Origin of the sequence: Streptococcus sp. SR4 (assembly GCF_000517725.1) — a bacterium.
GTDB lineage: Bacteria > Bacillota > Bacilli > Lactobacillales > Streptococcaceae > Streptococcus > Streptococcus salivarius_F.
The window spans coordinates 55610-113280 of sequence record NZ_AZYW01000025.1; the positions used below are offsets into that span (position 1 = coordinate 55610).

A 57671-nucleotide genomic window follows, 5' to 3' on the forward strand; every position below is an offset into this window, starting at 1 on the left:
ACGATTGATTCTGATGGCCAACATACCTACGAAGACATGATGAAATGTTTGGCTGAATTTTTGCAACATCCTGATAGTTTGGTGCTGGGTGTTAGAACATTTGAAAAATCTGTTCCTTTACGTAGTAAATTTGGAAATTTATTGACAAGAGACGTCTTGGGGGCTATGACAGGTATGAACGTTTCTGATACGCAAACGGGGCTTCGTGTGATTCCTATGTCATGGTTGCCAAAACTCTTAACCGTGGAGGGTGAACGGTATGAATTTGAGATGAATATGTTACTTGAGGCAAAAGAGGACAATATTCTGATTTGTGAAGTTGGCATTGCAACGATTTATTTGGATGAAAATCAGTCGTCGCATTTTGATGCGATTCGTGACTCGATTAGAATTTACAAGGTTTTCTTCAAGTACATTTTTTCAGCATTGTTTTCCTTCTTGGTTGATATTGTTGCTTTTACGATTTTAATTTCTTTGTTTAATGGATTGAGTTTTAGTGCGGTGACGTTAGCTTCGATTTTAGCGCGTGCGATATCATCTGTTGTTAATTTCACCTTGAATCATAAGGTGGTCTTTAAACGAGGTCAATCAAATAGTGCGATAAAATACTTCACTTTGGTGGTAGTACAGATTGTTTTGTCAAGTTTATTGGTAACAGTTCTAGGAAATGCCTTGACGACGCTGCCAATTTCATTGGTGAAGATTTTAGTTGACGGTACACTTTTCTTTGTCAGTTATTTTGTGCAAAAACATTTGATTTTTAGTGGAGGTGAGAATGAAGACTAGTAAGAGGATACTCTATTTCGTTGCATTTGTAACGACTGCCTTTTATTTAACTTGGCGTTTGGTGGCGACTATTCCGTGGCATGATTCATGGTTTGCGCTGATCTTTGGGATTTTATTGTGGGGAAGTGAGGTAGTTTCAGCCATTACAGGCTACATTCTCATTTGGAATAAGCAAAAGGACTTTGAGCTTGAAAAGCCTGAGATTGCTAAGGAGCGTTACCCAGATGTGGATGTTTTGATTGCAACGCATAATGAGGATCCAGAGTTGCTTTATAAGACGATTAATGCCTGCACTTTTATGGAATATCCTGATAAGTCTAAGGTGCATATCTACGTCTGTGATGATACCAATCGTCTAGAAGTTGCCAAATTGGCTGATGAGCTTGGTGTTGGTTATTTTGGTTTGGCGGATAATAAAGATGCCAAATCAGGAAACTACAATAATGCTTTACGTCAGACGTCATCACCTTTGGTGGCGACATTTGATGCGGATATGATTCCTTATCGTGAATTCCTGTTGGAAACTGTGCCTTATTTTGTTGAACAAGTTGAGGCTTATGAAAATGGTGACGATTATGATAAGTCAAAAGTCGGTTTGATTCAAACGCCACAAAGTTTTTACAATGCTGATATTTTCCAATTTAACTTGTTTTCAGAATCAACCTTACCAAACGAACAAGATTTCTTTTCCAAAGAAATTAATGTTTGCAATAATTCGCACGGTGCAGCGGTTTATACGGGGTCTAATACGCTTATTTTCCGCAAGGCGATTGAAGATGTTGGTGGTTTTCCGACAGATACCATTACGGAGGATTTCGAGCTAGGTGTTCGGATGAATGCGGCTGGTTATGTAAATTATTCGACGAAAAGTCCAATGGGTAGCGGGTTAACGCCAACAGATTTGAAGAGTGTCATCAAACAGCGCGCGCGCTGGGGACGTGGCGTTATTCGCAGTAGCTACAATATGAATATCTTCTTTAATCCCAAATTGACAAAGGGGCAAAGAATTGTTTATATTAATGGCTATCTTTATTGGTGGTCTTTCTTTAGACGGTTATTGTATATCTTGGCACCGATTTTATATACGGTTTTCCATGTGCGTGTGGTGGTGTCAAATATCTGGCTACTGTTCCTATTCTGGTTGCCAAGTTACGCATTGACACACTTGTCAATGCGAGAAGTCTCAAAACAATACCGAACACAGGTTTGGGGAGAAATTGTGGAAACGATTTTTGCTCCGTATTTGTTTATTCCCATGATGTTGGAGTCCTTTGGCATTAGCGATAAAAAATTTAAGGTGACACGTAAGGGAAATGATACGTCGTGGACGTTGTACCTTTATGCGCTTCCTTATCTTGTTTTATGGGGATTAGCCGTTTATGGTTTGGTGACTTTTAACTATGGAAAATTTGGTTCAGAGCTTTTTTATGGAAGTATTATCAGTTTTTGGTTGATTTATCATATCATCAATTTGACCTTTGCGATTTTCTGTGCGCTTGGTCGTCCGATTTATCGCTCAAGTGAGCGTTTTACTGTTGATGAAGCTATGGTTATTGAGGTTGATGATGATTCTTACCAAGTGAGAGTCTGTGATATTTCAGAAACGGGGATTTCATTCTATACGGATTTACCATTGTATTTGCCGAAAGAAAAAGAACTGACGCTTAATTTGCAATCACGTGATTACCATGCGAGGGTAAAAGGTCATGTTGTTCGTGTTTTTGCGATTGATAATGGTTGGCGCTACGGCGTTCAATTTTCAGAAATTCCTGAAGCTGATAAGCGCGAATTTTATCAGTACATTTATGACCGCATTAATCACAATCTTCCGAAGGAAAAAGACCCTTGGATGACAACATGGGATGATTTACTTGAGAACTTTAGTCAACGTTTCCAAAATAATGAACGTCCTGTTTCAGCCTATGACCAAGTAGCTTTTCCGAAAGTTCGTGTTAATGAAGAGGTTCAGGTTGCTGGAAAAAAATGCCAGCTTAGAAAGACAGATTATTATTACATGACATTTTCTGGAAAATTGACAAATCCTAAAAAAGAACCGAATGTCGCATTTACCTACAAAGATTTGCCAATTCAGTTGACTTTTGTGTCCTATGATATTGATAGAGACGAATCGCTTTATCGAGTTACCAATTTAGCGGATTTGGATAGCTTACCTGCTTTTAAAGCCTTAGCAAATGAATGGAGAGGGAGAGTATGATTAGTATTGCTAGATTACTGTTGTTCTTTGTGATTACCATGGGGTACAATGCCTTTTTACGTAATACTGTGAAGATGAATCGCAGTCTGACATGGGTGTTTACATTTTCAGTCATTACATTGGTATTGTACCTTGGTAGTTTGTTAGGCTTTATGTTGCAGACCGTGTATGTCATTTCTGTTTTGGGCTGTCTTTTGAGTCTTTATTATCTTTGGGCGGTATGGAAAAAGAAATATCGCTTTGGGAGACTTGATTATATTGCGCTTGGAATGATGGCTTATTTGCTTTTATTTGGAATAACGCTCTGGCATTCACCGCTTTTACATTATGATAATTTTACGCATTGGGCAACGATTGTAAAATTTTTCCATATCAATAATGCTTTGCCAACACAGCAGGATACGATTATTAGTTATTATACCTATCCTGTTGGAAGTTCACTTTTCATTTATTTTTTCACGACTATCGTAGGCTTTTCAGAAGGTAGTATGTTGGTCGGGCAATTCTTCTTGATTGCTTCCAGTCTTTATGCCATGTTTGCGGCACTTCGTGATGATCGACGTGTCTTAATGGTTAGCATGATTTTTGCTTCGTTTGCTGTTTTTAATACGTTCAACGTTGCTATTCGATTAAATAATTTGCTGGTTGATTTTCTGCTTCCGGCCTTGGCCTTGGCAGCCATAGCAGGTTGTTTTGTCTATCGTAATCGTTTCTGGTTTTTGTCGCTAAATACGGCGGTAATTCTTGGATTATTAAGTATCGTCAAAGTAAGTGGACTTTTCTTTGTCGCTCTCGTTTTAGTAGTTTATGTGGTTTGTATTGTGCGTTTACTTGTTCGTAAAAGAGCACGTTTAAAAGCACTAGTGCTGCTCATAATGACCTTGCTAGTCAGCTGTCTTCCTTTTGTTATTTGGCAAAAGCATGTGACGGATAATTTCCCAAATGCCTCAAGTGCCAAGCATGCGGTGTCCATGTCAGAACTTGGTCAGGTATTGACTGGAAATCTGTCAGGCGACCCACAAAAAATTATCACTCTTTTTGTCAAATCGGTGTTTACGTTTGACAGTTTGGCAAGCAATGGAATTTTGATAATCAATCTGATTATGCTGATTGCCTTTATTGTGATTGGCATTCGTTTGAAATATAAGAAATTTGTCTTGTTGACTTGGGGATTTGTTGATATTTCGATTGTGACTTACTATATTGGCATTTTACTCATGTATCTGACAGCAATGCCGACTGATGAAGCGTTAGAATTAGCAGGATTTGAGCGCTATGCTTCGAGCATCGTTATCTTTGCTTTTGGTTGTTTGACCATGGCTTTAGCATGGGTAATGGACAAGTGTCTGTATGAAAAAATCATTAGTAAACGTAATGCTAGGTCTTACAAGAGCTTATTTAATAAACACTTGTACCAATACGCGAGCCTTGTTTTGACAGTTTATGCCATTGGAATGTTCTTGTCAGAAAATAATAGCATTGTTTACAATAACAATCAGGAAACAAACGAGGTCGTAAAAGAAATTCATCAGTTTACTGGAAGTCAGAGTAATTCGTCAACGGATAGAATTTTGGTTGTAACAGCAGATAAGGAGAATGTAGATAATTATTTTGTCCAATATGCTAGTCGTTATTATCTGTGGGATGTCAATGTTGATGCCAGAGAAAATTTTGTGTCGGCTGACCAAGAATTTTTAGATTTAATGGCATCATACAGAGACAGCGCAACAAGTTATTACCTCGGCAATGAAAATATCGATACTAGAGATGGTTCCAATTTAACAGACGATGACTTTATTGCACTCTTAAAAACGTATGACGAAGTCTTGATTTTAGATGACCATTATACGTTTAATGCCTTGACGAAAAAACTATTTGGTCGGACATATTCCCCAGGATTGTATAAAGTATCAGATATTCTTGCTGGAAAAGGGTAAGTTTTCTAGCTTTATCAAGCATAAGTCTTGATATTTCAAATAAAATATTCTATTATAACAAAAAATATGTAGAAGGAGGCGGAGTTTGTGACTTCGCCTCTTGTGGTGCTCAAAAGACTTTCTTGAACATTGGAGAGGAAGCTAAGATAAGTCCGTTTGAATTATCTACTCTACTCATCACACAAAGCGAGGCCCTTAAAGGATGCAATCCACGTTCCACACACTCAACACTAGCATAGAAAGATCTCATATCCACAAAAGCAATATCAGATTTTGGTTCTCGTGAACAATCAAAATAGCCCATTATCTATCTCTTTTATAGTTGTTTTCCCAATATTCCCTTTCACCTTTTCCTATGCCTTCTGGTAGTTGCTTCAAACATTGTCCATACTTTGATATTTAACAATTTCAGTTATTTCAGCCAAAGAAAGTCGATGAGATGCTCTGCTAGAGTCCGTATCGAAGTAATCAACCTCTTCTATTTCAACTAAAATCTCATAATTTTGACCAAGATAATATTTAATTTCAGACGGTACTAACTTCTCTGATTCTTACTGAAGTAAAATAATTGAATTAAAAACCATGAAAATAAGATTTTCATGGTTTTTCTATTACTCAAAGAGGATCTCCTATGACAAAATTAGAAACATTTAGATGGCGTATGTGGCATGTTTATCTCCTTATTTTTATAACCATTCTACTTACAGGTACATTCGTTCGCTATGGTTATAGACTTCAAGCCGCTTATTCCTTAGACGATAGACTTTACGACTATACTAACAAAAAAGTTACTGTAACATCCTTTCAAAACGTCAAAATTGGAAACTTTAACGTTTTAGGTGTTAAGTTTGGAAATGAAAAAGCACTGGAGAGAAGTCAATTAGTCGTCGGTCGCACCTATCTAGCCTTCAAAGAATCTAGGTATAAAGCATCTAAACACAAGAAGGACCCTAAAAATTATGATATTATTCACTTTTATCAGCTTGGTAAAGATACTGGAAAAGGATACACTATTAATGTACTAGACCTTGCTAAGAAACTAGGATATGATGATCCCGGTTCCATGGATAATACCATGTTCTCCGATGGTAGGAATGAGTTTGTGAAATTTTCCTCCTATGACAACGAAAAAGAATTCTATGTCAATTTACGCACCCATAAGGCAACAAAACCAAACCAGCAAAAGTCAGTCAATACTACGAATTTGCTAAACCTTACCGCTATCTCCTTTCAAAGGATAATTTTTCTATAGGTCATAAAGATGATCCCCTCATTATCAACTCCATGCCCCTTATCTGGACCAAAGAAAGAAATTTTGCTGATTACAAAGATCAAGACAATAACGAATACAGTGACCAATCGCTCAAAAAAAGATTCAGCCTAATTATCGTAACAACTGATTCACTTAATTTGGATGATGCCATTAAACTCCAAAAAGAGTTAACACCAGATAAGGAGGATATCTATTGGTATTTTACAAGTACTGATACAACGACTGGACACCTCGAGGAAGTTAAAAGTCAAAAAGATTACAACCTACTAGTTAAGGAGAGTCATAACTAATATGGTAAAAAATAGCTTCAAATACCTTAAAATTACTATGCCCTTGATTTTATTATTGACCATGATTGCTATCTTTTTCTATTACAATGCTCAAGAAAATATTAAAGGGTTTTATAAAACTCGTGGATTTCAAGGAAAGGTGCAAATAACTGGTATTGGATGGGCAGATAAAATTACTTATCGTATGAATAAAGAAGATGAGGTTAAACATTACCTGATTTTCCATATTGATTATCAAGAGACCATTAATAACAAAAAAGAACATGTAAAGACTCAACTGCCTCTCCATATTCAAGATTTACTCTATCCTTACATTGCCAGTCCAACAGAAAGCGACTCAGATTTTAATCGCCAAAATAGTGAATATAAGATTTTACCTGATGAAAGAGAATATGGGGACGACTTTGTTAAAAAGTCTATTAAAATCAACCCTAGAAATCAAAAATTTATCAATGATATCTCTAAAGCTCTAAGATCCGAGAAAGATTTAAAAAATATTATTGTTCAGATAGAACCTGTACCATACACGACACTCTATACTTATGAGAGGGGACATTCTAAAGCGCTAGGTGGCTATTATGATTTTTCACTTAAAGATGCTCTACAAAACAAACAACTTACTGTCCAATTGAGTTTTCCTTCTGGTTCCACGACTAAAGAAATTGACTTACATTCTCAATTAGAACAGGTACTTAAAAACTCTGAACTACCAGATGGATGGTATATCTTAAATCAAAATAACGACTTTCCAAAAGAGGTACATATTGATGACAATCAAATTCGAATTAACTGAAGAAAGAACTCAGAGAGAATTATCTGAGGAAGAATGGGCTTTCCCTATTTGGAGATGGGCGGCTTTCTCACTATTTGACACCCTAATCCTAGTTAGTCCCTTGACAAGAGAATTGATTTATCCTGGGGGGAGTGATTCTCGTTTTTACCTAGGTAAATCATTGGGTAACTTGATGCTAGATGATACACAACGCTTCATCTTTATTATTATCATTCTAACTCTGTTGCTACCTGCTTTTGCCTTAATCATAGAAAGCCTATTATTTTCAAAAGGGTATCCTCTACTTTCAATAATATGTAGCTGTCTAATTTTTGTTAGTGCAACAGTCCTATTTGTCTATAGTCTCAGTATTGTCCCAGATTTTTGGAGCTTTACAATTTATAGTTATATGCTTTACCTTCTCTTCAACATAGGTATCTCCCTCAGAAAAATCAATAGAATCATCAATCTTAGGCAGAATAACACCAAAGCATAACAGCCTCTATCTACATAATACTCCCCTTTTAGTATAGGAATGTCACAAAAAAAAGTCACTGTCTACTCTGAAGTTGACCACCTAGCTAAAAGCTTCTATATCAATTTTGAAAATCATTTTAGGAATACTCTAGACCCATGTCCCAGAAATAAATTTCACTCCTTTGGTAGCAAATAAACAATGTAATTCATAGTAAAAAGATCAACATATTATTGTTGATCTTTTATTTTCACTCTAAATATTTCAGAATTTCTGTAAACCTATGTGTAAACATAGCTGTCATCCCCCATATATTTTCTGTCAAGTTTCTGTAAAAAGGAATATGACGTTCACTATACCCAAAATTGTATTTTTCTCTGTTTTTTACCAGGAAAAATGGGAAATCTTTTGCATCACTCAAGGTAGAAGTCACTTTATAATAAATCGGATTCTCTGTCAACAACGTGTCAACATAGACTGTAAACAACCGTTTCACCTCTTCATTTGGATGAATATCCTCCCAATTTTCTATATTTATCTTTCCAACAAAGCAATGGATGGTTCTCCCCTGATGAATCAGATAATCAATCTCTCCCCAAATGTCAATTTGATCAGGAGTTAAGTTTAGTTCCTCACAAGTTTCTCGTATAGCAGCTTCTTGAAAAGTCTCACCGTCTTCGACACGGCCACCAGGAAAAGAGACCTCACCTGGTTGAGAAATATGCTCACTTCGTACTTGGTAAAGGATTTGATACTTATCAGTTTTTACATCATATATCAAGGGTAAGAGCACTGCATAGCGTCCTTTCTCCCCTAGTGGCTTCGGCTCGTAATGAGCTAGTTTATCTTTAATAGTCATAAGAACTCCTTGACTTCATATTATCATAAAAAAGAAGTTATCCCTATTATATAAAATTTTTATATATAAAATATTGACATATCTTTCTAAAAGAGATACACTCAATGTGTAAAATAATTATATATAATTTTTATACATATCCTAAAAGCAAAGGAGCACACTATGTATTTTCCAACATCGTCAATCCTGATAGAGTTCCTAATACTAGCTATTATCGATAGAGAAGACTCTTATGGCTATGAAATTAGTCAAACCATTAAGCTTGTGGCTAATATCAAGGAGTCAACACTTTATCCTATTCTAAAAAAGCTTGAAAAAGCAGGCTATATGACCACCTATAGCCAAGCATATCAAGGGCGTAAACGTAAATATTACAGTATTACCCAAGAGGGAAAAAATCAACTTCAATTTCTTAATGAAGAATGGTTAACCTATAAAGAAACCCTCGATGGTATTGTAGAAGGGAGATTAAGACATGACAAGGACTGAATATATAGCCAAATTAACAAAATATCTACGAAAATTACCACAAAAGGACTATGAAGAGGCCCTCGAATATTTCATGGAATATTTTGAAGAGGCTGGACCTGAAAATGAAGCACAGGTTATTGCAGAATTAGGTACACCTAAGGAAGCAGCACATGAAGTCATTAGTCGTCTTCTAGACGAAAAGATTATTGAGGAAAAGAGTAGCTTACGTAATAAAACAACTATCCTCTGGATTGCGATTCTAGCTGTTTTAGCCAGTCCAGTCGCCTTACCAATTCTACTATTCTTCCTAGCTATGCTATTGACACTTCTTGTGGTTATTTTTGCAGTTATAGTGACTGCCTTAGCTCTTACTTTTGCCTTACTCATTAGTGGTATTTACACTTTCTTTACAAGCTTCTCTCTCTTAAATGTTTCACTAGCTTCAACACTGTTTGGAACAGGTCTAGGTCTATTGATGTTTGGAGGAGCACTCTTACTACTTTGGGTTTCATTTGAAATATGTAAACTTATTGTAAAGCTAATTACCCTATTGATTAATTGGCTCATCAAGAAAGGAAGAAAATCATGAAAACTTGGAAAAAGATTGTCCTCGAAGTGTCTCTTATCTCTCTATTTTTAGGAGGAGGATTAGTAGCTTGGGGTTATAGCCAAGGTGGCTTAACAGATTTACAAAATAAAACTATAAGTGAGCAAGATTATGTCAAGAAAGAAGTTGAGGACTTCAATAAAATTGATATTAAAAGTAGTAGCTACAATGTGCTTATAAAAAATGGTGACGTTGACAAAGCAACGCTTTCTTACTACCAAAAAACAAAAAATCCAATTGACACATCTGTAAAGGATGGTCAATTGACTATCAATGATAACAACTCTGAATTAGATTCGACTTCTAACAAAAATATTAACTTTTTCGGATTAAAAGATTTAGTAAGGCTTTCTACTCTCAACAAGGAAGTCAGAAATAAAACCATTGTCATTACACTCCCTAAAAAACAAACGATTGATTTTTTAAAGGTTGATTTAGCAACTGGAAATCTAGATTTAAGTAATAGCACCATCAAACAAGCAGACATCAATCTAAATGTAGGGGACCTAACTTTTACTAAAATGATTGTCAGCAACCTAAAAGCTAATCTTGATGTTGGTAGTGTTGATAGTAATCATACACTTTTTACTAACTCAGATTTATCTATTGCAATGGGAGATTACTCTGGAGATAACCTGATTTTCAATGGTCACAATAAACTTGATGTTACATCCGGTGATATTGAAATAGCTCTTAAAGATTACACGCTCAATGTTCAAGCCGATAGTCATTCAGGAGAGGTGGACATCACAAATAACCTTAAGATCTCAAAGGATAACACACTAACCATTACCTCAGACCTCGGTGATATAACTATTGAATAACATAAAAAGCCAGCTCACATTAGAGCTGGCCTTTAGTTTATTCATTTTCAGACTTTGGTCTATAAATAATAATACCTACAACTACAAAAATAAGTAAGAAAATAAATAACATACGTACTTGATCTGAGATCTGTCCTGTCATTGAAATAGTTTGACGAAGACCTGATACGGAGTAGGACATTGGTAAGAATGGTTGGACGACCTTAAAGAACTTAGGACTAAGTTCAATTGGATAAGTTCCTGCACTAGAACCTAGCTGCAAAAGGAGCATAATCATAGAAGCAAATGCACCATATCTATCATCCCAACCCACAAGAGCTGTAACGAGCGCCATTAAAGTCCATGCTGCAAGGAGAATCATACCAAATGTAGCTAATGGATGATTTGGTTCAACTCCCACAAATCGAATGGCAATATAAAGGGCAATTGCAGCCATAGTCGTAATGATACCATTGATAAAGAACTTATTCTTAGCCCAATCAAAACGGCTCGTAAAGTTTCTTCCTGTCAAGCTCTTAGCAAAGATAACATTAGTTGAAAGAGCGACAACCATAAGAGAAACAGAAATCATATATGGAGCCATCCCCACACCATTAGTGTCAACCTTATCCTTATCAGTTTTCTTCTCTTTAAGCGGAGCACTAACCATTTTTGCATTGTCTGAGTTTACAGAAACAAGAGATAATTGCTGATTAGCCTTATTTAATGAATCAGACAATGTGGAAAGGTTAGTTGACAAACTTGTCAACCCATTTGTTAAGGTATTTCCTCCAGTTGCTAATTGTTGAGCTCCTGTATTGAGAGCACTTGTACCACTCTGAAGAGTAGCAAAACCAGTCATTAAACTACTACTGTTAGCATCTAGAGTTTGAGCACCACTGGCAATTGTTGACACAGCACCAGTATAAGTTGACAAACCAGTTGAAAGTGCGCTTGCACCTGTTGCTAGAGTACTTTGAGCAGTTGACACACCTGAAGCCACTTGACTTGCTCCTGGTGATAATTGATTGACAAGTACTGAATTGACATTAGCAATATTAGCTTGCATTGATGATACCGTTGATGAAGCTACAGGAAGAAGAGCATTCGCCGAACTTGCAATGCCTGAAATAGACGTTTGTAGAGAAGCCAAACTACTTGAATCTCCGCTACTAGTTGTTGTCGTACCTGTCAAGCTAGATAAAGCAGTTGACATACTTGACACGTCAGATGCAATAGTTGAAGCATAGCTACTAGCTGTAGAGCCTGCATTACTAATTGCCGATGTAATCTCTGCTTGTTGATCTGCCGTCAAGCTTTGATAAGCAGCTGTTCCTTGTACCGCAGCCAAATCATTTGCTTTATCAGTTGCACTAGCTGTAGCTATAGAGCTAGCTGCAGAAGAAATATTTGAAAGATAAGTCGCTATTGAACTTGTATCTACTGATGTTGTTGATGTTCCACTTGGTAATGATGTGTTACTTACCGCTGTATTAAGATTTTGAATTGCTGTATTTAAATCAGTTAAATTAGTTGACAGGGTTGACAACTGTGCTTGCTGTTCTTCAGATAAACTTGTTGCTGTAGCCATTTGACTGAGCGCCGTTGACAAAGAATCTGCACCCGTAACTAAGGTATTCATAGCTTCTGCTCCAGAAGCGAATTGTCCTGCAGCAGAATTAACAGCCTCAGAGTTCGCGTTTAACTGTGACAAAGCACCTGACAAAGTTGACACACCTGAAGTATAGGCAGACGCGCCTGAACTCAAGGTATCAACACCTGTAGCCAATGTTTGTGTAGATCCAGCAAGAGTTCCTAAGCCATTTGATAAGGTCTGACTCCCAGACTGAAGTGCGCCTGCACCTGCATATAATTGACTAGCCCCATTCGCTGCAGTTCCCATACCACCCTGAAGTTGAGACATACTCCTAAAGACAGCTCCAACATAAGTTGATGTAATATTTTTAGAAACAGTATCCTTCAACTTAGACATGGCAGAGTCGCTCATTTTTGAAGAAACGAAGCTATGTCCTGCTGTTGTTTGATAAGAAATTTCCAGTTTCTTAGGATCATTTGTCAAAAGACTTGCTGCATTACTTGAGAGGTTTTCTGGAAAAGTGATTACCATATAGTAATCACCATCCTCAATTCCTTTTTGGGCTTCATTTTCAGTCACAAAGTGATAGTCTAGATTTTTGTTTTTAGACATATTGTCTACCATATCATGACCAATATTCAGAGTCTTATTCTGGAAACTAGCACTCTTATCTTTGTTCACTACTGCCACTGGTAAGTGTTTGACATTACCGTAAGGATCCCACATAGAAGACAAAAAGATTAAATTATATAAAGCAGGTATCAATGAGACACCAATAATAGTTATCCAGAGCTTTGGACTTTTAAGAAGAGCCTTTAATTCTGCTAACATATTTCTCCTTTTTAGACATTGTGTTTATTTTTATGATATAATCAATTATAAACTCATTTACCTGAAAATCAATGTTAAACAATCTATTTTTGGACACATAGTCTAAAAGTGTATAAAAGGAGATTTGTATGTCAAAAGATCAAAGACGCGCGCAAACAAAAAAAGCTCTTTTAGATGCTTTAGTAATATGTCTTGAAGACCAAGATTTCAATGATATTACTACCATTCGTCTGGTTCAAACAGCTGGGATTAGCCGTTCGAGTTTTTATACCCACTACAAAGATAAGTATGAAATGATTGATAGTTATCAGAAAGAACTTTTCCACAAGCTAGAGTATATCTTCGATAAATATGAAGGAAAGAAAGAGGGAGCCTTTCTCGAAATCTTTGAATTTCTCACTCGTGAAAAGCTCCTATCAGCTCTATTGTCTACCAATGGATCAAAAGAAATTCAAGATTTTCTGATACATAAACTTCAGCGTATGATAGCTGAGGACTTCATTGATCCCACTGCTGAAGAAAGAGCTCTCAAAGGATTCGAGAAAGACTATGCCAGTATTTATTTTGCGCATGCTATTTTTGGCGCTTGTCAAGCCTGGATAAATAAAGGAAAAAAAGAATCACCTCAAGAAATGACAGACTTTCTTCTACGATTTATTCCACAATAAAATAACTTCAAAAGCATAAAAAAGCTGCAAACCATTTCAATAGTTAAAGCAGCTTTTTTCTTTTACAATAAAATCCTTAAAATAAGGGAATGATAAGTGAAAGCAAGGTCAAAATTGCGGGTCCGCCTTGCGTTAAAATAATTTTCTTATTGGCAGTTATAGCACCATAAATAGCAGCAAAGAAAACATTGAGTACAAAAACAGTTACAAGTAGCTGACTATTTGTACAAATCCCATACAAGAGGAATACAGCAATCAAACCATTGTAAATTCCTTGATTTTTAAATAAGTTTGTAACAGAATCACGTTGAAGTTCTTCTTTGCTCATATTGAAAACACGACTAGTCGTGTCTGAATGTGTCGCAAAAGTTTCCAAATACATGATATAGAGATGCTCCAAAGCAACAATCCCAGCTAAAATTAGTGTAATAATAGACATAGTAGCCTCCTTCTTAAGTAACTTTGACAGTATATCAAAAGTAAACCTTTAAAACAACATGCATGCTTCATACAATTCGAAATATGGTAAAATAAAGAATGAAAGAGAGGTTCTTATGACAAAGACAGAAGTAATCCAACGTCTCCAAAAAGATCTGGGAATTCCCAGATTTCAGGCTTATATAGAGGATAAAGATTACTCCGAAGAGGAGTACGACCAACTAAAAAAAGATTTTGAAGCCTATTTCACTAACTACGTTTCAAATGTTTCAGCAGATTTTGAAGGCGGATTGGATAATAAATAATTTATACCTGAAAATCATCTATTATCATATCCCTCCCCTAGTCACTTGTATTAGACTAGGGACTTTTTTATTAGAAAACAAACTTGTAACTAAACAAATAACTGAACAAACCTAGAAATCAATGATTTAAGATAAACAAAAAAGCCCATAACAACGGGCTTTTTGCAAAATGAATTTTAAAATTAAAGCATTTTGTTGTAGAATTCAACGACAAGTGCTTCGTTGATTTCTGGGTTGATTTCATCACGTTCTGGAAGACGTGTCAATGAACCTTCAAGTTTTTCAGCATCGAATGATACAAATGCTGGACGTCCGATAGTAGCTTCTACTGCTTCAAGGATAGCAGGAACTTTAGCTGATTTTTCACGAACTGAGATTACTTGACCAACTTCAACGCGGTATGATGGAATATCAACACGTTTACCGTCAACAAGGATGTGACCGTGGTTTACGAATTGACGTGCTTGACGACGAGTAGTTGCAAGACCGAGACGGTAAACAACGTTGTCAAGACGACGTTCCAAAAGAACCATAAAGTTGAAACCAAGTGTTCCACCTTTAACTTTAGTAGCTTGTACGAACAAGTTACGGAATTGTTTTTCACCCAAACCGTATGAGAAACGAAGTTTTTGTTTCTCAGCCAATTGCAAACCGTACTCTGAAAGTTTTGAACGGTTGTTTGGACCGTGTTGACCTGGTACGTAGTTACGACGTGCCAATTCTTTACCTGTGCCTGTAAGTGAGAAACCAAGGCGACGTGATTGTTTCCATGATGGACCTGTATAACGTGACATTAATAATGTCCTCCTATAAAAAATATTTTTAGGAAATAACGTTTTAGATAAACCTGATTCGTTCAGAAAGACTTCGCCCAAACAGCAAAGGTTACTTTTCTAGCCGACTTCCTGTTGACGAGCTTCATTTTATCCTGCTATTATTTCACATACTTTAACATTTTACCACGAAAAAAAGCCCAAGTAAAGGCTTTTTCTTATTTATTTTCGATTTCAGCTTGTTCCTCAGGACTCAAATAACGAATGAGAGTCTTCTCAGTCAAAATATCTGAATAAGTGTAAGATTCAACATAACTATTATTAATAGCTCCTGCTTGAGAACTGAAGTCTTGATATTCAACAATAAACAATGATGGATAAACTTCTGTCAATCGACCAATTTTATTCTTTTCACGTTTACGTCCATTCTCTAGGGTCAATTCTACTAGCTGACCTTCATGTGACTTAATAGCTTCCTTGATGTTTTTCATCTTAGCAACATCTGCAAATGCATCACTCATATATATCTCCTTAAATCTGAAAATTATGATTCCTCAAACTGAGCAATCGATGAAAATTTATTGTATTCTTTTTGGAATAGTAACTTGACTGTTCCACGCGCACCAGCACGGTTTTTTTCTAGGATGACTTCGATTGTATTATCTTCAATCGCATTCTCTGGTTCTTCACCCTCTTTTCGGTAGTAATCATCACGATATAAGAAGGCTACAATATCGGCATCCTGCTCGATAGATCCTGACTCACGAATATCAGACAAGACTGGACGTTTATCCTGACGTTGTTCAACCCCACGAGATAACTGACTCAAGGCAATTACAGGAACTTTGAGCTCCTTGGCCAGGATTTTTAACTGTCTTGAAATATCTGAAACCTCTTGTTGGCGATTTTCTGGTCGCGTCCCTGTAATCAACTGCAAATAGTCAATCACAATGAGGCCCAGACCACCCTCAACTTCTTGTGACAATTTACGGGACCGTGCACGAATCTCAGTAATCTTTATACCAGGGGTATCATCTATATAAATAGGTGCCTCAGCCAATGCCCCTTGAGCAATCATCACATTATTCCAATCTTGCTCTGTCAATTGACCTGTACGTAAAGCATGGGAATCAATCATCCCTTCAGCTGCCAACATACGATCAACCAAGCTTTCTGCACCCATCTCTAGAGAAAAGACTGCTACAGCTTTATTTTGCTTGGTACCAACATTCTGAGCAATGTTCAACACAAAGGCTGTTTTACCAACTGCGGGACGAGCTGCTAAAATAATTAATTGATCAGGGTGTAAACCTGTTGTAATCTTGTCAAGGTCACGGAAACCTGTCGGCAACCCAGTAACATCTGATGTTTGCTGTGAACGCATCTCCAAAGTATTAAAATTGACATCAAGAACTTCAGATATTTTGCGGAAACCACTACGATTGCTATGCTCTGAAACATCAACTAGGGCTTTCTCAGCATTCGCAATAATTTCATCAGATTCAGTAGCGCCCTCATATGCTTGGTTGACAGTCTCTGTCAATCTATTTATAATACGGCGAAGCATGGCTTTCTCAGCCACAATCTTAGCATAATACTCAGCATTTGCGGATGTGGGGACACTATTGACCAAATCTACAAGATAAGAAATACCCCCTATATTTTGGAGGTCATCTTGGTCATCTAGAATGGTGCGTACTGTCGTGGCATCAATGGCATCATTTCGATCCGACAGTGTTACCATTGCTTTAAAAATGACACGATGGGAATACTTGTAAAAGTCGTCTGCTTCGATAAATTCTCGAACTGTAATCAACTTTTCCGGGTTAATGAAAATAGCCCCCAGAACAGACTGTTCCGCTACTAAATCATGAGGTTGCACTCGTAATTCTTGAGCTTCTGCCACAATTATTCCCTCCTTTACAAGATTTACTTATAGTGTCAACGAATTACTCAGCACTATTTTTGATGTTAAGTTTAATTTGTGCACTCACTTCTTTATGAAGCTTTACAGGAACCTCAATTAGACCAATCGCACGAATAGGATGTTCAAGTTCAATATGGCGTTTATCAACTTTAATACCAAATTGTTTTTGAAGTCCTTCTGCAATCTTTTTGGCTGTAATTGAACCAAAAGTACGTCCGTCTGGTCCGACCTTCTCAGTAAATTGAAGACGATTTTCTTCTTTTTCAAGTTGCTCTTTAACTTGCTTCGCTTCAGCCAACAACTCTGCTGCATGTTTTTCTTCAGATTTTTGCTTACCTTTCAACTCACCGATAGCTTGGTTTGTCGCTTCCTTGGCAAGATTCTTTTTAATCAAGAAGTTTTGAGCGTAACCTGATGGTACTTCTTTAATTTCACCTTTTTTACCTTTACCTTTAACGTCTTGTAAGAAAATAACTTTCATTTTAGTCCTCCTTGGGAGCCAATTCTCCCATAATAGTTTCAATCAATTTATTTTTTGCTTGAGCAACACTACAGTCTCGCAATTGACAGGCCGCTAAGTTGAAATGGCCTCCACCACCCATTTTCTCCATAATACGTTGTACATTAATCGTTTTATGGCTTCGAGCAGATATATTCACAGTAGAATCACTGGTCCTAGCGACAACAAAAGTTGCTTCGATACCTGCCATGGCAAGCATCGTATCTGCCGCCTTAGAAATCACAACATTATTATAACATTTAGGATTATCACCTGAGGCAACAATGATATCATCTGTAATACGCTCACCTGCTAGAATTAGCTCATTGATACGTCGATACTCTTCAAAATCAGTGGCAGAGATCGTTTGGATTTCTCCACTATCACTTCCTAAACTACGCAGATAAGAGGCGACATCAAAGGTTCGACTAGTCACACGAGTTGAGAAATTTTTAGTATCCAACATGATACCTGCCATAACGATAGAGGCTTGGATTTTACTCAAACGTTCTGGGGCACCTTGGAATTGCAATAACTCCGTAACCAATTCACAGGCTGAACTCGCCCCGCTTTCAATAAAGGTCAAAACAGCATTTTCAGGAAAATCATCATCTCGACGGTGATGGTCTACAACAATAACTTCATTAAATCGATCATAAAAATCCTTAGATAGGGTTAAATTGATTTTAGAATGGTCAACCATAATTAGCAACGAATGTTGGTTTACCAGCTCTTCAGCCTCTGAAAGTGTAATAAGAGGTGACTGACCATCTTCTTTTAACCGTTCGACTGCACGCTCAATATCTGCATTCATAGCCGTATCATCGTAAACAGCATAGCTTTTTCGAACAATTTGACTGGCAAAATGAGCCATACCGACCGTTGCCCCTAGAGCATCCATATCGAGATTCTTATGTCCGACAACAAACACTTTTTCGACTGTTTTCAACTTATCAGAGATTGCAGTCATCATAGCCCTTGTTCTTGTACGAGAACGTTTTACTGTTGAAACAGAACCTCCTCCAAAATAAAGAAGTTCCTTGTGATCATCGTTTTCCTTGACAACAGCTTGATCTCCACCGCGAACTAGTGCAATATTCAGATTCTGCAAGGCAACCTGACCGATTTGATCATGCTTAAGCGTACCAAATGAAATTCCCATGCTCAAAGTTAGTGGTAAACCACGCTCCTGAGCCTGCTGACGGAAGTCATCCAAGACAGAAAACTTTTGATTCATGAATTCTGTCAAAACACTGTAGTTGGTGAAGAAGTAAAAACGATCACCTTCAATACGTCGATAATGAATATGCTTGGCCTTAGCAAACTCAGAAATAAACCCTGCCACAAATGTATTGATTTTTGAAACATCGGCATCGGGTAAACTTCCCGTCACATCGTCATAGTTATCAACTGAAATAATCCCGATAACAGGACGAGTCATATTTGGATCAGCATTTTCATCTTGATCATAAACATTGTCAATAAAATATGTCAACTTATTGTCAAAATCCACAAAAGCGGCATATTTATTATCACCAACGGTTATCACATTCGAAGGTGAACCCTTTCGTTTCTGGGAAATAAAATCCGCAATCAACTGCTTATTGAAATTTCCATTTTCATCCGAAAGTACTAGCTTCGCATAGGGGTTGAACCATTCAATATGATCGTTCTCATCAAAAGTAATAACCCCAACAGGCATCTTTCCGAGAAGGGTCTTCAAAGAATCTTCAACATCCTGATTCAGTTCATCTAATTGCTCTATTTCTAAGGACTCATATGTTGTCTTTTGGTAATGCAATAAGGCAACAACTACTACCATAATAATAAAAAGCGCAAAAATGAGTGCAGACTCCGATTTTAGTACGCGAACAAAAATAGTAGCAATTCCAAAAAGAATTAGCCCAATCATTACAAGATGAATCGTTGCAAAGTGAAATCTTTTCATATAAAACCTCTTAATCTAACAATTATAACATAAAAAAGCCTTAATTAAAAGGCTTTTAAACGTGTTAGCACCGTTAGTCTACTTTCCTGCGGGCCTTATTATTACCTTCAAGATAAACCATCAGAATTGAGATATCTGCTGGGTTGACCCCTGAAATACGACTCGCTTGACCAATGGTCTCAGGATTGATTTTCTTAAATTTTTGACGAGCTTCGGTAGCGATGGAATCAATAGCATCCCAATCAATATTTTTTGGAATCCTCTTTTCTTCCATACGCTTCATCTTAGCTACTTGATCCAAAGCTTTATTAATATAACCTTCGTACTTGATTTCGATCTCAAGCAACTCTATAATCTTAGCGTCCAAATCTTCTGCAGCTGGGCCAACAAACTGAGTAGCTGTGGCGTAATCAATCTCTGGTCTACGCATAAACTCTTTAGCTGTCATGGCATCTGTCAATGGCTTAAAGCCTAGGGCTTGAATTTTTTCATTCGTTTCTTTAATAGGTTTTAATTTTTCTTTTGACAGACGTGTCAACTCGCTGTCAAACTGATTTTTCTTAATTTCAAAGATACGCCAACGTTCATCGTCAACCAAACCAACTTCTCGACCAATAGGTGTCAAGCGCATGTCAGCATTATCATGACGTAATATGAGACGATACTCTGCGCGTGATGTCAATAAACGATATGGCTCCAAGGTTCCTTTTGTGACAAGATCGTCAATCATTACACCAATATAGGCATCACTACGTTTGAGAATAAGTTCAGGTTTACCTTGAACTTTAAGAGCCGCATTGATACCAGCAACTAGACCTTGACCTGCTGCCTCCTCGTATCCAGAAGTTCCGTTGGTCTGTCCTGCTGTAAAGAGACCTGAAATCAACTTCGTTTCAAGTGTTGCACGTAGTTGATGAGGGAGCACGATATCATATTCAATCGCATAACCAGTTCGCATCATCTCTGCCTTTTCGAGACCTTTAATTGAGTGAATCAACTCTTTTTGAACATCTTCTGGCAGACTAGTTGACAGGCCTTGCACATAGACTTCTTCAGTCTCTCTTCCTTCAGGTTCAAGGAAAAGTTGATGGCGATTCTTATCAGCAAATCGGACAATTTTATCTTCGATTGATGGACAATAACGAGGTCCTACACCCTTGACAATACCTGAAAACATTGGGGCACGGTGTAAATTGTTATTGATAATATCGTGGCTCTCTTGATTCGTATAAGTTAGCCAACAAGGAATTTGATCCTGAAGATAATCTTCATCCTTCGACAAGAATGAAAAATGATTCGGCTTTTCGTCACCTGGTTGAATTTCAGTTTCTTCATAATTAATTGATGATGCCTTGACACGAGGAGGGGTACCTGTTTTAAATCTTCCTATTTCAAGGCCAAGATCCCTCAAGTTATCTGCCAATGTAACAGATGCAAGACTGTTATTAGGACCTGAAGAATATTTGAGCTCACCTAGGATAATTTCACCGCGCAAAGCCGTTCCTGTTGTTACAACAACCGCTTTAGCTCCATATTTTTGATTTGTGGCTGTTCTTACACCAACTACCTTACCATCTTCAACAAGAATTTCATCAACCATGGACTGACGGAGAGTCAGGTTTTCCTGACGCTCAACTGTATGCTTCATTGTCATAGCATACAAGGCTTTATCGGCTTGTGCACGTAAAGCTCTGACAGCAGGTCCCTTACCGGTATTCAACATTTTCATCTGAATATAAGTTTTATCAATATTTTTACCCATCTCTCCACCAAGGGCATCAATCTCACGGACAACAATCCCCTTGGCAGATCCCCCAATAGAAGGATTACATGGCATAAAAGCCAACATCTCTAGGTTAATAGTCGCTAATAAAACCTTACATCCCATGCGGGCTGCAGCTAAGCTAGCTTCCACACCAGCGTGACCAGCACCAACAACAATTACATCAAAATTTTCATCAAACTCGTAAGACATTTTTTAGATTTATGCAGTGATTTACAATCAACTGCCCATCCTTTCCTTGTTTTTTCCTACAAAAATAGCCAAAACTCCAGAAAACTGTACGCAAAAACGCACAATTCTCATGAGCTTTGACCATCATGACTATTGTTAAAGTTATTTTATCAAATCAAATCGTTTTGTCAATGAAAATCACTATTTAATCAAGGTCTGAACACTGACGATAATCATCTGTATACCTATGGAGAATAGTAAAAGTCCCATCATTTTCGTTATAATTTTCATCAAATTTTCTCCCAAGAAGCCTGCAATTTGCTTTGCACTTCTTAACAGGAGATAAGTGATGACACATAGTAGAGCAAAAGCAACTACGGTTATCAGTTGATTCTGCAAACCTCCATTAGCCAGACTTAAAGCAGTTGTAATTGTACCTGGTCCTGCAAAAAGTGGCATTGCAAGAGGAGAAATAGCAATAGACATTGGGTCTGAATTTACTGCTTGCTGCTCCATTCCTTTATAGCTAGGTGAATGATTACCATTAATCATATGATAACCGATAACAGCCACTAATATTCCGCCAGCAATTCTGAAAGAAACAATTGTAATTCCAAATACTTTAAAAATGAAATCTCCTGAAAAGATAAAAACAGTTATAATAACAAAGGCAATCAAAAGACTCCTAAAAGCAATTTTTCGTGAAATTTTTTGACTATCATCTGCTACTAAAGCCATGTAAGCAGGAAGATTTGAAATTGGGTTCATTATAGCGAAAAATGCCATAAATGCATAAAAAAATTGAGAACTCATCGTTTTTACTTAACTCCTTAACTCCAGTTAGATATACTGACAAACTTTTCCGTCTTTATACGCTTGGTCAATAATACCGCCGCCCAAACATTCCTGACCATCATAGAAAACAACGGCTTGACCAGGTGTAATAGCACGCTGAGGTTCAGCAAAAATAACCTCTGCTTTATCACCCTTAACCTTTACAGTAACTTTACTATCAGGTTGACGATAACGGAATTTTGCTGTGCATTCCATTTCAAATTCTTCTGACATATCTCGAGTAAAGTGAATCATTGAAGCGTCAAGTGAAGTTGACATCAATGACTCATGGTGGAAACCTTGACCTACGTAAAGAATATTTTTAGAAAGATCTTTCCCTACTACAAACCAAGGAGCATTATCTCCGCCTTTTTGGCCACCAATACCCATACCACCACGTTGACCAATGGTATAATACATGAGTCCGTTGTGTTCACCCATATCACGACCATCTACAGTCATCATACGACCTTTTTGAGCTGGTAAGTATTGACTAAGAAACTCTTTAAAGTTTTTTTCACCAATAAAACAAATGCCTGTTGAATCTTTTTTCTTGGCTGTTGCAAGACCTGCACGTTCAGCAATCTCACGAACTTCTGGCTTTTGTAGATGTCCTAAAGGAAACATCGTTTTCTGCAACTGCTCTTGCGAAAGTTGACTAAGGAAGTAGGTTTGATCTTTATTGTTATCTGCACCACGCAACATATGGACAATGCCGTCTTCATCGCGAACAACTTGAGCGTAATGTCCTGTAGCCACATAATCCGCTCCCAATGTCATCGCATAATCTAAGAAAGCCTTAAACTTGATTTCCTTATTACACATAACGTCTGGATTAGGGGTACGGCCTGCACGGTACTCTGCTAAGAAATACTCAAATACACGATCCCAGTACTCTTTTTCAAAGTTGACAGAGTAATAGGGGATACCAATCTGATCAGCTACTGCTGCTACATCTTTATAATCTTCGGTTGCTGTACACACACCAAATTCATCTGTGTCATCCCAGTTTTTCATGAAAACACCGATTACATCATAACCTTGCTCTTTTAAAAGTAAGGCTGTTACTGATGAATCAACGCCACCACTCATACCGACAACAACACGTGTTTTTGAATTATCAGTCATAGATAACTCCTCCCATCAAATAAAAATTAACATAGACTTGAAGGGTCTAGTTATTCAAATATCGATTTGAAGGTCGATTTTGAAGCGTAAAAGCACGCAAGCTTAATTATATCATGATTAAAGAATAATGCAAAAAGGTTACCACTAGGCAACCTTTTTGATACTTATTTTTGTGTAAAGCCACTGTAAACCTATTACTACCAAGACTATTATTGGAATCAATAACGCTACAAATAGCCATCCTGGCTCCTTATAACTTAATAAAAGTTTATTTTGTCCTTCTTGTGAGGAAACGGTCGGTGTACCAATCGTTGACAAGTCATAGTCATCCTTGTCTAGTTCTTTACCATTTAGTGTCAAGATAGAATCTTTATAGACAACTATCGGTAGATTCAGTTCCTCCCCATCAGCAGCCTGCCAAGTTAATACAAGATAACCATCTTCGAGTAGCTTTTCTGCCTTCTGATTCGTAACGATATTTTCGTAATAAAGATCGTAAGTGTTCTGCTTACCTATTGTCCCATAAATCGGTACGTAATCTGGTGTGGGTTTGACAACTAAGTTTAAAAACTGTGACAAGTCACTGTCATTCATGGTAAGACTTATCGTCTGATAATCTCCTTCAACGTAAGTATGTTTAACAATGGAAATAAGTTCACCATCTTGTGCCGCAGTTTTTACACGATCGGTAGTATCCATCATGTTCTGAATAAGACCAACACCCGCAAAGGCAAAGAGTAAAACAGCAATACTTTTTCGCCAGTTTACAAATCGCGTGACCGTTAACCCCGTAATTGCTAAAAGTAAAATAGTGGCAGGAACAAAGAATCTAAATGGAAATTGAATCAGTTCAGCAAATGTATTTCCATTTTCTACTAGATACTGCCACGGAAAAAGGCCTGTCGACAAGAAGAAGAAGACAAAATAAATAAAGTGCAGTATTTTTTTCCATCTAGCAAATTTCTTCCAATTCAAAACAGCGTAAAGAAACTGTAAAATGAGTAACACCATTAATGAAATTGGGGTATATAGCCAGTATCTTGCTGTCCCATCTATCCCATTCTTACCAATTTCTCTATTTATAAATGGATCTAAGAGATGATTAGTCCCTCTCAAATATAGGAGTACTAACCAGACATTGACAGTCAGTAAGAGAAACAGAATGACTGCTATAAGGACTTGTACGAAGGTTTCCTTTTTCTTAGCTATAGGAGACTTTACAAAAGTGTAAAGATAAAAAGGAAGATACATCATCACTAATATCAAAGCACTGAGTACGTGAACCTGAAAAATCAATGCCATAGATAAGGCAAGTCTAATTGGTTCTACTTTTTGATAAAAGACATAGTGAATTGCCGGAATAAAACAAAAAGGTAGTAATGCTGCTCCCCAACTAGAGAAACCCTGTCGCATCGTCCAGTATTGGATAGAGAATGTTGTCGCATAGAGTAAACCTAGTGACAAGGCAATATTTGTCTTAACTTTACACTGCTTGAGCAAGGCATACATTGAGGACTCTGCTAGTATATGTAGTAATACCCTTGACACAATCTGATAACGAAACCAAGTGCCACTTATTAAAATAAGCCCTCCTTGTAAATAGGCAAAAAAAGGACCGTAAAGAGCATTGACAATGCGGCCTGACTGTTGGAATCCATATAAAGATAAAAAGTAAGAAAGGTTACCATTTTTTAGTTGCATAGCAGCTTCATAGAACCTGTTATAGTGAAAGATGGAATCTGAACCTAAAATGACTTTTCTTGTAAATAGTTGTGGTGTAACCAATAACACAGCAAAAGCTATAATAATAAGAGAAACCCACAACTTTTCTCTTAATTTAAAAATTTGTTTCATTGCTATACCTTTCATTCCTATTATAACAAAAATGCCATGCCCTACCTAGTAATAACAAAAGCTCTATAAAACAGATTTCCTACATCCAAATTAAAAAGCTGAGAGTAGGCTCCCAACTTCTATTAATATTTAATATTAGTAATTCCAAGCTGACAAACCTTGTGCGTTATAGGCATTCAAGGCTGATTGAATTTGATCCTCAACTGTTGCAGTAGAGCCCCATCCAGGCATTGTTTGAAAAAGACCTGATGCACCTGAACCATTTGCTGCAGTATGATCACCATTTGACTCACGCGCAATAATTGACTCCCAAGTTGACTGAGGAACACCAGTAGCTGCTGCCATCTGTGCCGCCGCATAAGAACCAACTTCTCCTGCAGTGTTCCCATTTGAGAGAACAACTGACCCGCTACCAGTTGCAGCAACCGAAGGTGCTGTTCCAGTATTTTGAGTCGACGTAGTATCAGTATTTGTTGAAGCAGCGCTTGTAGTAGCAGTATCTGACTGAGACTTTTCAGCTGCTTCTACCGATTCTCCTGTTGTTTCTGACTGAGGCTTACTTTCTTCAACCTTTTCTTTATTAGCTTTATTCTCTTTACTTGAGCTAATTTCTGTTGATTTAACTAAATCTGCTGTCGATTCTGACGTTGTTGATGCTGTTGAAGGTGCTGGGGTAACAGAATCTGAAAATGCATTAACCAACCCTTTATTAATTAGTGTAGAAAGTGATACTGCCAAAATGACAATAAAACTTGTTACAATTGCTACTGGTACCGCCAATGATTTCTTCGCTGCTAATTTGATACGGCGTCCCTTATAACTTTTTTTTAACATAAATCCCTCCTAGTTAATTCTAGTTACATTCATCATAACTTAGTAATATTACTGCCGATTATTTGTATTATGTCTAATGTTACAATGATTTATTATTTTAATAAAAAAATGCCAAGAATCTGGCATTTTCCCCTTATTTGTATGAGGTTTTACAAGTTTTCCTCATAAGGCAGTAATAATGATTTAGTACCAACCATTAGCATTCCAGAAAGCAAGAGCTGCTGTCCATGAACCATAACGGCTTGCTACATAATTATCTGCTACCTTTTCTTGATTTTCAGGAGACAAGTCTCCGTTCAAATATGATGATGCTAATTGGTAACGTCCATAATATTGCCCATTTTGAGCTGTATAGCTACCGCTTGACTCACGTTGTGCGATTTCTTCTTTGGCAGCTGCCTCTGAAGAAGAAAGATTTGTATTGGTTGCTTGAGTATCTTCACTTTGTGTAGACTCTGTTGATTGTGTTGATTCAGCAGCTGCTTCTGTTGTAGCTGTTGTAGCCGTTGTAGCTGAAGGTTCTGTAGTCTCTTCAGTTGTTTCATTAATTGTTAAGTTTTGACCAATAGAAATCTTATTAGCGTCTTGAATACCGTTTTTTGAAACGATTTCATCTACGGTCGTACCATTTTTCTTAGCAATAGCTGAAAGTGTATCGCCTTTTTGAACTGTGTAAGTTTCTGCATTAGCTAAAGCTGTTGCCCCAAGTGTTGCTACTGTAACAAGTCCAAAAAGACCTAATTTTTTAGTGTTAGATGTATTCTTTTTTTGCATGATGATGCTCCTTTATCTATTTATAGTCCAATCCATATTAGTCAAAGATTTTAAGTTATTTTATTGTTTATGACTAATGGGTAAATCAACTTGCTTATTCTATATAAGGATTTTTCAATCCAGATTAAGCTGAAGAACTATAACCATGTATCTATGATACCTTGGAAATATAACATCCCCTTGTTAGGGATATTAAAAATATTACAAGTAGGTTGGGATTAGACGAAAAAAGAACGCCTACGTGGGCGTCCATCTATAACTTCTAGGTCTTAAGACCTAGTTTTTATTTATCTCAACGAGTTAACTCTTAAGATAAAAAAGCATTAATCCTAAAGCTAAAATAGCAATAATTGATAAGGTATCTCGACCATTCCATGAAAGTCGACGATATTTTGTTCGTCCTTCACCACCTTGATAGCCTCGTGCTTCCATAGCAATCGCCAGAGCATCTGCTCGTTTAAAGCTTGATGCAAACAAAGGAATTAAAATAGGTATTATTGACCGTACCTTTTGAATAATATTTCCTTCACCAAAGTCAACACCACGCGCCTTTTGAGCATTCATAATACGAGTCGTATCATCCATCAAAGTTGGTACAAAACGTAGACTCAAAGATAGCATTAAACCAATTTCATGTGCTGGCACTCTGAAAACAGTAAGAGGTTTTAAAAGTGATTCAACTGCATCAGATAAACTTAAAGGTGTTGTCGTTAGAGTAAGTAGGGTGGAAAAACTAATAATGAGGATAAATCTAAGGAATATCATCCAACCTTGATTTAAACCGACTTCCGTAATCTTTAAAAAGCCGATAGACCAAAGCACACTCCCTTTTGTATTGAAGAAAACTTGAAATAGGGTAGAAAATAAAATAATCCAAATCATTGGTTTGATTCCACCTAAAAAGAAACCAAGTTTTATTTTAGACAAGAAAACCAAGAAAAGTGTAAATAAAGTTATTACAGCATAAGTTAAAGGATTATTAGCCCAAAAGATAATAACAATATAAATCAACATGGCTAATAATTTACTTCTAGGATCTAATCGGTGTATAAAAGAGTCCCCAACAATATAACGTCCAATAATTAACTTATCCATGCGACACCACCTCTACGAATTCCTCGATTGTAATAGGGAGACTTTCAAATTGATAACCTTTTTCTTGTAGCTGTAGCGCAAACTCTGTGATTTTAGGAACACCTAACTGCTTTTCCTTAAGAAAAGTAACCTTTTGAAAAACATCTTTAGGAGCTCCTGACAACACTAGTTGCCCTTTTTCCATAACATTCACAGCTGTCGCATAATCGGCAACATCATCCATCAAGTGAGTTACTAAAACAATCGTCATTCCAGAAAGATGTAACTCCTTAAAGAGAGACATCAATTCCTTCCGGCCCTGTGGATCTAGACCGGCAGTTGGTTCATCCAGCACTAGAATATCTGGTTGCATAGCTAGAATCCCTGCGATGGCAACACGTCGCATTTGTCCCCCTGATAAATCAAAAGGATTCTGTCCATGAAACTCTTCCGGGAGTCCAACTAATTTTAGACTTTCAATAGCACGTTGTTCTGCTTCTTCCTTAGAAACTCCGAAATTTTGAGGTCCAAAGGCAACATCTTCTAAAACAGTTTCTGCAAATAACTGACTTTCTGGAAATTGAAAAACTAAACCTACCTTCTTACGAACTGGTTTTATGTCCTTATTCTTTGATTGACTGGTTATGATCGTATCATCAACTTGAACCTGACCACTAGTGGGGAAATAAAGGCCATTCAAGAGCTGCATAATAGTAGATTTACCACTTCCTGTATGTCCAATAAAGGCCGTATATGAACCATCTTTTATCGTCGTCGTCATATCAAAAAGGGCACGCCCCTCAAAAGGAGTACCCGCTTGATAGATATAACTTACATTTTTGAGAGAGATTCCCATAGTTGTTCTACCAATTCCTTTTCTGTCAGATAGTCTTCACAATCTATCAGACCTTTATTTCTTAGCTTTTGAGTTAATAATGCACTAAAAGGGATATCTAAACCTAAGTCAACTAACTCTGAGCCTCTACTAAATAGTTCACGAGGACTTGAAACAGACTCCACTTTACCTTTTTTCAAAACCAAAACACGGTCACTCAAAGCGACCTCATCGAGATCATGAGTAATTGATAAAACAGTCATTCCGTATTCTTTACGAATAGCTTTAATAGATTGAATCAATTCCTGGCGACCTTCCGGGTCAAGCATGCTAGTTGCCTCATCCAAAATCAAAATAGATGGTCTCATAGCTACAATACCTGCGATAGCCACACGTTGTTTTTGGCCTCCAGATAATCTAGCTGGCTCTCTATCCTTAAATTCTGACATTCCCACAAATTCCAGAGCCTCTTGAACTCTTGAAGCCATTTCTTCATAGGGAACACCTTTATTTTCAAGACCGAAAGCAACATCATCTTCAACAGTTGCCCCAACAAATTGATTGTCTGGATTTTGAAAGACCATGCCAATCTTATCACGGATATCCCAGACATTGTCTTCTGTTAATTCTTGACCATCAACAATAATCTGCCCAGACTCTGCCACTAATAGTCCGTCAATAAGACGTGCTGTCGTGGATTTTCCAGAACCATTATGCCCTACAATGGATAACCATTCCCCACGTTTCACGTGAAACGATACATCATCAAGAATATAGGATGGTTGATCTTGATGATATTTAAACTTTAAATTTTTTATTTCAATCATTGATTTATCGTACTATTTGAAAGTATCCTTAAATAAGAAACCTGCACCTTTGAAATAATCATAGCCTGAGTAAATTGTAAAGAACAAAGCAATATAAAGCATAATTGTTCCTACAAAATGCAGATGACACAATAATAGAATGATAGATAACATCTGGGTCACTGTCTTAATCTTACCAGGCATAGCTGCAGCGAGAACTGTACCACCGTTCTCCACTAATAAAAGACGAAGACCTGTGACTGCAAGCTCACGACAGATAATAACTGAAACCACCCAGGCTGGCGCTTGATTAATACCGACTAACATAATAAATGCTGACATCACTAGCATCTTATCTGCCAATGGATCTGCAAATTTCCCGAAATTAGTAACAACATGCCATTTTCGTGCCAAATAGCCATCTAAATAATCTGTAATACTGGCAATAGCGAAGACAACCGCCGCAGCAATATGCATGACATTACTTGACGCAAGTGATGTCATCAGTAAAAAGATAGGAATCAAAACAATTCTAGCAAGTGTCAATAAATTAGGTAAATTTTCTTTTTTAAACATTTCTTCTCGATTCTATTGGATTCTTAATGTGAGGTAGCTAGGTGTATTTTTATCTAATTGAGATAAATCAAGTGACTCCCCATTTACCTTTAGAGTTACTTTTGAAGATTGAGCAATAATAATTTGAGTTGGTTTAGTTTTATCAGAAAAATCTAAAGAGTATTTTGAATTTTTCGTTTTTGAAAGGAGGTAACTCTCTGAAGTATCTGAGTTATCTACTGAAAACCATGTGTCATCACTATCTTTTGATAACTCCACATCTAAAACTACTGAAGAATTTACATTGGAGAAATCAACCATTAGTTGATTGCCTTGAGTTGTCGTTGTAACATTTGCCCCCGAAACGGTAACCTCAGAAATGCTTCGTGACGATTTAGCCTTACTAGCCGTTGACAGATGATTAACTGTAGAGATAGTATTTGGTTTTATCACCTGAGGTTGATTAGAAAGATGTCTAATAATAATATAACCTACTGAGCAGATGATAAGTAACGAAACCGCACTAAGCATTAGTAAAGGTAGATAGTTAGACTTTCTTTTTTCTTCACGTTTATGCTTTAAAAAGCGTGACATGGGAGCTTTAGTAGCTAAGGTATCTTCCTTACGTTCAACTGGTTTCTTCTCTTTTTTTAGTTTTTGCTCATTCTGTCTCTGCTCCTCAAACAGACGTTGTCCATCTAAACCAACCGAAGTGGCATACTTTTCAAGCGCCTCTTGCTGAATGTCCTCTGGCAAAGCTTTAAGTTGATCCATTTCCATAGCCAGAAGAAACTGGGCTTCTACTCCAGAAATTTTTTCTACATCATACAAACTTAATTCCTTTTTTATACGCGCTGCACGTAATTGCTCACCTAGAGAGTGTAACTTCATTTTTCCCCTTTCTAATATTCTTCTTTGTTTTCGTGTCTCTATTATAGCAAATAATCACTTATTTAGGGAAGACAACAAAATCGGTAATCTCCATATTTGAGAGATAGTGATTCAAAAAATCCTTCAACTCCTTGGAAGTAATGCTCATCAGTTCCTGACCAAAATCAAAGTATGTTTTATCATTCTCAAAATACGCTAAATATTGGCTACCTAAATTCTGGACATTGTCTAGACTACGTAAAAATTCACCATACAAAGCTTTTTTTTGTAAATCCAATGCTTCTTCCGTCAACAATCGTTTTTTATCTGCCGATGTCATCACCTGACGAATTAAACTTGACATACGGATCGGTTCTGCAGTGTCCATAGTCATAATGACAAATGAATATCGATTAGATACCTCGTATTCAATTGACACAGACTCGTCTATTTTTCCTTCAGCATACCAATTTTGATAATAAGGAGACGTCCAGCCAAACAGTAAATTGAACAATAACTGTACCAGTATGTTTCCTCTCATACGATTATCAGTAAAAGGAACACTCTTAAAACCAATGGCTAGTTTTGAGATGAATATCTCCATTTGAAGACTATCTAATTTTTGGATATCTGACTCAATGAGATGCTTTTCTTTCTCGACTATTCTCTCAGGTGGTGTAAACTTACTTTGTTTTTCATTGACAAAAGTGTAAATGTTTTCAACATCAAAATCGCCCACTAAGACGAGATGACAGTTTGCTGACCTGTAAAAGCAATCAAAATTATCTTTTAAGTCCTTTACAGTAATTTCTTCAATGCTATCAACACTTCCAGCAATGTCTTGACCTAATATAGTATTAGGATACAAACTTTGCAAACAACCTAGATAAGCTCTGTAGTCAGGATCATCCTGATACATATTTATTTCTTGTTCAATAATTCTTTTTTCATGATTGACAGCATCTTCAGAACTTGTAAATCTCGATGTAAACTTTAATAAAAGCTCTAAAGACTCCTCAAAGTGGTCAAGGGTAGAAAAATAATATGTTGTCTTCTCCAATGTTGTAAAAGCATTGACATCAGCTCCAAGCTTGACAAAATCCAATGTCACATCCCTTCCCTGCTCATCCTCAAATAGCTTGTGTTCAAGAAAATGAGCAATACCTGCAGGGTAAGATTGTAACTCACCATCAATATAGAAGTGATTATCTAGCGCCCCAAAATTTGTTGACAAAAAGGCGGCTTTTTCTACAAATCCTTTTTTCTTAATGATTGATAAAGACATACCACTATCTAAAATTGCTGAATAAACTTCTTCATCAATTTTTTGATAATAACGTTTCTTCAAAGCAGCCATTCTAAGACACTCCTTCTAAAAAGAACAAACTCTGTAGCTTAACTTGACGCGCTACACGGCAAACATCTTTTTTAGTAATCTTCTCAATCTCATCTATCCAATTCTCCAATGAAAGACTTTTATCACCAAAAATCACCTCATTAAAACGTTGTTCCACTAATGTTAAGGCATGATCTTCAGAGAGTAGGGCATTCATTCGTATGATTTTTTTGGTTTGATTCAGGAGAGAACTTGAAAAACGTCCTAATTTAATGTAATTCAACTCTCTACTAATTCCTCGCATAGCCTGATTTCTATTAGATTTTTCAATTCCAGCGTAAACTTCCAGTAAACCTGTAAAGATATCAAATTGGCTACTAATTGAATAAGCTAACCCTTCCTTTTCTCTAAGTGTTGTAAATAAAGCTGAATGGGCAGATTCACCAAACATGGCATTGAATACAATTAAAGCAAAGTAATCTTTATCTCCATATTGATACGGAAATTGGTACCCTAGCTGTAAAATAGATTGACTACTCTGTCTCGGTTCTATCTTTTCTTTCACAACGTTGACATAAGGTTGACTATAGCTAAACTGTAAATCAACTTGACGTCCCTCCAAAGGAAAACGATGTAACGCTTGGAGTACTTGATAATCATCAAATTCTCCAACCATAAAGATATCAATACGATCTCTTGTCAACATGCTTTGAAATTCTTGATAAGCTGTAAACGAGGTTTCTGCTTCAACAAGTTCTACTTGACCATATTTGGGAACTTTCAAGCCCTCGTTCACAAAATAAAGCTCTCTTCCCTTAACTTCACTGTAATAGTAATTATTCTCTGTGTCAACATCCAGGTAGGTCATTAAATTTTGTTTTTCTATGTCAAATACTTTATTTTGGTATTGAGCTACTCTTGACAGTGGCTTGTAAAGACACTCTTTCAAAAATCCTAGCACTTCCCAAAATAATCCTTCATTCGTAGGGATCAAAGCATCTTTCAGATATGTCAACTCGATGTCAACGCTATGTGTCAATCCTTTAGTTGACACTCTAGTTGACAACTGTGTTCCATAAAGAGAAGCTAGTCTCTCTTTAAAAGACTGTACTGTTGGATACGTCTGATTGGCTGTAGCCAACATTTGTGAAACTAGGGCTCGTTTAGCAATTGTTTGTTTATTCAAAGAACCTGTCATTCGAAAAACAATACGATTAGTTTTATATTTTTGTGTTGGAATGAAGTGTACATAGACACCATCAGCAATTTTCATTGATAACCTCTAAAAAGTTTATGCTTCCAATTATACCATTTTTATGCTATCTTATCTCAAGAGAAAGTTGAGGTACTATGGAATATAAATTATTTGATGAATACATCACACTGCAGGCACTTTTAAAAGAATTAAGTATCATTCATAGTGGCGGAGCTATAAAAGGTTTCTTGGCTAATAATACCGTTTTATTCAACGGTGAGGATGAAAAACGTCGTGGAAAAAAACTTCGTTATGGAGATGTTATTACCATTCCGTCTGAGGAACTTGAAATAACGATTGTAGCTCCTACGACAAATGAAATTGAAGAACATCAAAAAGAAGTCGCTGAAAAAGCACGTGTTGCTGCCATTGTTAAAAAAATGAATCAGGATAATAAAAAGAAACAAAAAGCACATCCGTCAAAAGAAAGCAATAAAACTAAACGAAAACCCGTTCGTTTCCCAGGAACCTAACTATGTGGCTCGAAAAAATTGATATTCAACACTTTAGAAATTATACTGAAGCCTCTGTGAGCTTCTCACCTCATCTCAATATTTTTCTTGGTCGCAATGCCCAAGGAAAAACAAATATTCTTGAGGCCATCTATTTTCTAGCATTGACACGTAGTCATCGGACCCGTTCAGATAAAGAACTGATTCAATTTCAACAAAATACTCTCAAACTGAACGGCATTGTGCATCGTCATAGTGGGAAGCTACCTCTGGAAATCAGTTTATCTAATAAAGGACGCATAACAAAGGTCAACCATCTCAAACAAGCTAAATTATCCGATTATATCGGTCACATGACGGTGGTGCTCTTTGCTCCTGAGGATTTACAACTTATAAAAGGATCTCCAAGCCTAAGGCGTAAATTTATAGATATTGATTTAGGACAGATTAAGCCTGTTTATCTCTCAGACCTATCAAGTTATAATCATGTACTCAAACAACGTAATGCCTATCTCAAATCTACTGACAATGTAGACATTAATTTCCTCTCAGTATTAGATGAACAGCTTTCCGATTTTGGAACACGAGTTATCGAACATAGACTAGAATTTATCAAGCAATTAGAGGAGGAGGCAGATAGACATCATAGTAACCTCTCAAATCAGATAGAGCGTCTTAAAATCTCCTACGAATCTAATATCCCACTGGAAAATAACAAAGTTATTCGCGAATCATTTTTAACCACGTTAAAGCAAAATCACAAAAGAGATATCTTCAAAAAGAACACTGGTGTTGGTCCACATAGGGATGATTTGACATTTTACATCAATGACATGAACGCATCTTTCGGTAGTCAGGGGCAGCAACGTAGCCTCATTCTTTCTTTAAAAATGGCTGAGATTGCTCTGATAAAAAAAGTAACAGGTGAATTTCCTATTCTTCTCCTCGATGATGTCATGAGTGAGCTTGACAACCACCGTCAACTTAAACTGTTAGAAAGTATTGACGAAGAGGTTCAAACCTTCATGACGACAACTTCACTTGATCATCTGAGTAACCTACCACCTGATTTAAAGACCTTCTTAGTTAAGAATGGTAATATTTATGAAAAACAAGTCGATTAAATGACTTGTTTTTCTATTTTTGGGTAATTGACAGATGTGACAAGTATCACCTAACAAGTTGTAAATTCTTTCAACCTAAATCCTTTATTAACAACTATACTCACGTAAATACGTTGTAAACTTATTGTAAATATCTCTGTAAACAAAAAGTACTTATCTGAGATAAGTACTTTTATGTTTATTAATGAGCTGAGTAGTTAGGCGCCTCGTTGGTAATTTGAACATCATGAGGGTGACTTTCAATAAGTCCTGCACCTGACATTTCAACAAACTGAGCTTTATCATGTAAAGCCTGGATGTCTTCTGCACCTGTATAACCCATACCTGCACGGATACCGCCAATCAATTGGAATACAATATCAGCAGCAGAACCTTTATAAGCTACACGGCCTTCAATTCCTTCTGGAACAAGTTTATTCGCTTCATTAACTGCACCTTGGAAGTAACGATCGCTTGATCCCTTCTTCATCGCTGCAATTGATCCCATACCACGGTATGATTTATATTTACGACCTTGGAAAATCTCAGTTTCACCTGGTGCTTCATCAGTACCAGCAAACATAGAACCAAGCATTACAGCATTACCACCTGCTGCAAGAGCTTTTACAATATCACCTGAGTATTTGATACCACCATCAGCAATGATTGTTTTTCCGTATTCACGCGCAACACTTGCAGCATCGTAAATAGCAGTGACTTGAGGAACACCTACACCCGCAACCACACGTGTTGTACAAATAGAACCTGGTCCGATACCTACTTTAACGACATCGACACCTGCTTCATAAAGTGCACGCGCACCTTCAGCTGTTGCAATATTTCCTGCAATCAAAGTACGATCTGGGAAGTGGGCACGAATTTCAGCAATTTTACGAAGAACACCTGCTGAATGACCATGTGCAGTATCAATGACAATAGCATCTGCGCCTGCTTCAAAGAGAGCTTCTGCACGTTCAAAGGTATCAGAAGTAACCCCTACAGCACCTGCTACCAAAAGACGACCGAACTCATCCTTAGCTGCATTAGGAAACTCGATAACTTTTTCGATATCCTTAATAGTAATGAGTCCTGACAAACGACCTTCTTCATCAACTAGAGGTAGCTTTTCAATACGATGCTCATGGAGAATACTTTCAGCTGTTTCAAGATCTGTTCCAACTGGAGCAGTGACCAATTTTTCAGAAGTCATGTGTTCTGAAATTGGAGTATCGTAATTAGAGATAAAACGCATATCACGGTTTGTGATAATACCAACCAATTTACGATTTTCAAGTGTCTCAACAATTGGAACCCCTGAAATACGGTAACGTTGCATCAACTCTTCAGCTTCAGCAACTTTATTTTCAGGCGTTAAGAAGAATGGATCAATGATGACACCATTTTCAGAGCGCTTTACTTTTCGAACTTCTTCAGCTTGTTCCGCAATAGACATATTTTTGTGAATGACACCCAAACCACCTGCACGAGCAATTGAGATAGCCATCTTACTATCTGTGACCGTATCCATGGCTGCAGTGATAATTGGGATATTTAATGTCAAATTTTTAGCCAATTTCGTCTTCAAGTTGACGTTGTTTGGTAGAACATGACTTTCCGCAGGAATAAGCAATACGTCATCAAAAGTGTAACCTTTTTTCAAGAATTTAGTGTCCCAATTTGACATTATAATCGTCCTCTTTTCTCAAAGTTTTGAGGTACAGAAACCCCAGTCTATTTTTTAATTGATAATATCATATCATGCTAAAATGATTTGTCAACAGATTTCGCATAAGATTCTAAGAAAACCTTTTTCCAAATAAAAATAGGGCTCCAGATTATCTTGAGTCCCTACTTTTTATTTCTTAAAAATAATTAATTCCCATTGCTTCTTTTACTTCTGCCAATGTTTGTCCAGCAACTTCACGCGCTGCTTGACTACCTTTTTCAAGCATACGGAAAACTTCTCCCATATCCTTGGCATATTCTAAACGGCGTTCACGAATTGGAGCTAACTCACGTTCTAAGATTTCTAGAAGATAACGTTTCGTCTTCACATCTCCTAAACCGCCTCGTTGATAATGTTCTTTCATTTCAGCAATTGTAGTAGCATCCTCTTCGCGACCAAAGATATCAAGATAATGGAAAACCATGTTACCTTCAATTTGGCCTGGATCTTCCACACGAATATGATTTGGATCCGTATACATGCTCATGACTTTTTTACGAACAGTGTCCTCATCATCTGAAAGGAAGATACCATTACCCAAGGATTTAGACATCTTAGCATTACCATCTAGACCTGGAAGGCGTCCTGCAGCTTCATTTTCAGGGTAGATTCCCTCTGGCTCAACCAAAATATCACAATTATAAGTATGATTGAAGCTACGTGCAATTTCACGTGTCTGCTCAATCATTGGCTTTTGGTCATTACCTACAGGAACATAATTTGCTTTAAAGGCCGTGATATCAGCTGCCTGAGAAATTGGATAAACTAGAAATCCTGTTGGAATCGATTCTCCGAAACCTTTTTGAGCAATTTCCGTCTTAACCGTTGGGTTACGCTCTAAACGTGCCAATGAAACTAGGTTCATGTAATACATAGTCAACTCAGCCAACTCAGGAATCTGACTTTGAATGAAAATAGTTGACTTCGCTGGATCCAAACCTACAGAGAGATAATCTAAAGCAACATTCCCAATTGATTCTTTGATGATCTCTGACTCTTTTGCGTGATCCGTAAGAGCTTGCTGATCAGCCAAGAAGACAAACATGTTATATTTATCTTCGTTTTGTAAAAGGACACGATTTTTTAAACTACCAACATAGTGTCCTAGATGAAGTTTCCCTGTTGGACGGTCTCCCGTCAAAATAATAGGTTTCGTCATATAATTACCTCTCTAATACAAAAAAATCCCCACGCAAAAACATGCGTGAGGGCGTTAATCACTTTTGATACGCGGTACCACCTCAGTTGATAACTCATTCTGCAGCTATCATCTCAAACCTTCTCAACAAAGAAGTTGCACGATAAGGGGTGCCAAACCTAACGTTTATGTGTTCACGTTAATTGTCAATTCTCTTCAGCCCATTCATTCCACCTTCATACTGGTTTTCAGCAACCACCAGCTCTCTATAAAAAAGGATAGAATTACTCTTCTGATGACTATTATTCTACATTGTTTTATCTATTTTTGTCAAGATTATGTTTCTAGTTTCACGTGAAACACAACCTCAGATACAACCAAAATAGTCATTACTTGACGGAAACTTAAAAAGACTTGATAATAAGAATATCATTTCTAGGAGATATTATATGAAACGTCGAATAATAGACATACTTTTAGTTACACTCGGTTCTTTTATTGCTGCGGTTGGCTATAACTCACTTTTAGTTAAGAATAATATTGCTTCAGGTGGTGTCGGAGGGCTAGCCATTAGTTTAAACGCCCTTTTTGGTTGGAATAATGCTAACTTCGTCTTAGCAACAACCATCCCTTTGTTAATTTTATGTTGGTTCTTTCTTGGCCGCGAAGTTCTCCTAAAAACCTTCTATGGGTCTCTTGTCTTCCCAACTTTTATTAAATTAACTGAGGGCTTACCTACACTCACCAAACAACCTTTGTTGGCTGCTATTTTTGGTGGGATTGTATTAGGGCTAGGACTAGGAATAGTCTTCTATGGAAATTCCTCAACTGGAGGAACTGGAATTATCACACAAATTCTCAACAAATATACGCCACTCCCACTAGGAATGGTACTACTTATTGTCGATGGGATCATTGTCGCAATCAGTGCTATTGCCTTTCCTCCTGATACTGTTATGTATTCCATTCTCTCACTTGGAGTTGTTTCTCTTACAATTGATAAAATGATGGTCGGACTCAATTCATCACGAAATCTTCTAATCATTTCGCAAAATAGTGAACAAATCCTAAACTACATCACTAGAGTGGCTGATCGAGGAGCAACAAAAATCCCAGTTCTTGGTGGACATACCGGACATGCACAAAATATGATTATGACCACCTTGTCAACTCATGAGGTTCCAAAAGTCCAAGAAGAAATCCAAAAAATAGATGAAACTGCCTTTATCGTCATTGTTCCTGCTTCTACAGTTATGGGACGTGGATTTAGCCTCCAAAAAGATTACCAAAGAGTTCCAAATGACTTTATTAATCCCTTGTAAAATCAATTGAAATAAAGTCTAATTTCTCGTAAAATAGTAGTTAAGAATAAAAATAAAGGATATTATATGCTTACTGTATCAGATGTATCGCTTCGTTTTAGCGATCGTAAACTTTTTGATGATGTTAACATTGCCTTCACGCCAGGTAATACTTATGGTCTTATCGGTGCTAATGGTGCTGGTAAATCTACTTTTTTGAAAATTTTAGCTGGTGATATCGAACCAACAACAGGACACATCTCTCTTGGTCCTGATGAACGTCTTTCTGTCCTTCGTCAGAACCACTTTGACTATGAAGAAGAACGCGTTATCGATGTTGTTATCATGGGTAATGAGCGCCTCTACGATATCATGAAAGAAAAAGATGCCATCTACATGAAAGAAGATTTTTCAGATGAAGATGGTGTCCGTGCTGCTGAACTAGAAGGACTCTTTGCTGAATTAGGTGGTTGGGAAGCTGAAAGCGAAGCCTCACAATTGCTTCAGAATCTAAATATCCCAGAAGACCTTCACTATCAAAATATGAGTGAATTGGCTAATGGTGACAAGGTGAAAGTGCTCCTTGCAAAAGCACTCTTTGGTAAACCTGATGTACTTCTTCTTGACGAACCTACCAACGGTCTTGATATTCAGTCAATCTCTTGGCTTGAAGATTTCTTGATTGATTTTGAAAATACTGTTATTGTCGTATCCCATGACCGTCACTTCTTGAACAAGGTATGTACGCATATGGCCGACCTTGACTTTGGTAAAATCAAACTCTATGTTGGTAACTATGACTTCTGGAAACAATCTTCAGAATTAGCTGCTCGCTTGCAGGCTGACCGTAATGCCAAAGCAGAAGAAAAAATCAAAGAACTTCAAGAGTTCGTTGCACGTTTCTCTGCCAACGCTTCAAAATCTAAACAAGCGACTTCTCGTAAGAAAATGCTCGATAAAATTGAGCTAGAAGAAATCGTCCCATCAAGTCGTAAATATCCATTCATCAATTTCAAAGCAGAGCGTGAAATCGGTAATGACCTTTTAACAGTTGAAAATCTCACTGTTAAGATGGATGGTGAGACTATTCTTGACAACATTAGTTTCATCTTACGACCAGGAGATAAAACTGCCATCATCGGTCAAAACGATATTCAAACAACTGCATTGATTCGTGCTCTTGCCGGTGATATTGACTACGAAGGTACAATCAAATGGGGTGTTACTACTAGCCGTTCTTACCTTCCAAAAGATAATTCTAAGGAATTTGCCTCTGGTGAATCTATCCTTGAATGGCTTCGTCAATTCGCAGAAAAAGGTGAAGATGATGATACCTTCTTGCGTGGATTTCTTGGACGTATGCTCTTCTCAGGAGATGAGGTTAATAAATCAGTTAGTGTCCTCTCAGGGGGAGAAAAAGTACGTGTCATGCTTTCAAAACTCATGCTTTTGAAATCTAACGTCCTTCTTCTAGATGATCCTACTAATCACTTGGATTTGGAATCAATTTCAAGTCTAAATGATGGTGTCCGTGACTTCAAAGAGTCTGTTATCTTTGCCAGTCATGACCACGAGTTTATACAAACAATAGCGAACCACATCGTTGTCGTTTCAAAAAATGGGGTTATTGACCGTATTGATGAAACTTATGACGAATTCCTTGAAAATGAAGAAGTTCAAGCTAAAGTCAAAGCTCTATGGGCTGATTAACTATAAAAAGACACAGGTTGGGATATCCCAACCTGTCTTAGTATCATTATGACAAATAAAAAATACCAAACGACCTCATTATTTTATCTGGCTGCTTTTTTCATACCTGTAATAATCATGATAGGTGTCCTTTTCAGCCAAAAAATCTATCCAGGTAGTGAAAGAACTATTTTAACAAGTGATGGTTTTCATCAATATGTGATATTTGCGACTGAACTTAGGAATATACTTCATGGAGATGGGAGCCTCTTTTACACCTTCACAAGTGGTCTAGGGCTTAATTTCTATGCTCTAACAAGCTATTACCTAGGTTCCTTCTTGTCTCCACTTTACTATTTCTTTACTGTCAACCAAATGGCCGATGCTTTTTATTATATAACACTCCTTAAATTCGGCCTTATTGGGTTATCAGGAGCTTTTAGTTTTAAGCGGCTCTTTACAAAAGTGTCAAGAAGTTTCATCCTATGTCTTTCTACAGGATTTTCTTTGATGAGCTTCGCTACCAGTCAGTTAGAAATTAATACCTGGCTAGATGCCTTTATTCTAGCACCTCTAATCATATTAGGTTTACACCTCTTACTAAGATTCAATAAACGGGGCTTATACTTTTTTAGCCTAACCTGTCTTTTTATCCAAAATTACTATTTTGGTTATATGATGGCTATTTTCCTAACCCTTTACACCATAGTACAATTGATAACTATCAAGGGATGGAAGATTAAGATTCTTCATTTCATAGACTTTGGAATTGTTTCTATACTTGCTGGTTTAAGTAGTGCTGTCATGTTACTGCCTACACTACTTGACTTGACCACACATGGTGAAAAGTTTACAGGTGCGTCAAGTTTGTTGACAGAGTCCACCTATTATTTTGACTTCTTTGCGAAAAATCTCGTTGGAGTTTACGATACTACTAAATTTGGGTCAATCCCTATGATTTATGTGGGAATCTTACCTTTGATTCTTTTTCTACTTTTCTTTATTAGTAGGGAAGTCAAGCTATCATTACGTCTAGGTTATCTCTTATTAGTAGCTTTCTTTATCGCTAGCTTCTACTTACAGCCTCTTGATTTGTTTTGGCAAGGAATGCATGCACCCAACATGTTTCTCCATCGCTATTCTTGGCTCCTATCTCTCCTAATTGTTCTTTTGGCAGGAGAAACACTCAACCGAATTAAAAACTTTTCTTTTAAAAGACTCCTCCTATCTTTCTTAGGATTGAGTACCGCTTACTTACTAACTTGGATTTTCCAATCTCACTATAGCTTCATTGAATCAGTCTCCTGGCTATTAAGCCTAGCATTTCTTCTAGCCTATGCCATTCTATTTATTAGCTATTTTAGACAGCAAATTCCTGGGAGTGTTTTTCGCTGTTTCACCTTCTTATTCTGCATTTTTGAGCTTGCATTAAGTACTTACTATGTTGTTGGAGCTCTGGGAAATGAGTGGGTATTTCCAACTCGTGAAGGCTACCTACGAAATATGTCAGCCATTACAAAACTAGTTTCAGATACTAAGCAAGCAAATAAGACTTTTTACCGTACTGAAAGGTTAGAGGCTCAAACTGGTAACGACAGTATGAAATTCAACTATAATGGTATCTCTCAGTTCTCATCCATTCGAAATACTGCTTCAAGCTCAACACTCGATAGGTTAGGCTTCAAATCTGAAGGGACTAATTTAAACCTACGTTACCAAAATAACACCATTATCGCTGATAGTCTCTTCGGAATAAAATATAATTTATCGAACTTTGACCTTAATAAGTATGGTTTTAATCACGTAACTTCTGAAAAAACAATGGGGCTTTATCAAAATAATAATGCAAGCCAGCTTGCTATCTTAACTGATGGCATTTACAAGAATATTGACTTCACTGTCAATACGCTTGACAATCAAACTAGCTTGCTAAATGCTCTATCTGGACTTAACTTAACCTATTTTAAACGAGCTCCATCTCAACTTTTTGATCAAGATGCTAAGTCTTTGAATCAGCATGTGGCTAAAAACGTTAGCAACTCGAATAAAGATTTTGTAACAATCACCTATCGAGTCATCGCTCCACCACATAGTCAACTCTATGTTAGTATTCCTAATATTTCTTGGTCCGATGACAATAACCACTCTCTGTCAATTACTGTAAATGGTGTGACAAGGAATCAAGTTACTGATAATACCTTTGATTTCTTCAATCTTGGCTACTTTGAAACAGAATCAATGGTTACCATCAAACTTAGTTTTCCTGGCAATAAAGCAATATCCTTTGATAATCCTAGTTTTTATGCCCTTGATACTCAAAACTATCAGATAGCTATGGATACTATTAATGAACGTGATAGCAAGGTTACGACGTCAAATAATAAAGTGTTCGTTGATTATAGTAGTAAAACGAATGCCTCACTATTCTTCACCATTCCATACGATAAGGGGTGGACAGCGACCATAAACCATAAAAAAGTTAAGATTCAACGAGCCCAAAAGGGGTTCATGAAAGTTGATGTCCCTAGTGGGAAAGGTGAAGTTGTTCTAACCTTCATTCCCTATGGTCTTAAGACAGGTTTATTGATTAGTCTATTGGCAAGTATCATATTTTGTTGCTACGCTTATTTCATCAGAAAAATAACCGTTATTCAAAAACGCTGATCATCTTAAATTAAATAGGTCTGGAACAATTGTTCCAGACCTATTTATCTTTGGGTACAAAAAAACTCAAGCTATACAACTTGAGGTGTCTTATCACTCCGCCAGTAGGACTCGAACCTACGACATCATGATTAACAGTCATGCGCTACTACCAACTGAGCTATGGCGGATAAAACTGCTAAGTAGCAAAAATAGTCCGTACGGGATTCGAACCCGTGTTACCGCCGTGAAAAGGCGGTGTCTTAACCCCTTGACCAACGGACCAAGTTCTGAGATTTTTATCTCGTTAACACTCTTATTATTATATCAGAGTATTCGATTTTGTCTATACTTTTTTTCAAAAAAAATATTAAATTTTGCTAAATTTATTCGAATTTTACGTTAGTTTTTATCTTGCTTTTACAAAGTATTGACATGTTGCTATATATTTTGTAAACTAATAGAGTTATTGGTCCCATAGCTCAGCTGGATAGAGCATTCGCCTTCTAAGCGAACGGTCGCAGGTTCGAATCCTGCTGGGATCAGATAAAAAACGCAATCTAGAATCTCTAGTTGCGTTTTTCTTTTGCCTCGATAAATAGGAAATAATTTAAAACAAGCAAGGGAAGCAAAGTCGTATATAGGCTGTATTCATGTAAATATTGAGCAAACCAAGTTGAGGCTGCAACTCCTACCATAAATGTAAAGATGATAATAGTAGTGTAAGAAGCTTGTTTAAGCACTTTGGGATCCCCCTCGTCAATAGCCCTGGCAACGGTTAAAGAGGTATTCGTAATATTACCAGTCATCATGAAGGAAGCATAATTTACCCCTCTGACGCGCTTAAAAATCCCTACCTGAAGAGAGGCAAAAAATGCCAAGCCTGCAATCGTAATAGTAGAATCAACGTAAGGTGTAATAATGGCGAGAATAGTCATCAAGAGAAAGGCAAGTCTAATCGCTTGCAAATGCCATCCCCATTTATGGTTAATGAGCCACTTCTTAACAAAAAAAACAAAAAACTGACCTAAAACAAAGAAAAAAATAGGTATCACATAGCTGAAAGCTCTTGCAATATGCCCCTCAACAAGATGAATAACCAAATAAAGAAGATTACCTGTCTGAATACTTGCAAATCGTCCGTCTTGAGTATTGTAAGTATAGGCATCAATAAAGCCCCCTATATAACTTACTAGAGTTGCTACCCTTAATCCTTCAAAAACACGATAGGAGCGTTTTTTCATTCTGAACATGTCTGTTTCCTTCTTCTACTTATGGTAAGGACTTCCCTGCTGAATCATGAATGCGCGATAAATTTGTTCTACTAATACAAGGCGCATAAGCTGATGAGGGAACGTTAAGAGACCAAAACTCATTAATTGATTAGCCCTCTTTTTCACTGTAGGAGAGAGTCCCAAACTTCCCCCTATAATAAAAGTAATATCTGAATAGCCTCTAAGAGTCGCTTGCTCTAACTCTTTAGCAAATTGCTCCGAGGGAAATTGTTTTCCTTCAATAGCTAAGGCAATGACATAATCACGATCACCTACTTTAGCCAAGATACGCTGCCCCTCTTTGTCTAGGATAGCTTTATTTTCAGATTCGCTTGCATTATCTGGCGTCTTTTCATCCGTTAATTCTATAGACTCAAATTTTGTAAAGCGTCCTAGTCGTTTGACATACTCCGCAATGCCATCTTTCAAATATTTTTCTTTCAATTTTCCAACGGTAATCAATTTAACTTTCATAGGCTTATTATAGCACATATCCACAATCTTTTAACACCTTATCCACACCTTTTTACTGTTAAGAATCTTTAGTTATCCCTATAAAATAGCTTATTATCTACATTTTTTGAAACTTATCCACAGACTGTTGATAACTGTTCTTTAAAATCACTTTATGATATAATTAAGCTTACTTTGATATGTTTATCAAAAAGGAGGACTAAACGTGAAAAAATTTAACTGGAAAAAAATAGTAGCGCCAATTGCAATGCTTGTTATTGGCTTGCTAGGTGGTTTGCTAGGTGCCTTTATCCTACTAACAGCAGCAGGGGTATCTTTTACCAATTCAACAGATACAGGTGTTAAAACAGCTAAGACCGTATACAATAATACAACAGATACAACTAAAGCTGTTAAGAAAGTACAAAATGCCGTTGTTTCTGTCATCAATTACCAAGAAGGGTCATCTTCAGATTCTCTAAATGAACTTTATGGCCGTATCTTTGGTGGAGATGATAGTTCTGACTCTAACCAAGACAAATCAAAAGATTCTGATGGGTTGCAAGTCGCTGGTGAAGGTTCTGGAGTCATCTATAAAAAAGATGGGAAAGAGGCCTACATCGTAACCAACAACCACGTTGTCGATGGCGCTAAAAAACTTGAAATCATGCTTTCAGATGGATCAAAAATTACTGGTGAACTCGTTGGTAAAGATACTTACTCTGACCTAGCAGTTGTCAAAGTTTCTTCAGATAAAATTAAAACCGTAGCGGAATTTGCAGACTCAAACTCTCTCACAGTCGGTGAGAAGGCAATTGCTATCGGTAGCCCACTTGGTACCGAATACGCCAACTCAGTAACAGAGGGAATCGTTTCTAGCCTTAGCCGTACCGTAACTATGCAAAACGACAATGGTGAAACTGTTTCAACAAATGCTATCCAAACGGATGCTGCCATTAACCCTGGTAACTCAGGTGGTGCCTTAGTCAATATCGAAGGACAAGTTATCGGTATTAACTCAAGTAAAATTTCATCAACGTCAGCAGTCGCTGGTAGCGCCGTTGAAGGTATGGGATTTGCCATTCCATCAAACGATGTTGTCGAGATTATCAATCAATTGGAAAAAGACGGTAAAGTTACACGACCAGCCCTAGGAATCTCAATGGCCGATCTTAATAGCCTTTCTAGCAGTGCAACTTCTAAATTAGATTTACCAGATGATGTGAAATCTGGAGTGGTAGTCGGCAGCGTTCAAAAAGGTATGCCAGCTGACGGTAAACTTCAAGAAAATGATGTTATCACTGAAATTGACGGTAAGGAAATCAGCTCAAAAACTGATATTCAAACCAATCTTTACAGCCATAGTATCGGAGATACAATCAAGGTAACCTTCTATCGTGGTAAAGAGAAGAAAACTGAAGAACTTAAATTAACAAAATCTACAGAAGACTTGTCTGACTAAGTCATTGACAAATCTGTCAAAAGACCTTTACAATAATGTAAAGGTCTTTTTTGGAAAGGAATAACATGCAAGAACAACTCAAAGCTTTACCTATTAGTGACATCTATCCCAATCCTTTTCAACCTCGTATAGAGTTCTCTGATGAAGAATTAGCGGAGCTAAGCCAATCGATTGCAGAAAATGGACTAATACAGCCAATCATTGTCCGAAAATCGGATATTATTGGTTATGAACTAATTGCTGGGGAAAGACGTTTACGTGCCTGTAAACGTCTAGGAATGACAGAAATCCCTGCAGTTGTAAAGGAAGTTACAGATCAAGAAAGCCGTAAACAAGCTATTATTGAAAATTTACAACGATCGAATCTCAATCCCATTGAAGAAGCAAAGGCCTATCGTAGTTTAATTAATGAGCTAGCTTATAGTCACGAGGAACTGGCGAAAGCTATGGGGAAATCCAGACCTTATATCAGTAACGCTCTCAGACTCCTCCAACTTCCCAAAGAGATACAGACGAGTATCGAAAATGGCAAACTGAGTCAAGGACATGCTAGAGCACTTTTAGCTGTTGAGGATACAAAAAAGCAATTAACTATCTATCATCAGGTCCTTACTGAAAAATGGTCAGTTCGTACCCTGGAAAAAAGACTTCAAGAACTTCCAAAAAAACAAAAATCAAAAAAAGATATTCATATAAAAGATAAAGAAAAAGAACTGGAAAAATCACTTGGTCTCCCCGTTACTCTTCGTTATCACAAAAATCACTCTGGAACTATTCAGATCCACTTTTCGACGGAAGAAGATTTTAACAGAATTATCAACAAGCTTATTTGACCTGTGAATTGAGGAGAAAAAAGAAACAAACTTATCCACATCATAAAATGGTTGCCCTCCCTTTATTTGAGAGGGTTTCTTTTTTTATTCACAACTTGTGGATAACTCTTGTGCACAATGTGAATTGTCTTTTTTTCCTTGTGGATAACTTAGGGAACTTTTATCTTCGGACCTGTGGAAAACTTTTTTGTTTTATGATAGAATCAGAGAACAAGAATAAAGAAGGAGAATTGATGGAATGACCGAAAAAGAGCATTTTTTTTGGAATAAGCTCTTAGAGCTGGCCAAAGAGGAACTAACACAAGCCACTTTTGATTATTATGTCCTAGATACCAAGCTCATCAAAGTTCAAGATAACGTTGCTACAATTCTGCTTGAGGAAGTCAAAAAGCTATTCTGGGAAAAGAATATGCAATCTTTCATTTTGATGGCTGGTTTTGAAGCCTATAATAGTGAAATCAAAGTTGAGTACGTCTTTGACGAAGCACTCTTAAACGAGGCAAATTCAACTGTAACAAACAATGACTTTGGCAATAAAAAGGAACAGCAAACACCTGCTCTTCCTACATTGGACTCTGACTTGAATAGTAAGTACACCTTTGATAATTTTATTCAGGGGGATGAAAACCGTTGGTCAGTTGCTGCATCTTTAGCTGTAGCTGATTCACCAGGAGCTACGTATAACCCTCTATTTATTTATGGAGGACCTGGTCTCGGAAAAACTCACTTACTCAATGCCATTGGTAACAAGGTCTTACATGATAATCCTCAAGCACGTATCAAATACATTACTGCAGAGAATTTCATTAATGAATTTGTTGTCCATATCCGTTTAGATAAAATGGATGAACTAAAACTTAAATACCGTCATCTGGACGTTCTCTTAATTGATGATATTCAATCATTGGCTAAAAAATCAACGCAAGCCACTCAAGAGGAATTCTTCAATACTTTCAATGTCCTTCACAATAATAATAAACAAATTGTCCTGACCAGCGACCGTAATCCAGATCAATTGAACGAGATGGAAGAGCGTCTTGTCACGCGCTTCAAATGGGGATTAACCGTCAATATCACACCACCTGACTTTGAAACGCGAGTGGCCATTCTTACTAATAAGATTATGGACTATGATTATCATTTTCCTCCTGAAACAATTGAGTATTTAGCTGGCCAATTTGATTCAAATGTCCGTGACTTAGAAGGGGCCTTAAAAGATATTAGCTTAGTTGCCAATGTTCGCCAGTTAGATACTATCACAGTTGAAGTAGCTGCTGAAGCCATTCGCGCACGTAAAATGGATAGTCCTAAGTTAACTCTTATTCCGATTGAGGATATCCAAACTGAGGTAGGAAAATTTTATAATGTCACTGTGAAAGAAATCAAGGCAACTAAACGAACACAAAATATTGTCTTGGCACGTCAGGTAGCCATGTATCTTGCGCGTGAAATGACTGATAACTCCCTTCCAAAAATTGGAAAAGAATTTGGAGGAAGAGACCACTCAACTGTCTTACATGCATACAATAAAATCAAAAATATGATTGCTCAAGATGACAGTTTACGCATTGAAATTGATACCATCAAAAACAAGATAAAATAATACTTGTGGATAACTATTAAAAATTATCCAAACTTTTCCACAGGCTGTGCACAAGTTTAAAGCCTTGATAAAACTATGTTTTGTAGACTTATGCACAGTGTCCACAAGACCTACTACTACTACTAAAATAATACTAATAAAATAAAGGAGCATCATGATTCAATTTGCGATTAATAAAGCTTATTTCTTACAAGCACTTCATACGACTCGCCGTGCTATTTCTTCTAAAAATGCTATCCCAATTCTATCAACGATTAAAATCGAAGTTACCAGTGATGGTATCTATTTGACAGGATCAAATGGGCAAATCTCAATTGAAAATAGTATCTCAGTTTCAGAAGAAAATGCAGGCCTATTAATTACACAGCCAGGTAGTATCCTTTTGGAAGCCAACTTTTTCATTAATGTTGTCTCAAGCTTGCCTGATGTTACCCTAACTTTTGAAGAAATCGAACAATACCAAGTTTTACTGAAGAGTGGTAAATCAGAAATTACCTTAAAAGGGAAAGATGTTGAACAATATCCCCGTATTCAGGAAGTTGATAGCTTGACGCCATTACTCATGGACACAAAAGTGTTAAAATCTATCATTGCTGAAACTTCATTCGCAGCAAGCACACAAGAAAGTCGTCCAATTTTAACCGGTGTTCACTTCGTTCTTTCAAATCATAAAGATCTCAAAGCTGTAGCAACTGACTCTCACCGTATGAGCCAACGCCAACTTGTTTTGGAGCATTCTGCAGATAACTTTGATGTTGTAATCCCAAGTCGCTCACTTAAAGAATTATCGGCAGTCTTTAGCGATGATATTGAAAACTTAGAGGTTTTCTTCTCAGCAAATCAAATTCTATTCCGTAGTGAAACAATTTCTTTCTATACACGTCTACTTGAAGGAAATTATCCAGACACGAATCGTCTCTTGTCTGATTCATTTGAAACAGAAGTTGTTTTTGAGACCGCTAGCCTTCGTTCTGCTATGGAACGTTCGTATTTGATTTCTAATGCTAGTCAAAGTGGTACCGTAAAACTCGAAATCATCAATGGCAGTGTCAGTGCCCATGTTAATTCGCCAGAAGTCGGAAAGGTGAATGAGGATATTGACGTGCAAGATATTTCAGGTAGTGATTTGGTCATTAGTTTCAACCCAACCTACCTAATAGATGCTTTGAAAGCTCTTAAGAGTGAGACTGTCCGTGTACGTTTCATTTCACCAGTGCGTCCATTTACTTTGACGCCAGCAGATGACAGTGAGAATTTTATTCAATTGATTACACCTGTAAGAACAAACTAAAATCGAAAAAGTTATCCACTGTGGATAACTTTTTTACTAGAGAGGAAGTCTATGTACCAAATTGGAAGTTTAGTTGAAATGAAAAAACCACATGCTTGTACCATCAAAGCAACAGGAAAAAAAGCTAATGAATGGGAAGTGACCCGTCTTGGAGCTGACATTAAGATCCGTTGTACGAATTGTGATCATGTGGTTATGATGAGTCGTCATGATTTCGAAAAGAAACTTAAGAAGATTTTATAACAGACATTGGGGAGTCTAGATAAGGAGATTCTTATGTTAAGAAAATTAGTTTACTAGCAATATAAAAACTTTCTAGAGTCCCCAATTATCTTCTTTATAGCATTCTTTGCCTTGCTTCCCTTTTTCCGATTCTCAAAGGGAAGTTGCCTATTTTTAACAATTTTTGTGTTATAATTAACTAAATTACTTTTTTATGGAGAAATAAATTAATGGCTTTAACAGCAGGTATCGTTGGTTTGCCAAACGTTGGTAAATCAACTCTTTTCAATGCAATTACAAAAGCGGGTGCGGAAGCTGCTAACTATCCTTTCGCGACAATTGATCCAAACGTCGGAATGGTTGAGGTACCAGATGAGCGTTTGACGAAACTGACTGAACTTATTACCCCTAAAAAGACAGTTCCAACCACATTTGAGTTCACAGATATTGCGGGTATCGTAAAAGGAGCATCAAAGGGTGAAGGTCTTGGAAATAAGTTCTTAGCGAACATTCGTGAAGTAGATGCGATTGTCCATGTGGTTCGTGCTTTCGATGACGAAAATGTTATGCGTGAACAAGGGCGTGAGGATGCCTTTGTAGATCCGATGGCTGATATTGATACAATCAACCTAGAATTGATTTTGGCTGACCTTGAATCAATTAACAAACGTTATGCGCGTGTCGAAAAAATTGCTCGTACACAAAAAGATAAAGATTCTGTGGCAGAGTTTAATATTCTTCAAAAGATTAAACCTGTTCTAGAAGATGGTAAGTCTGCACGTACGATTGATTTTACTGAGGAAGAGCAAAAAATTGTTAAGGGACTCTTCCTCTTGACAACAAAACCAGTACTTTATGTGGCTAACGTTGATGAAGACCAAGTCGCAAATCCTGATGATATTGATTATGTCAAACAAATTCGTGAGTTTGCAGCGACTGAAAATGCAGAAGTAGTTGTTATCTCGGCACGTGTTGAGGAAGAAATTTCTGAATTGGATGATGAAGACAAAGAAATGTTCTTGGAAGACCTTGGTTTGACAGAATCAGGAGTTGATAAACTGACACGCGCAGCCTATCACTTGCTTGGTCTAGGAACTTACTTTACTGCTGGTGAGAAAGAAGTGCGTGCTTGGACCTTTAAACGCGGCATCAAGGCTCCACAAGCAGCAGGAATTATCCACTCTGACTTCGAGAAAGGCTTTATCCGTGCCGTAACCATGTCTTACGATGATCTTATTAAATATGGCTCTGAGAAAGCTGTTAAGGAAGCTGGTCGCCTTCGTGAAGAAGGAAAAGAATATGTTGTTCAAGATGGCGACATCATGGAATTCCGTTTCAACGTTTAGAAAATAAAAAATAGTGCACAAGGCTGAAAAGTATTTTTCAGTCCTTTTGCTGTTTATCAAAGAGGAGAAATAATGACAAAATTAGTAGTTGGCTTGGGAAATCCTGGTTCAAAATACCATGAGACCCGTCACAATGTTGGTTTTATGGCCATTGACCTAATGGCTAAGGAACTAGGATTAACTTTTTCTGAAGAAAAGACCTTTAAGGCTGAAGTGGCTTCGACCTTTTTAAATGGTGAAAAGGTTTATTTTGTGAAACCAACGACCTTTATGAATCTATCAGGTCTAGCTGTCAGAGCATTGCTGGCTTATTACAATATTCCCATAGAGGATTTTATCGTCATTTACGATGACTTGGACATGGAAGTTGGGAAAATACGCTTTCGTCAAAAGGGTTCAGCAGGTGGTCATAATGGGATTAAATCCATCATTGCTGAAACTGGAACACAAGAATTTGATCGTATAAAAATTGGTATTGGTCGCCCACAGAAAGGAATGACGGTCGTTAATCATGTCCTTGGAAAATTTAGTGAAGATGATTATGCCACAATTTTACTGACTTTAGACAAGGTAGAGACGGCCCTCAATCATTACCTTAAAACCAATGATTTCGAAGACACCATGAGGCGTTATAATGGCTAATACCCTATTAGATCTTTTTGAGAAGAATCCTCAATTGCTTGAGTGGCGTGATAAAGTAACTTTATTGAGTAGACAGTTGGTTATGGGATTTTCTGGTTCCAGCAAGGCAGTTGTCATGGCATCTGCCCTTTCTGAGCAGGTTCCTAAGATTCTAATCGTTACTTCAACACAAAATGAAGCTGAGCAACTAACAGGAGATTTGTCAGCTATCTTAGGAGAGGATAAGGTTTATTCTTTTTTTGCAGATGATGTAGTAGCTGCAGAGTTTATCTTCGCTTCTCCAGAAAAGACCCATTCTCGTCTCGAAAGTCTTAATTTTTTAATAGATAAAGAGGCCAGTGGGGTTTTGGTCACGAGTTTAGTTGGGACTAAGTTACATTTGCCTAACCCTAAGGTTTATAAAGACTCTCGTATTAACTTAGCACTAGGGGAAGAACATGATTTAGAGGCTCTCAGTAAGCATCTGACTCATATTGGATACCAAAGGGTAGAGCAGGTTCTCTCACCTGGTGAGTTTAGTCGTAGGGGCGATATTTTAGATATCTATGAACTGACTGCAGAACTCCCCTACCGTTTAGAATTTTTTGGAGACGAGATTGATGGTATTCGTCAGTTTGATAGCGATAGTCAAAAATCTTTAGACAATTTAGAGCATGTTATCGTATCTCCGGCAGATGATATTATCTTAACAAGAGAAGATTACCAACGTGCTGAGAAGGCCCTAGAAAGTGCGGTCTCGAAGGCAGAAGGTCCTCATAAAGCTTACCTTGAGGAAGTTCTGTCAGTTACGATTGATGGTTACCGTCATAAAGATTTACGTAAGTTTTTGTCTCTCTTTTATGATAAAGCTTACACCTTATTTGACTACCTTCCAAAGGGAACTCCTGTATTCATTGATGATTTTCAAAAGATAGTGGACCGCCATGGACGTCTTGAGTTGGAAGTGGCTAATCTTTTAACTGAGGATCTTCATCAGGGCAAGTCTCTGAGTCATCTAAATTACTTAGTGGATTCATTTAAGACTTTACGTAACTATCAGCCAGCTAGTTTCTTTTCGAATTTTCATAAGGGATTGGGAAATCTTAAATTTGATAAGTTGTATCAATTCACGCAATACCCTATGCAAGAGTTCTTTAACCAGTTCCCACTTCTAGTTGATGAAATACATCGCTATACCAAGAATAAGGCAACAGTTATTTTACAAGTGGGGTCTGAGAAGCAGCTCAAATCTTTGAAGGAAACCTTGGAAGAATATGATTTAGATTTACCCCTTAGTAGTTTTGGAGATTTGATCCCTCATAAGCCTCAGTTAGTCTTAGGAAACTTATCCAATGGTTTTTACTTTGCGGATGAAAAGCTTGTTCTTGTCACTGAACGTGAGATTTTTCATAAAAAAGTAAAACGTCGTGCGCGTGCCAGTCACGTTTCCAATGCAGAGCGTCTCAAAGATTACAATGAACTTGAAAAAGGTGATTATGTTGTACACCAGACTCATGGTATCGGTCAATTTAAAGGTATTGAGACTATTGAGATTAAAGGGGTGCATCGTGACTACTTGACCATCCAATATCAGGATGCTGCAACAATTTCTCTACCTGTTGAGCAGATTGAGAGTCTCTCTAAGTATGTATCAGCGGACGGAAAAGAGCCTAAAATTAATAAACTCAATGATGGGCGTTTCCAAAAGACTAAACAAAAAGTAAGCAAGCAAGTAGAGGATATTGCCGATGATCTCTTAAAACTTTATGCTGAGCGTAGTCAACTTAAAGGTTTTGCTTTTTCACCAGATGATTATAACCAAAGGGATTTCGAAGATGATTTTGCCTATGCTGAGACAGAGGATCAATTGCGTTCTATCAAGGAAATTAAGGCAGACATGGAGTCAGACAAACCCATGGATCGTCTCTTGGTGGGTGATGTTGGTTTTGGTAAGACAGAGGTAGCTATGCGTGCTGCCTTCAAGGCAGTCAATGATGGAAAGCAAGTTGCTATCCTAGTTCCTACAACAGTTCTCGCCCATCAGCACTATTTGAATTTTAAAGAACGTTTTGAAAATCATGCCGTTGAAGTAGATGAACTCAGTCGTTTTAGAAGTAAAAAAGAGCAAAATGAGACTATTGAAAATCTCGCTAAAGGGCGTATTGATATTATTATTGGTACCCACCGCCTGCTGTCTAAAGATGTTAAGTTCTTTGACTTAGGCTTGCTAGTAATTGATGAAGAACAACGTTTTGGCGTGAAGCATAAAGAGAAACTTAAGGAGCTGAAGGCTAAGGTTGATGTCCTTACGCTAACTGCGACACCTATTCCTCGTACGCTTCATATGTCTATGTTAGGTATTCGTGATTTGTCGATTATTGAGACAGCACCTACCAACCGTTATCCAGTTCAAACTTATGTTATGGAAACTAATCCTGGTCTTATTCGAGAAGCGATATTAAGAGAGATGGACCGAGGCGGCCAGATTTTTTATGTTTATAATCGTGTTGAAACCATTGATCAAAAAGTTTCTGAACTACATGAGCTGGTCCCTGAAGCACGTATCGGATTTGTTCATGGTCAGATGAGTGAGGTTATGTTGGAGAATACCCTCTTGGATTTCTTGAATGGTGATTACGATGTTTTGGTAGCAACGACCATTATCGAGACAGGGATTGATATCTCCAACGTTAATACGCTCTTTATTGAGAATGCAGATCATATGGGCTTATCTACTCTTTATCAGTTGAGAGGTCGTGTGGGGCGTAGTAATCGAATTGCTTATGCCTATCTCATGTATCGTCCTGATAAAGTGTTGACGGAAGTCTCTGAGAAGCGATTGGATGCTATTAAGGGCTTTACAGAACTGGGATCAGGTTTCAAAATTGCCATGCGTGATTTATCAATTCGTGGTGCCGGTAACATTCTTGGTGCTTCTCAAAGTGGTTTCATCGACTCAGTCGGATTCGAAATGTACTCGCAACTCTTGGAAGAGGCTATCAATAAACGTCAAGGTAAAACTCAAGTTCGCCGTAAAGGAAATGCAGAGTTCAATCTTCAGATTGATGCTTACCTCCCTTCCGACTATATTTCTGACGAGCGCCAAAAAATTGAAATTTATAAGCGTATTCGAGAAATTGAGAATCAGAAAGACTATCAAGACCTTCAAGATGAGCTTATTGACCGCTTTGGAGAATATCCAGACCAAGTTGCCTATCTCATTGAGATTGGTCTGGTTAAGGCCTATTTAGATGCTGCCTTTGCAGAATTAGTCGAGCGTAAGAACGATACTATTATTGTTCGTTTCGAACAAGCCTCTCTTAAATTCTTCTTGACTCAAGACTATTTCGAAGCCATCTCTAAAACGCATTTAAAAGCAAAAATCAGTGATAACCAGGGGAAAGTAGAGATTACTTTTGATGTTCGTAACAAGAAAGACTATGAGATTCTTGAAGAATTAAAAATTTTTGGACAGACATTTATGGAAATCAAAGAACGTAAAGAAAAAAAGGAAGCTTAAGGAAAGTTTAAGTAAGTCTCTCTATACTATAAAACATCCTAAAACTTTTCTTTTTCATAAATCTCCTGAGAGGGTCGACTAGTGTCGATTCTCTTATTTTTGTACTTGAAAAGGCTTTAGTCCCCTATTCTCTCAAAAAAATGCTATCATAGAAGAGATATCCTAACGAAAAGGAAACAGTAACATTGAGATTAGACAAATATTTAAAAGTATCACGAATTATCAAACGCCGTCCAGTTGCTAAAGAAGTAGCTGATAAAGGACGTATAAAAGTAAATGGTGTACTCGCTAAGTCATCTACAGATTTAAAAATTGGTGACCAAGTGGAAGTTCGTTTTGGAAATAAACTTCTAACTGTCCGTGTTTTAGAAATGAAAGACAGTACTAAAAAAGAAGATGCGGCAAAAATGTACGAGATTATAAGTGAAACAAGGATTGAAGCAGATGAGCAAGAAGCCTAATATTGTACAGCTTACGAACGATTACATTGATAATGCCAATCAAGAGCAACGATTAGAGCGTGCCGAACACGAACAAAGGAATCGCTTTATGGGATGGATTCTCTTTGTGGTTGTTTTACTCTTTATCTTGCCAACCTACAATCTGGTTGAGACCTATATGAATATCAAACAGCAAGAGAAGGAAGTCTTGTCGCTTCAGAAAGACTATGATAAATTGTCAGATCAGACAAAGGAACGAAAGGATTTGGCTAAGAAACTTAAGGATGATGCTTTCGCCGAGAAATATGCGCGTGCTAAGTACTATTATTCACGTGAAGGAGAGTCAATCTATCCTGTACCAAGCTTATTACCCTAATGAAAGATTTACTTAAAACTGTAGAAACTTTTTTAACCTATTCAGAAGCCAAGTTAGAGGAACTATCAGAAAAAAATCAGCAACTTAAAACGGAATTACCGAGGAAAGAGGAGGTGAAGAAGCAAGCATGAAAAAGCTCTTAATAGCTGCAACTGTTGTGCTTGTATCTTCTAGTCCTCTAGTCTTACTTCCTATGGAGAAGGAGCTAACTCTGACCCCAAAACAGGTCCAAAAATTGACTCAAAATACTACAGCTAGCTTGACTCAATTTAAACAGATTCCTAAAAATCCAAGAACGATAACAACTATCCTAACTTACAAGAACAAGGATTTAACAGAATTTAAAACCAGTATCCAAGCGGATACCAAACTATCGATTTCTGCTATTTTTTGGAATGCTAAAGGTGAACCCGTTTTCCAACTTCAAGATGGTGATTATGTAGCCGCTAGTCAGAAATCAATTGTAGACGACAGTATCTATAATCAAAAACCAGTAGATATGACCCTCTGGACTAAAGATGGTTTTACGGTATACAAAGAACCTTACGTTCTAGGAACTGAAAAAGCTGACTCCAAACTCGCTAGTTTTAAACCC

54 protein-coding genes, 3 tRNA genes, 1 pseudogene and 1 other annotated feature (2 of these 59 running past the window's edge) are annotated in these 57671 nt (G+C 37.2%); of the genes and pseudogenes, 30 read left to right on the plus strand and 28 right to left on the minus strand.

All coding sequences use genetic code 11. The features are described 5' to 3' along the window. The 3 genes in view from HMPREF1519_RS03165 to HMPREF1519_RS03175 are tightly spaced (each overlapping or abutting the next) and all read left to right on the plus strand, a layout consistent with a single transcriptional unit that may run on beyond the window. Positions 1-786, plus strand: the 3' portion of a protein-coding gene (locus HMPREF1519_RS03165) for a bifunctional glycosyltransferase family 2/GtrA family protein (RefSeq protein ID WP_037601258.1). Its footprint begins 279 nt before the window's first position; the window shows 786 of its 1065 coding nt (coding positions 280-1065); the start codon falls outside the window, past its left edge; the stop codon is at positions 784-786. Continuing rightward, the gene (locus HMPREF1519_RS03170) at positions 776-3001 is read left to right on the plus strand and encodes a glycosyltransferase family 2 protein (protein WP_022496165.1); all 2226 of its coding nucleotides are present in this window, start codon (positions 776-778) and stop codon (positions 2999-3001) included. Before HMPREF1519_RS03165 ends, HMPREF1519_RS03170 begins: the two co-directional genes overlap by 11 nt. After that, positions 2998-4938 (plus strand): hypothetical protein, encoded by a 1941-nt coding sequence (locus HMPREF1519_RS03175; protein WP_022496164.1) that lies wholly within the window; start codon positions 2998-3000, stop codon positions 4936-4938. Before HMPREF1519_RS03170 ends, HMPREF1519_RS03175 begins: the two co-directional genes overlap by 4 nt. A 112-nt stretch (positions 4939-5050) precedes the next feature. Here HMPREF1519_RS03175 and HMPREF1519_RS03180 read toward each other — a convergent pair. Beyond that, positions 5051-5242 (minus strand): annotated as a pseudogene (locus HMPREF1519_RS03180) (DNA polymerase); the annotation flags it as partial. A gap of 327 nt (positions 5243-5569) precedes the next feature. Between HMPREF1519_RS03180 and HMPREF1519_RS03185 the strand changes: the two are divergent. Genes HMPREF1519_RS03185 through HMPREF1519_RS03195 form a run of 4 tightly spaced genes read left to right on the plus strand, consistent with a single transcriptional unit; the run spans position 5570 to position 7769 of the window. Further along, positions 5570-6190, plus strand: coding sequence for a hypothetical protein (locus HMPREF1519_RS03185; protein WP_022496163.1), 621 nt, complete (start codon positions 5570-5572; stop codon positions 6188-6190). 32 nt (positions 6191-6222) lie between these two features. Next, complete coding sequence (locus HMPREF1519_RS10665) at positions 6223-6501, plus strand: hypothetical protein (RefSeq protein WP_022496162.1); 279 nt, start codon at positions 6223-6225, stop codon at positions 6499-6501. Between the two features lies 1 nt (position 6502). Next, the gene (locus HMPREF1519_RS03190; RefSeq protein WP_022496161.1) at positions 6503-7294 is read left to right on the plus strand and encodes a hypothetical protein; all 792 of its coding nucleotides are present in this window, start codon (positions 6503-6505) and stop codon (positions 7292-7294) included. After that, on the plus strand, positions 7269-7769 hold the full coding sequence (locus tag HMPREF1519_RS03195; RefSeq protein ID WP_022496160.1) for a hypothetical protein: 501 nt from the start codon (positions 7269-7271) through the stop codon (positions 7767-7769). Before HMPREF1519_RS03190 ends, HMPREF1519_RS03195 begins: the two co-directional genes overlap by 26 nt. 229 nt (positions 7770-7998) lie before the next feature. On the opposite strand, the gene HMPREF1519_RS03200 is transcribed toward HMPREF1519_RS03195, so the two are convergent. Beyond that, a complete protein-coding gene (locus tag HMPREF1519_RS03200; protein ID WP_022496159.1) occupies positions 7999-8607 on the minus strand; it encodes an NUDIX hydrolase in 609 nt (202 codons plus the stop codon). Positions 8608-8769: 162 nt separating this feature from the next. Between HMPREF1519_RS03200 and HMPREF1519_RS03205 the strand changes: the two genes are divergently transcribed. The 3 genes from HMPREF1519_RS03205 to HMPREF1519_RS03215 are packed head-to-tail and all read left to right on the plus strand — an operon-like array spanning position 8770 to position 10509. Further along, entirely contained in the window at positions 8770-9096 is a 327-nt protein-coding gene (locus HMPREF1519_RS03205; RefSeq protein ID WP_022496158.1) for a PadR family transcriptional regulator, read from the plus strand. Next, positions 9083-9667, plus strand: coding sequence for a DUF1700 domain-containing protein (locus tag HMPREF1519_RS03210; RefSeq protein ID WP_022496157.1), 585 nt, complete (start codon positions 9083-9085; stop codon positions 9665-9667). Before HMPREF1519_RS03205 ends, HMPREF1519_RS03210 begins: the two co-directional genes overlap by 14 nt. After that, positions 9664-10509, plus strand: a complete 846-nt coding sequence (locus HMPREF1519_RS03215; RefSeq protein ID WP_022496156.1) for a DUF4097 family beta strand repeat-containing protein — start codon at positions 9664-9666, stop codon at positions 10507-10509. Before HMPREF1519_RS03210 ends, HMPREF1519_RS03215 begins: the two co-directional genes overlap by 4 nt. Positions 10510-10546: 37 nt before the next feature. On the opposite strand, the gene HMPREF1519_RS03220 is transcribed toward HMPREF1519_RS03215, so the two are convergent. Continuing rightward, positions 10547-12916 carry a YhgE/Pip domain-containing protein gene (locus tag HMPREF1519_RS03220; RefSeq protein ID WP_022496155.1) on the minus strand — a complete coding sequence of 790 codons (2370 nt, stop codon included), beginning with the start codon at positions 12914-12916 and terminating at the stop codon, positions 10547-10549. 128 nt (positions 12917-13044) lie between these two features. Between HMPREF1519_RS03220 and HMPREF1519_RS03225 the strand changes: the two genes are divergently transcribed. Then, entirely contained in the window at positions 13045-13584 is a 540-nt protein-coding gene (locus HMPREF1519_RS03225; protein ID WP_002885702.1) for a TetR/AcrR family transcriptional regulator, read from the plus strand. Positions 13585-13660: 76 nt separating this feature from the next. Here the strand turns inward: HMPREF1519_RS03225 and HMPREF1519_RS03230 are convergent, their stop codons facing one another. Further along, a complete protein-coding gene (locus tag HMPREF1519_RS03230; RefSeq protein ID WP_022496154.1) occupies positions 13661-14023 on the minus strand; it encodes a DUF1304 domain-containing protein in 363 nt (120 codons plus the stop codon). 115 nt (positions 14024-14138) lie between these two features. On the opposite strand from HMPREF1519_RS03230, the gene HMPREF1519_RS03235 reads away from it, so the two are divergent. Further along, entirely contained in the window at positions 14139-14327 is a 189-nt protein-coding gene (locus HMPREF1519_RS03235; protein ID WP_002885644.1) for a hypothetical protein, read from the plus strand. Between the two features lie 182 nt (positions 14328-14509). Here HMPREF1519_RS03235 and rpsD read toward each other — a convergent pair whose 3' ends face one another. The 18 genes from rpsD to yfmF form a co-directional block, all read right to left on the minus strand. Next, a complete protein-coding gene (rpsD, locus tag HMPREF1519_RS03240) occupies positions 14510-15121 on the minus strand; it encodes a 30S ribosomal protein S4 (protein WP_002885833.1) in 612 nt (203 codons plus the stop codon). Between the two features lie 197 nt (positions 15122-15318). Then, positions 15319-15621 carry a Veg family protein gene (locus HMPREF1519_RS03245; RefSeq protein ID WP_002885699.1) on the minus strand — a complete coding sequence of 101 codons (303 nt, stop codon included), beginning with the start codon at positions 15619-15621 and terminating at the stop codon, positions 15319-15321. Positions 15622-15644: 23 nt separating this feature from the next. After that, positions 15645-17006 carry a replicative DNA helicase gene (gene dnaB / locus HMPREF1519_RS03250; RefSeq protein ID WP_002885809.1) on the minus strand — a complete coding sequence of 454 codons (1362 nt, stop codon included), beginning with the start codon at positions 17004-17006 and terminating at the stop codon, positions 15645-15647. A 43-nt stretch (positions 17007-17049) separates the two neighbouring features. Beyond that, the gene (gene rplI, locus HMPREF1519_RS03255; RefSeq protein ID WP_002885729.1) at positions 17050-17508 is read right to left on the minus strand and encodes a 50S ribosomal protein L9; all 459 of its coding nucleotides are present in this window, start codon (positions 17506-17508) and stop codon (positions 17050-17052) included. A gap of 1 nt (position 17509) precedes the next feature. Continuing rightward, positions 17510-19474: a DHH family phosphoesterase gene (locus HMPREF1519_RS03260; RefSeq protein ID WP_002885784.1), complete on the minus strand. Its 1965-nt coding sequence runs from the start codon at positions 19472-19474 to the stop codon at positions 17510-17512. Positions 19475-19547: 73 nt separating this feature from the next. Next, positions 19548-21449: a tRNA uridine-5-carboxymethylaminomethyl(34) synthesis enzyme MnmG gene (gene mnmG / locus HMPREF1519_RS03265; protein WP_022496153.1), complete on the minus strand. Its 1902-nt coding sequence runs from the start codon at positions 21447-21449 to the stop codon at positions 19548-19550. A gap of 180 nt (positions 21450-21629) precedes the next feature. Beyond that, positions 21630-22241: a MarC family protein gene (locus HMPREF1519_RS03270; RefSeq protein ID WP_021144748.1), complete on the minus strand. Its 612-nt coding sequence runs from the start codon at positions 22239-22241 to the stop codon at positions 21630-21632. A 27-nt stretch (positions 22242-22268) separates the two neighbouring features. Then, positions 22269-23390, minus strand: coding sequence for a tRNA 2-thiouridine(34) synthase MnmA (gene mnmA, locus HMPREF1519_RS03275; RefSeq protein WP_037611163.1), 1122 nt, complete (start codon positions 23388-23390; stop codon positions 22269-22271). Positions 23391-23534: 144 nt separating this feature from the next. Next, the gene (locus tag HMPREF1519_RS03280) at positions 23535-25244 is read right to left on the minus strand and encodes a hypothetical protein (protein ID WP_022496151.1); all 1710 of its coding nucleotides are present in this window, start codon (positions 25242-25244) and stop codon (positions 23535-23537) included. Positions 25245-25379: 135 nt separating this feature from the next. Further along, on the minus strand, positions 25380-26078 hold the full coding sequence (locus tag HMPREF1519_RS03285) for a transglycosylase SLT domain-containing protein (RefSeq protein ID WP_022496150.1): 699 nt from the start codon (positions 26076-26078) through the stop codon (positions 25380-25382). A 183-nt stretch (positions 26079-26261) separates the two neighbouring features. After that, a complete protein-coding gene (locus HMPREF1519_RS03290) occupies positions 26262-26852 on the minus strand; it encodes a M23 family metallopeptidase (protein ID WP_037611164.1) in 591 nt (196 codons plus the stop codon). Positions 26853-27152: 300 nt separating this feature from the next. Continuing rightward, a complete protein-coding gene (locus HMPREF1519_RS03295) occupies positions 27153-27947 on the minus strand; it encodes an energy-coupling factor transporter transmembrane component T family protein (RefSeq protein WP_022496149.1) in 795 nt (264 codons plus the stop codon). Further along, positions 27940-28782: an energy-coupling factor transporter ATPase gene (locus tag HMPREF1519_RS03300; protein WP_022496148.1), complete on the minus strand. Its 843-nt coding sequence runs from the start codon at positions 28780-28782 to the stop codon at positions 27940-27942. Before HMPREF1519_RS03300 ends, HMPREF1519_RS03295 begins: the two co-directional genes overlap by 8 nt. Then, positions 28758-29588 (minus strand): energy-coupling factor ABC transporter ATP-binding protein, encoded by an 831-nt coding sequence (locus tag HMPREF1519_RS03305; RefSeq protein ID WP_002885731.1) that lies wholly within the window; start codon positions 29586-29588, stop codon positions 28758-28760. Before HMPREF1519_RS03305 ends, HMPREF1519_RS03300 begins: the two co-directional genes overlap by 25 nt. Before the next feature lie 12 nt (positions 29589-29600). Then, positions 29601-30143, minus strand: coding sequence for a CDP-diacylglycerol--glycerol-3-phosphate 3-phosphatidyltransferase (pgsA, locus tag HMPREF1519_RS03310; RefSeq protein WP_002885640.1), 543 nt, complete (start codon positions 30141-30143; stop codon positions 29601-29603). A 12-nt stretch (positions 30144-30155) separates the two neighbouring features. Continuing rightward, positions 30156-31013, minus strand: a complete 858-nt coding sequence (locus tag HMPREF1519_RS03315) for a helix-turn-helix domain-containing protein (protein WP_022496147.1) — start codon at positions 31011-31013, stop codon at positions 30156-30158. Between the two features lie 58 nt (positions 31014-31071). Continuing rightward, positions 31072-32349, minus strand: coding sequence for an EF-P 5-aminopentanol modification-associated protein YfmH (gene yfmH, locus HMPREF1519_RS03320; RefSeq protein ID WP_022496146.1), 1278 nt, complete (start codon positions 32347-32349; stop codon positions 31072-31074). A gap of 1 nt (position 32350) precedes the next feature. Next, positions 32351-33601 carry an EF-P 5-aminopentanol modification-associated protein YfmF gene (yfmF, locus tag HMPREF1519_RS03325; protein ID WP_022496145.1) on the minus strand — a complete coding sequence of 417 codons (1251 nt, stop codon included), beginning with the start codon at positions 33599-33601 and terminating at the stop codon, positions 32351-32353. 77 nt (positions 33602-33678) lie between these two features. Between yfmF and yaaA the strand changes: the two genes are divergently transcribed. Both yaaA and recF read left to right on the plus strand, forming a co-directional pair. After that, positions 33679-34056, plus strand: a complete 378-nt coding sequence (gene yaaA / locus HMPREF1519_RS03330; protein ID WP_014635201.1) for a S4 domain-containing protein YaaA — start codon at positions 33679-33681, stop codon at positions 34054-34056. 2 nt (positions 34057-34058) lie between these two features. Continuing rightward, positions 34059-35159: a DNA replication/repair protein RecF gene (gene recF / locus HMPREF1519_RS03335; RefSeq protein WP_022496144.1), complete on the plus strand. Its 1101-nt coding sequence runs from the start codon at positions 34059-34061 to the stop codon at positions 35157-35159. Between the two features lie 181 nt (positions 35160-35340). Here recF and guaB read toward each other — a convergent pair whose 3' ends face one another. Continuing rightward, positions 35341-36822, minus strand: a complete 1482-nt coding sequence (gene guaB, locus HMPREF1519_RS03340; RefSeq protein ID WP_013991341.1) for an IMP dehydrogenase — start codon at positions 36820-36822, stop codon at positions 35341-35343. Between the two features lie 178 nt (positions 36823-37000). Continuing rightward, positions 37001-38023, minus strand: coding sequence for a tryptophan--tRNA ligase (trpS, locus tag HMPREF1519_RS03345; RefSeq protein ID WP_002883969.1), 1023 nt, complete (start codon positions 38021-38023; stop codon positions 37001-37003). 44 nt (positions 38024-38067) lie between these two features. After that, positions 38068-38307: a binding site (T-box leader), on the minus strand. Between the two features lie 144 nt (positions 38308-38451). On the opposite strand from trpS, the gene HMPREF1519_RS03350 reads away from it, so the two are divergent. The 3 genes from HMPREF1519_RS03350 to HMPREF1519_RS03360 all read left to right on the plus strand — a co-directional run bounded on the left by HMPREF1519_RS03350 (position 38452) and on the right by HMPREF1519_RS03360 (position 43656). Further along, entirely contained in the window at positions 38452-39324 is an 873-nt protein-coding gene (locus tag HMPREF1519_RS03350) for a YitT family protein (protein ID WP_002883963.1), read from the plus strand. Between the two features lie 66 nt (positions 39325-39390). Next, entirely contained in the window at positions 39391-41013 is a 1623-nt protein-coding gene (locus HMPREF1519_RS03355) for an ABC-F family ATP-binding cassette domain-containing protein (RefSeq protein WP_022496143.1), read from the plus strand. A gap of 48 nt (positions 41014-41061) precedes the next feature. Then, positions 41062-43656: a YfhO family protein gene (locus HMPREF1519_RS03360; protein ID WP_037611165.1), complete on the plus strand. Its 2595-nt coding sequence runs from the start codon at positions 41062-41064 to the stop codon at positions 43654-43656. Between the two features lie 96 nt (positions 43657-43752). On the opposite strand, the gene HMPREF1519_RS03365 is transcribed toward HMPREF1519_RS03360, so the two are convergent. Then, positions 43753-43826, minus strand: a tRNA-Asn gene (locus HMPREF1519_RS03365). Positions 43827-43848: 22 nt separating this feature from the next. Next, positions 43849-43920 (minus strand) — tRNA-Glu (locus tag HMPREF1519_RS03370). A 186-nt stretch (positions 43921-44106) separates the two neighbouring features. Here HMPREF1519_RS03370 and HMPREF1519_RS03375 point away from each other — a divergent pair. Beyond that, positions 44107-44180, plus strand: a tRNA-Arg gene (locus tag HMPREF1519_RS03375). A gap of 24 nt (positions 44181-44204) precedes the next feature. Here HMPREF1519_RS03375 and HMPREF1519_RS03380 read toward each other — a convergent pair. Together HMPREF1519_RS03380 and rlmH are read right to left on the minus strand one after the other, a co-directional pair. Continuing rightward, positions 44205-44888, minus strand: coding sequence for a YoaK family protein (locus HMPREF1519_RS03380; protein ID WP_002883977.1), 684 nt, complete (start codon positions 44886-44888; stop codon positions 44205-44207). Between the two features lie 15 nt (positions 44889-44903). After that, positions 44904-45383, minus strand: a complete 480-nt coding sequence (gene rlmH, locus HMPREF1519_RS03385) for a 23S rRNA (pseudouridine(1915)-N(3))-methyltransferase RlmH (protein ID WP_022495861.1) — start codon at positions 45381-45383, stop codon at positions 44904-44906. Positions 45384-45588: 205 nt separating this feature from the next. Here rlmH and HMPREF1519_RS03390 point away from each other — a divergent pair, with 205 nt between their 5' ends. From HMPREF1519_RS03390 to HMPREF1519_RS03450, 12 genes are all read left to right on the plus strand, one after another. Continuing rightward, a complete protein-coding gene (locus HMPREF1519_RS03390; RefSeq protein ID WP_037611167.1) occupies positions 45589-46824 on the plus strand; it encodes a S1C family serine protease in 1236 nt (411 codons plus the stop codon). Between the two features lie 65 nt (positions 46825-46889). After that, complete coding sequence (locus tag HMPREF1519_RS03395) at positions 46890-47657, plus strand: ParB/RepB/Spo0J family partition protein (RefSeq protein ID WP_013991348.1); 768 nt, start codon at positions 46890-46892, stop codon at positions 47655-47657. Positions 47658-47895: 238 nt separating this feature from the next. Then, positions 47896-49260 carry a chromosomal replication initiator protein DnaA gene (gene dnaA, locus HMPREF1519_RS03405; RefSeq protein ID WP_037611169.1) on the plus strand — a complete coding sequence of 455 codons (1365 nt, stop codon included), beginning with the start codon at positions 47896-47898 and terminating at the stop codon, positions 49258-49260. Between the two features lie 154 nt (positions 49261-49414). Continuing rightward, positions 49415-50551, plus strand: coding sequence for a DNA polymerase III subunit beta (gene dnaN, locus HMPREF1519_RS03410; RefSeq protein WP_022496839.1), 1137 nt, complete (start codon positions 49415-49417; stop codon positions 50549-50551). A 51-nt stretch (positions 50552-50602) separates the two neighbouring features. After that, positions 50603-50794, plus strand: coding sequence for a DUF951 domain-containing protein (locus HMPREF1519_RS03415; RefSeq protein ID WP_002883961.1), 192 nt, complete (start codon positions 50603-50605; stop codon positions 50792-50794). A gap of 209 nt (positions 50795-51003) precedes the next feature. Then, positions 51004-52119, plus strand: coding sequence for a redox-regulated ATPase YchF (gene ychF / locus HMPREF1519_RS03420; protein WP_002883967.1), 1116 nt, complete (start codon positions 51004-51006; stop codon positions 52117-52119). Positions 52120-52191: 72 nt separating this feature from the next. Next, positions 52192-52761: an aminoacyl-tRNA hydrolase gene (gene pth, locus HMPREF1519_RS03425; RefSeq protein WP_022496841.1), complete on the plus strand. Its 570-nt coding sequence runs from the start codon at positions 52192-52194 to the stop codon at positions 52759-52761. Then, positions 52754-56260 carry a transcription-repair coupling factor gene (gene mfd, locus HMPREF1519_RS03430; protein ID WP_037611170.1) on the plus strand — a complete coding sequence of 1169 codons (3507 nt, stop codon included), beginning with the start codon at positions 52754-52756 and terminating at the stop codon, positions 56258-56260. Before pth ends, mfd begins: the two co-directional genes overlap by 8 nt. A 185-nt stretch (positions 56261-56445) precedes the next feature. After that, the gene (locus HMPREF1519_RS03435) at positions 56446-56721 is read left to right on the plus strand and encodes an RNA-binding S4 domain-containing protein (protein ID WP_002883975.1); all 276 of its coding nucleotides are present in this window, start codon (positions 56446-56448) and stop codon (positions 56719-56721) included. Further along, positions 56705-57076 carry an FtsB family cell division protein gene (locus HMPREF1519_RS03440; RefSeq protein WP_002886276.1) on the plus strand — a complete coding sequence of 124 codons (372 nt, stop codon included), beginning with the start codon at positions 56705-56707 and terminating at the stop codon, positions 57074-57076. Before HMPREF1519_RS03435 ends, HMPREF1519_RS03440 begins: the two co-directional genes overlap by 17 nt. Next, the gene (locus HMPREF1519_RS03445) at positions 57076-57207 is read left to right on the plus strand and encodes an SP_0009 family protein (RefSeq protein WP_002883955.1); all 132 of its coding nucleotides are present in this window, start codon (positions 57076-57078) and stop codon (positions 57205-57207) included. Before HMPREF1519_RS03440 ends, HMPREF1519_RS03445 begins: the two co-directional genes overlap by 1 nt. Next, positions 57204-57671 carry the start of a serine hydrolase gene (locus HMPREF1519_RS03450; RefSeq protein WP_022496843.1) on the plus strand. It continues 825 nt past the right edge of the window, so the window shows 468 of its 1293 coding nt (coding positions 1-468); it begins with the start codon at positions 57204-57206; its stop codon lies off the right edge, out of view. Before HMPREF1519_RS03445 ends, HMPREF1519_RS03450 begins: the two co-directional genes overlap by 4 nt.

Excerpts from the sequence above, each read along its gene's own strand:
- HMPREF1519_RS03170 (WP_022496165.1), top strand. The coding sequence starts at position 776 with ATGAAGACTAGTAAGAGGATACTCTATTTCGTTGCATTTGTAACGACT.
- HMPREF1519_RS03175 (WP_022496164.1), top strand. The coding sequence starts at position 2,998 with ATGATTAGTATTGCTAGATTACTGTTGTTCTTTGTGATTACCATGGGG.
- HMPREF1519_RS03185 (WP_022496163.1), top strand. The coding sequence starts at position 5,570 with ATGACAAAATTAGAAACATTTAGATGGCGTATGTGGCATGTTTATCTC.
- HMPREF1519_RS10665 (WP_022496162.1), top strand. The coding sequence starts at position 6,223 with ATGCCCCTTATCTGGACCAAAGAAAGAAATTTTGCTGATTACAAAGAT.
- HMPREF1519_RS03190 (WP_022496161.1), top strand. The coding sequence starts at position 6,503 with ATGGTAAAAAATAGCTTCAAATACCTTAAAATTACTATGCCCTTGATT.
- HMPREF1519_RS03195 (WP_022496160.1), top strand. The coding sequence starts at position 7,269 with ATGACAATCAAATTCGAATTAACTGAAGAAAGAACTCAGAGAGAATTA.
- HMPREF1519_RS03200 (WP_022496159.1), bottom strand. The coding sequence starts at position 8,607 with ATGACTATTAAAGATAAACTAGCTCATTACGAGCCGAAGCCACTAGGG.
- HMPREF1519_RS03205 (WP_022496158.1), top strand. The coding sequence starts at position 8,770 with ATGTATTTTCCAACATCGTCAATCCTGATAGAGTTCCTAATACTAGCT.
- HMPREF1519_RS03210 (WP_022496157.1), top strand. The coding sequence starts at position 9,083 with ATGACAAGGACTGAATATATAGCCAAATTAACAAAATATCTACGAAAA.
- HMPREF1519_RS03215 (WP_022496156.1), top strand. The coding sequence starts at position 9,664 with ATGAAAACTTGGAAAAAGATTGTCCTCGAAGTGTCTCTTATCTCTCTA.
- HMPREF1519_RS03220 (WP_022496155.1), bottom strand. The coding sequence starts at position 12,916 with ATGTTAGCAGAATTAAAGGCTCTTCTTAAAAGTCCAAAGCTCTGGATA.
- HMPREF1519_RS03225 (WP_002885702.1), top strand. The coding sequence starts at position 13,045 with ATGTCAAAAGATCAAAGACGCGCGCAAACAAAAAAAGCTCTTTTAGAT.
- HMPREF1519_RS03230 (WP_022496154.1), bottom strand. The coding sequence starts at position 14,023 with ATGTCTATTATTACACTAATTTTAGCTGGGATTGTTGCTTTGGAGCAT.
- HMPREF1519_RS03235 (WP_002885644.1), top strand. The coding sequence starts at position 14,139 with ATGACAAAGACAGAAGTAATCCAACGTCTCCAAAAAGATCTGGGAATT.
- rpsD (WP_002885833.1), bottom strand. The coding sequence starts at position 15,121 with ATGTCACGTTATACAGGTCCATCATGGAAACAATCACGTCGCCTTGGT.
- HMPREF1519_RS03245 (WP_002885699.1), bottom strand. The coding sequence starts at position 15,621 with ATGAGTGATGCATTTGCAGATGTTGCTAAGATGAAAAACATCAAGGAA.
- rplI (WP_002885729.1), bottom strand. The coding sequence starts at position 17,508 with ATGAAAGTTATTTTCTTACAAGACGTTAAAGGTAAAGGTAAAAAAGGT.
- HMPREF1519_RS03260 (WP_002885784.1), bottom strand. The coding sequence starts at position 19,474 with ATGAAAAGATTTCACTTTGCAACGATTCATCTTGTAATGATTGGGCTA.
- mnmG (WP_022496153.1), bottom strand. The coding sequence starts at position 21,449 with ATGTCTTACGAGTTTGATGAAAATTTTGATGTAATTGTTGTTGGTGCT.
- HMPREF1519_RS03270 (WP_021144748.1), bottom strand. The coding sequence starts at position 22,241 with ATGAGTTCTCAATTTTTTTATGCATTTATGGCATTTTTCGCTATAATG.
- mnmA (WP_037611163.1), bottom strand. The coding sequence starts at position 23,390 with ATGACTGATAATTCAAAAACACGTGTTGTTGTCGGTATGAGTGGTGGC.
- HMPREF1519_RS03280 (WP_022496151.1), bottom strand. The coding sequence starts at position 25,244 with ATGAAACAAATTTTTAAATTAAGAGAAAAGTTGTGGGTTTCTCTTATT.
- HMPREF1519_RS03285 (WP_022496150.1), bottom strand. The coding sequence starts at position 26,078 with ATGTTAAAAAAAAGTTATAAGGGACGCCGTATCAAATTAGCAGCGAAG.
- HMPREF1519_RS03290 (WP_037611164.1), bottom strand. The coding sequence starts at position 26,852 with ATGCAAAAAAAGAATACATCTAACACTAAAAAATTAGGTCTTTTTGGA.
- HMPREF1519_RS03295 (WP_022496149.1), bottom strand. The coding sequence starts at position 27,947 with ATGGATAAGTTAATTATTGGACGTTATATTGTTGGGGACTCTTTTATA.
- HMPREF1519_RS03300 (WP_022496148.1), bottom strand. The coding sequence starts at position 28,782 with ATGGGAATCTCTCTCAAAAATGTAAGTTATATCTATCAAGCGGGTACT.
- HMPREF1519_RS03305 (WP_002885731.1), bottom strand. The coding sequence starts at position 29,588 with ATGATTGAAATAAAAAATTTAAAGTTTAAATATCATCAAGATCAACCA.
- pgsA (WP_002885640.1), bottom strand. The coding sequence starts at position 30,143 with ATGTTTAAAAAAGAAAATTTACCTAATTTATTGACACTTGCTAGAATT.
- HMPREF1519_RS03315 (WP_022496147.1), bottom strand. The coding sequence starts at position 31,013 with ATGAAGTTACACTCTCTAGGTGAGCAATTACGTGCAGCGCGTATAAAA.
- yfmH (WP_022496146.1), bottom strand. The coding sequence starts at position 32,349 with ATGGCTGCTTTGAAGAAACGTTATTATCAAAAAATTGATGAAGAAGTT.
- yfmF (WP_022496145.1), bottom strand. The coding sequence starts at position 33,601 with ATGAAAATTGCTGATGGTGTCTATGTACACTTCATTCCAACACAAAAA.
- yaaA (WP_014635201.1), top strand. The coding sequence starts at position 33,679 with ATGGAATATAAATTATTTGATGAATACATCACACTGCAGGCACTTTTA.
- recF (WP_022496144.1), top strand. The coding sequence starts at position 34,059 with ATGTGGCTCGAAAAAATTGATATTCAACACTTTAGAAATTATACTGAA.
- guaB (WP_013991341.1), bottom strand. The coding sequence starts at position 36,822 with ATGTCAAATTGGGACACTAAATTCTTGAAAAAAGGTTACACTTTTGAT.
- trpS (WP_002883969.1), bottom strand. The coding sequence starts at position 38,023 with ATGACGAAACCTATTATTTTGACGGGAGACCGTCCAACAGGGAAACTT.
- HMPREF1519_RS03350 (WP_002883963.1), top strand. The coding sequence starts at position 38,452 with ATGAAACGTCGAATAATAGACATACTTTTAGTTACACTCGGTTCTTTT.
- HMPREF1519_RS03355 (WP_022496143.1), top strand. The coding sequence starts at position 39,391 with ATGCTTACTGTATCAGATGTATCGCTTCGTTTTAGCGATCGTAAACTT.
- HMPREF1519_RS03360 (WP_037611165.1), top strand. The coding sequence starts at position 41,062 with ATGACAAATAAAAAATACCAAACGACCTCATTATTTTATCTGGCTGCT.
- HMPREF1519_RS03380 (WP_002883977.1), bottom strand. The coding sequence starts at position 44,888 with ATGTTCAGAATGAAAAAACGCTCCTATCGTGTTTTTGAAGGATTAAGG.
- rlmH (WP_022495861.1), bottom strand. The coding sequence starts at position 45,383 with ATGAAAGTTAAATTGATTACCGTTGGAAAATTGAAAGAAAAATATTTG.
- HMPREF1519_RS03395 (WP_013991348.1), top strand. The coding sequence starts at position 46,890 with ATGCAAGAACAACTCAAAGCTTTACCTATTAGTGACATCTATCCCAAT.
- dnaA (WP_037611169.1), top strand. The coding sequence starts at position 47,896 with ATGACCGAAAAAGAGCATTTTTTTTGGAATAAGCTCTTAGAGCTGGCC.
- dnaN (WP_022496839.1), top strand. The coding sequence starts at position 49,415 with ATGATTCAATTTGCGATTAATAAAGCTTATTTCTTACAAGCACTTCAT.
- HMPREF1519_RS03415 (WP_002883961.1), top strand. The coding sequence starts at position 50,603 with ATGTACCAAATTGGAAGTTTAGTTGAAATGAAAAAACCACATGCTTGT.
- ychF (WP_002883967.1), top strand. The coding sequence starts at position 51,004 with ATGGCTTTAACAGCAGGTATCGTTGGTTTGCCAAACGTTGGTAAATCA.
- pth (WP_022496841.1), top strand. The coding sequence starts at position 52,192 with ATGACAAAATTAGTAGTTGGCTTGGGAAATCCTGGTTCAAAATACCAT.
- mfd (WP_037611170.1), top strand. The coding sequence starts at position 52,754 with ATGGCTAATACCCTATTAGATCTTTTTGAGAAGAATCCTCAATTGCTT.
- HMPREF1519_RS03440 (WP_002886276.1), top strand. The coding sequence starts at position 56,705 with ATGAGCAAGAAGCCTAATATTGTACAGCTTACGAACGATTACATTGAT.
- HMPREF1519_RS03445 (WP_002883955.1), top strand. The coding sequence starts at position 57,076 with ATGAAAGATTTACTTAAAACTGTAGAAACTTTTTTAACCTATTCAGAA.